Source organism: Zobellella aerophila (assembly GCF_039539325.1).
Classification (GTDB): domain Bacteria; phylum Pseudomonadota; class Gammaproteobacteria; order Enterobacterales; family Aeromonadaceae; genus Oceanimonas; species Oceanimonas aerophila.
The window spans coordinates 57,672-114,451 of the sequence record NZ_BAABCX010000007.1 but is presented as its reverse complement, the minus strand read 5'-3'; the positions used below and the strand labels follow the sequence as shown (position 1 = coordinate 114,451).

The 56,780-nt window shown below is 59.3% G+C and carries 54 protein-coding genes (2 of these 54 cut by a window edge); 9 read left to right on the top strand and 45 right to left on the bottom strand.

The genetic code is table 11. The annotated features are described in order from the left end of the window. The 19 genes from glmS to ABD806_RS16775 form a co-directional block, all read right to left on the bottom strand. Positions 1-246, bottom strand: the start of a protein-coding gene (gene glmS / locus ABD806_RS16865; protein ID WP_344959973.1) for a glutamine--fructose-6-phosphate transaminase (isomerizing). Its footprint begins 1,584 nt before the window's first position; the window shows 246 of its 1,830 coding nt (coding positions 1-246); it begins with the start codon at positions 244-246; the stop codon falls past the left edge of the window. A gap of 10 nt (positions 247-256) precedes the next feature. Then, entirely contained in the window at positions 257-1,027 is a 771-nt protein-coding gene (locus ABD806_RS16860; protein WP_344959972.1) for a DeoR/GlpR family DNA-binding transcription regulator, read from the bottom strand. Between the two features lie 238 nt (positions 1,028-1,265). Then, a complete protein-coding gene (gene glmU, locus ABD806_RS16855; protein WP_344959971.1) occupies positions 1,266-2,630 on the bottom strand; it encodes a bifunctional UDP-N-acetylglucosamine diphosphorylase/glucosamine-1-phosphate N-acetyltransferase GlmU in 1,365 nt (454 codons plus the stop codon). Between the two features lie 297 nt (positions 2,631-2,927). Continuing rightward, complete coding sequence (locus tag ABD806_RS16850) at positions 2,928-3,353, bottom strand: F0F1 ATP synthase subunit epsilon (RefSeq protein ID WP_344959970.1); 426 nt, start codon at positions 3,351-3,353, stop codon at positions 2,928-2,930. A gap of 18 nt (positions 3,354-3,371) precedes the next feature. Further along, complete coding sequence (gene atpD / locus ABD806_RS16845) at positions 3,372-4,760, bottom strand: F0F1 ATP synthase subunit beta (protein ID WP_344959969.1); 1,389 nt, start codon at positions 4,758-4,760, stop codon at positions 3,372-3,374. Between the two features lie 33 nt (positions 4,761-4,793). Continuing rightward, entirely contained in the window at positions 4,794-5,654 is an 861-nt protein-coding gene (atpG, locus tag ABD806_RS16840) for a F0F1 ATP synthase subunit gamma (RefSeq protein WP_344959968.1), read from the bottom strand. A 42-nt stretch (positions 5,655-5,696) separates the two neighbouring features. Next, entirely contained in the window at positions 5,697-7,238 is a 1,542-nt protein-coding gene (gene atpA / locus ABD806_RS16835) for a F0F1 ATP synthase subunit alpha (protein ID WP_344959967.1), read from the bottom strand. Positions 7,239-7,252: 14 nt separating this feature from the next. Further along, positions 7,253-7,783, bottom strand: coding sequence for a F0F1 ATP synthase subunit delta (atpH, locus tag ABD806_RS16830; RefSeq protein WP_344959966.1), 531 nt, complete (start codon positions 7,781-7,783; stop codon positions 7,253-7,255). Between the two features lie 13 nt (positions 7,784-7,796). Further along, entirely contained in the window at positions 7,797-8,267 is a 471-nt protein-coding gene (gene atpF / locus ABD806_RS16825) for a F0F1 ATP synthase subunit B (protein WP_344959965.1), read from the bottom strand. A gap of 49 nt (positions 8,268-8,316) precedes the next feature. Continuing rightward, complete coding sequence (gene atpE, locus ABD806_RS16820; protein WP_116475439.1) at positions 8,317-8,541, bottom strand: F0F1 ATP synthase subunit C; 225 nt, start codon at positions 8,539-8,541, stop codon at positions 8,317-8,319. 62 nt (positions 8,542-8,603) lie between these two features. Then, positions 8,604-9,383, bottom strand: a complete 780-nt coding sequence (gene atpB / locus ABD806_RS16815) for a F0F1 ATP synthase subunit A (protein ID WP_344959962.1) — start codon at positions 9,381-9,383, stop codon at positions 8,604-8,606. Positions 9,384-9,391: 8 nt separating this feature from the next. Further along, positions 9,392-9,784: an ATP synthase subunit I gene (locus tag ABD806_RS16810; RefSeq protein WP_344959961.1), complete on the bottom strand. Its 393-nt coding sequence runs from the start codon at positions 9,782-9,784 to the stop codon at positions 9,392-9,394. Between the two features lie 203 nt (positions 9,785-9,987). Further along, positions 9,988-10,884 carry a ParB/RepB/Spo0J family partition protein gene (locus ABD806_RS16805; RefSeq protein ID WP_344959960.1) on the bottom strand — a complete coding sequence of 299 codons (897 nt, stop codon included), beginning with the start codon at positions 10,882-10,884 and terminating at the stop codon, positions 9,988-9,990. Beyond that, positions 10,881-11,684, bottom strand: a complete 804-nt coding sequence (locus ABD806_RS16800) for a ParA family protein (protein WP_344959959.1) — start codon at positions 11,682-11,684, stop codon at positions 10,881-10,883. Before ABD806_RS16800 ends, ABD806_RS16805 begins: the two co-directional genes overlap by 4 nt. A gap of 9 nt (positions 11,685-11,693) precedes the next feature. Further along, complete coding sequence (gene rsmG / locus ABD806_RS16795) at positions 11,694-12,317, bottom strand: 16S rRNA (guanine(527)-N(7))-methyltransferase RsmG (RefSeq protein ID WP_344959958.1); 624 nt, start codon at positions 12,315-12,317, stop codon at positions 11,694-11,696. A gap of 8 nt (positions 12,318-12,325) precedes the next feature. Beyond that, positions 12,326-14,215 (bottom strand): tRNA uridine-5-carboxymethylaminomethyl(34) synthesis enzyme MnmG, encoded by a 1,890-nt coding sequence (mnmG, locus tag ABD806_RS16790; protein WP_344959957.1) that lies wholly within the window; start codon positions 14,213-14,215, stop codon positions 12,326-12,328. Between the two features lie 491 nt (positions 14,216-14,706). Beyond that, complete coding sequence (gene mioC, locus ABD806_RS16785) at positions 14,707-15,153, bottom strand: FMN-binding protein MioC (RefSeq protein ID WP_344959956.1); 447 nt, start codon at positions 15,151-15,153, stop codon at positions 14,707-14,709. Between the two features lie 97 nt (positions 15,154-15,250). After that, positions 15,251-16,015: a general secretion pathway protein GspB gene (locus tag ABD806_RS16780; RefSeq protein ID WP_344959955.1), complete on the bottom strand. Its 765-nt coding sequence runs from the start codon at positions 16,013-16,015 to the stop codon at positions 15,251-15,253. Then, the gene (locus tag ABD806_RS16775) at positions 16,016-17,632 is read right to left on the bottom strand and encodes an ExeA family protein (RefSeq protein WP_344959954.1); all 1,617 of its coding nucleotides are present in this window, start codon (positions 17,630-17,632) and stop codon (positions 16,016-16,018) included. It lies immediately after the preceding gene. Between the two features lie 555 nt (positions 17,633-18,187). On the opposite strand from ABD806_RS16775, the gene ABD806_RS16770 reads away from it, so the two are divergent. Next, entirely contained in the window at positions 18,188-19,588 is a 1,401-nt protein-coding gene (locus tag ABD806_RS16770; protein WP_344959952.1) for a sigma-54 dependent transcriptional regulator, read from the top strand. 827 nt (positions 19,589-20,415) lie between these two features. On the opposite strand, the gene gspD is transcribed toward ABD806_RS16770, so the two are convergent. Genes gspD through gspE form a run of 11 tightly spaced genes read right to left on the bottom strand, consistent with a single transcriptional unit; the run spans position 20,416 to position 30,519 of the window. Next, on the bottom strand, positions 20,416-22,530 hold the full coding sequence (gene gspD, locus ABD806_RS16765) for a type II secretion system secretin GspD (protein ID WP_344959951.1): 2,115 nt from the start codon (positions 22,528-22,530) through the stop codon (positions 20,416-20,418). A gap of 14 nt (positions 22,531-22,544) precedes the next feature. Continuing rightward, positions 22,545-23,066, bottom strand: coding sequence for a hypothetical protein (locus ABD806_RS16760; RefSeq protein WP_344959950.1), 522 nt, complete (start codon positions 23,064-23,066; stop codon positions 22,545-22,547). After that, positions 23,063-23,674 (bottom strand): type II secretion system protein GspM, encoded by a 612-nt coding sequence (gene gspM, locus ABD806_RS16755; RefSeq protein ID WP_344959949.1) that lies wholly within the window; start codon positions 23,672-23,674, stop codon positions 23,063-23,065. The genes ABD806_RS16760 and gspM overlap by 4 nt, the downstream gene beginning before the upstream one ends. Beyond that, positions 23,671-24,759, bottom strand: coding sequence for a PilN domain-containing protein (locus tag ABD806_RS16750; protein ID WP_344959948.1), 1,089 nt, complete (start codon positions 24,757-24,759; stop codon positions 23,671-23,673). The genes gspM and ABD806_RS16750 overlap by 4 nt, the downstream gene beginning before the upstream one ends. A gap of 12 nt (positions 24,760-24,771) precedes the next feature. Further along, complete coding sequence (locus tag ABD806_RS16745) at positions 24,772-25,686, bottom strand: type II secretion system minor pseudopilin (protein WP_344959947.1); 915 nt, start codon at positions 25,684-25,686, stop codon at positions 24,772-24,774. Then, positions 25,664-26,347 (bottom strand): prepilin-type N-terminal cleavage/methylation domain-containing protein, encoded by a 684-nt coding sequence (locus ABD806_RS16740; RefSeq protein WP_344959946.1) that lies wholly within the window; start codon positions 26,345-26,347, stop codon positions 25,664-25,666. Before ABD806_RS16740 ends, ABD806_RS16745 begins: the two co-directional genes overlap by 23 nt. After that, the gene (locus ABD806_RS16735; RefSeq protein ID WP_344959945.1) at positions 26,344-26,727 is read right to left on the bottom strand and encodes a type IV pilus modification PilV family protein; all 384 of its coding nucleotides are present in this window, start codon (positions 26,725-26,727) and stop codon (positions 26,344-26,346) included. The genes ABD806_RS16740 and ABD806_RS16735 overlap by 4 nt, the downstream gene beginning before the upstream one ends. Next, a complete protein-coding gene (locus ABD806_RS16730) occupies positions 26,720-27,145 on the bottom strand; it encodes a GspH/FimT family pseudopilin (RefSeq protein WP_344959944.1) in 426 nt (141 codons plus the stop codon). The genes ABD806_RS16735 and ABD806_RS16730 overlap by 8 nt, the downstream gene beginning before the upstream one ends. 1 nt (position 27,146) lies before the next feature. Beyond that, positions 27,147-27,575, bottom strand: coding sequence for a type II secretion system major pseudopilin GspG (gspG, locus tag ABD806_RS16725; protein WP_344959943.1), 429 nt, complete (start codon positions 27,573-27,575; stop codon positions 27,147-27,149). A gap of 9 nt (positions 27,576-27,584) precedes the next feature. Further along, the gene (locus tag ABD806_RS16720) at positions 27,585-28,805 is read right to left on the bottom strand and encodes a type II secretion system F family protein (protein ID WP_344959942.1); all 1,221 of its coding nucleotides are present in this window, start codon (positions 28,803-28,805) and stop codon (positions 27,585-27,587) included. 1 nt (position 28,806) lies between these two features. Next, positions 28,807-30,519, bottom strand: a complete 1,713-nt coding sequence (gspE, locus tag ABD806_RS16715; RefSeq protein ID WP_344959940.1) for a type II secretion system ATPase GspE — start codon at positions 30,517-30,519, stop codon at positions 28,807-28,809. Between the two features lie 223 nt (positions 30,520-30,742). Between gspE and gdhA the strand changes: the two genes are divergently transcribed. Next, the gene (gene gdhA, locus ABD806_RS16710; protein ID WP_344959939.1) at positions 30,743-32,095 is read left to right on the top strand and encodes an NADP-specific glutamate dehydrogenase; all 1,353 of its coding nucleotides are present in this window, start codon (positions 30,743-30,745) and stop codon (positions 32,093-32,095) included. Positions 32,096-32,332: 237 nt separating this feature from the next. On the opposite strand, the gene ABD806_RS16705 is transcribed toward gdhA, so the two are convergent. After that, the gene (locus tag ABD806_RS16705) at positions 32,333-32,683 is read right to left on the bottom strand and encodes a RidA family protein (protein WP_344959938.1); all 351 of its coding nucleotides are present in this window, start codon (positions 32,681-32,683) and stop codon (positions 32,333-32,335) included. 99 nt (positions 32,684-32,782) lie between these two features. Here ABD806_RS16705 and ABD806_RS16700 point away from each other — a divergent pair, with 99 nt between their 5' ends. Beyond that, entirely contained in the window at positions 32,783-34,594 is a 1,812-nt protein-coding gene (locus tag ABD806_RS16700) for an MOSC N-terminal beta barrel domain-containing protein (RefSeq protein ID WP_344959937.1), read from the top strand. A 237-nt stretch (positions 34,595-34,831) separates the two neighbouring features. Here the strand turns inward: ABD806_RS16700 and ABD806_RS16695 are convergent, their stop codons facing one another. From ABD806_RS16695 to ABD806_RS16675, 5 genes are all read right to left on the bottom strand, one after another. Next, positions 34,832-37,633 carry an FAD-binding and (Fe-S)-binding domain-containing protein gene (locus ABD806_RS16695; RefSeq protein WP_344959935.1) on the bottom strand — a complete coding sequence of 934 codons (2,802 nt, stop codon included), beginning with the start codon at positions 37,631-37,633 and terminating at the stop codon, positions 34,832-34,834. A gap of 85 nt (positions 37,634-37,718) precedes the next feature. Further along, positions 37,719-38,372, bottom strand: coding sequence for a LutC/YkgG family protein (locus ABD806_RS16690; protein ID WP_344959934.1), 654 nt, complete (start codon positions 38,370-38,372; stop codon positions 37,719-37,721). A gap of 1 nt (position 38,373) precedes the next feature. Then, positions 38,374-39,792: a LutB/LldF family L-lactate oxidation iron-sulfur protein gene (locus ABD806_RS16685; protein WP_344959933.1), complete on the bottom strand. Its 1,419-nt coding sequence runs from the start codon at positions 39,790-39,792 to the stop codon at positions 38,374-38,376. After that, positions 39,785-40,555, bottom strand: coding sequence for a (Fe-S)-binding protein (locus ABD806_RS16680; RefSeq protein WP_344959932.1), 771 nt, complete (start codon positions 40,553-40,555; stop codon positions 39,785-39,787). The genes ABD806_RS16685 and ABD806_RS16680 overlap by 8 nt, the downstream gene beginning before the upstream one ends. Positions 40,556-40,733: 178 nt before the next feature. Continuing rightward, entirely contained in the window at positions 40,734-42,449 is a 1,716-nt protein-coding gene (locus tag ABD806_RS16675; RefSeq protein ID WP_425583160.1) for an L-lactate permease, read from the bottom strand. A gap of 142 nt (positions 42,450-42,591) precedes the next feature. Between ABD806_RS16675 and ABD806_RS16670 the strand changes: the two genes are divergently transcribed. The 3 genes from ABD806_RS16670 (at position 42,592) to ABD806_RS16660 (ending at position 46,140) form a co-directional block, all read left to right on the top strand. Continuing rightward, a complete protein-coding gene (locus ABD806_RS16670; RefSeq protein WP_344959931.1) occupies positions 42,592-43,494 on the top strand; it encodes a LysR family transcriptional regulator in 903 nt (300 codons plus the stop codon). Positions 43,495-43,506: 12 nt separating this feature from the next. Beyond that, positions 43,507-44,544 carry a Gfo/Idh/MocA family oxidoreductase gene (locus ABD806_RS16665; RefSeq protein WP_344959930.1) on the top strand — a complete coding sequence of 346 codons (1,038 nt, stop codon included), beginning with the start codon at positions 43,507-43,509 and terminating at the stop codon, positions 44,542-44,544. A 153-nt stretch (positions 44,545-44,697) separates the two neighbouring features. Next, complete coding sequence (locus tag ABD806_RS16660) at positions 44,698-46,140, top strand: catalase (protein ID WP_344959929.1); 1,443 nt, start codon at positions 44,698-44,700, stop codon at positions 46,138-46,140. A 250-nt stretch (positions 46,141-46,390) separates the two neighbouring features. Here ABD806_RS16660 and ABD806_RS16655 read toward each other — a convergent pair whose 3' ends face one another. Next, a complete protein-coding gene (locus ABD806_RS16655) occupies positions 46,391-46,603 on the bottom strand; it encodes a hypothetical protein (protein WP_344959928.1) in 213 nt (70 codons plus the stop codon). 235 nt (positions 46,604-46,838) lie between these two features. Here ABD806_RS16655 and ABD806_RS16650 point away from each other — a divergent pair, with 235 nt between their 5' ends. Next, on the top strand, positions 46,839-47,852 hold the full coding sequence (locus ABD806_RS16650) for a TRAP transporter substrate-binding protein (RefSeq protein WP_344959927.1): 1,014 nt from the start codon (positions 46,839-46,841) through the stop codon (positions 47,850-47,852). A gap of 32 nt (positions 47,853-47,884) precedes the next feature. On the opposite strand, the gene ABD806_RS16645 is transcribed toward ABD806_RS16650, so the two are convergent. Beyond that, positions 47,885-48,349, bottom strand: a complete 465-nt coding sequence (locus tag ABD806_RS16645) for a YehS family protein (RefSeq protein WP_344959926.1) — start codon at positions 48,347-48,349, stop codon at positions 47,885-47,887. Continuing rightward, the gene (locus ABD806_RS16640; protein ID WP_344959925.1) at positions 48,339-48,605 is read right to left on the bottom strand and encodes an RNA recognition motif domain-containing protein; all 267 of its coding nucleotides are present in this window, start codon (positions 48,603-48,605) and stop codon (positions 48,339-48,341) included. Before ABD806_RS16640 ends, ABD806_RS16645 begins: the two co-directional genes overlap by 11 nt. A 273-nt stretch (positions 48,606-48,878) precedes the next feature. Here ABD806_RS16640 and ABD806_RS16635 point away from each other — a divergent pair, with 273 nt between their 5' ends. Beyond that, on the top strand, positions 48,879-49,250 hold the full coding sequence (locus ABD806_RS16635; protein ID WP_344959924.1) for a cupin domain-containing protein: 372 nt from the start codon (positions 48,879-48,881) through the stop codon (positions 49,248-49,250). 71 nt (positions 49,251-49,321) lie between these two features. On the opposite strand, the gene pyrC is transcribed toward ABD806_RS16635, so the two are convergent. Next, positions 49,322-50,353 carry a dihydroorotase gene (pyrC, locus tag ABD806_RS16630; protein ID WP_344959923.1) on the bottom strand — a complete coding sequence of 344 codons (1,032 nt, stop codon included), beginning with the start codon at positions 50,351-50,353 and terminating at the stop codon, positions 49,322-49,324. Between the two features lie 239 nt (positions 50,354-50,592). Between pyrC and ABD806_RS16625 the strand changes: the two genes are divergently transcribed. Next, positions 50,593-51,273 (top strand): type 1 glutamine amidotransferase domain-containing protein, encoded by a 681-nt coding sequence (locus tag ABD806_RS16625; protein WP_344959922.1) that lies wholly within the window; start codon positions 50,593-50,595, stop codon positions 51,271-51,273. Between the two features lie 4 nt (positions 51,274-51,277). Here the strand turns inward: ABD806_RS16625 and ABD806_RS16620 are convergent, their stop codons facing one another. The 5 genes from ABD806_RS16620 to ABD806_RS16600 form a co-directional block, all read right to left on the bottom strand. Beyond that, the gene (locus ABD806_RS16620; RefSeq protein WP_344959921.1) at positions 51,278-52,018 is read right to left on the bottom strand and encodes an ABC transporter permease; all 741 of its coding nucleotides are present in this window, start codon (positions 52,016-52,018) and stop codon (positions 51,278-51,280) included. Next, positions 52,015-52,965, bottom strand: coding sequence for an ABC transporter ATP-binding protein (locus ABD806_RS16615; protein WP_344959920.1), 951 nt, complete (start codon positions 52,963-52,965; stop codon positions 52,015-52,017). Before ABD806_RS16615 ends, ABD806_RS16620 begins: the two co-directional genes overlap by 4 nt. Beyond that, positions 52,962-54,113, bottom strand: coding sequence for an ABC transporter permease (locus ABD806_RS16610; protein WP_344959918.1), 1,152 nt, complete (start codon positions 54,111-54,113; stop codon positions 52,962-52,964). The genes ABD806_RS16615 and ABD806_RS16610 overlap by 4 nt, the downstream gene beginning before the upstream one ends. A gap of 223 nt (positions 54,114-54,336) precedes the next feature. Then, positions 54,337-55,254, bottom strand: a complete 918-nt coding sequence (gene osmF / locus ABD806_RS16605; RefSeq protein WP_344959917.1) for a glycine betaine ABC transporter substrate-binding protein OsmF — start codon at positions 55,252-55,254, stop codon at positions 54,337-54,339. Positions 55,255-55,370: 116 nt separating this feature from the next. Continuing rightward, positions 55,371-56,780 carry the end of a hypothetical protein gene (locus ABD806_RS16600; RefSeq protein ID WP_344959916.1) on the bottom strand. It continues 2,664 nt past the right edge of the window, so only the last 1,410 of its 4,074 coding nucleotides appear in the window; its start codon lies off the right edge, out of view — the gene reads right to left on this strand; the stop codon is at positions 55,371-55,373.

The window sequence follows — 56,780 nt, the reverse complement described above, 5'->3', positions numbered from 1 at the left end:
CTCGGAAGGCTCGCCATGGGTCGCCCAACGGGTGTGTGCGATACCTGTGCCACCGGCCAGCGGCTGCTGGTCGAGGGCATCGGCCAGCACCTGCACCTTACCCAGGCGGCGCAACCGCCCCAGTTCGTTGCCATTGACAATGGCGACACCGGCCGAGTCATACCCCCTATATTCCAGGCGACGCAGGCCTTCTACCAGTATTTCCGCCACATCCCGTTGGGCAACCGCCCCTACAATTCCACACATAATGCGTTCCTCAAGATTCTCGGGCAATGATCAGGTTAATGCCCTTCTGCGCTAATTGTTGTTGATATTCGACGGACAGCCCATCGTCGGTGATCAGGGTATGAATGGCACTCCAGGGCAGCTCCAGGTTGGGGATCTTGCGGCCAACCTTGTCCGATTCCACCATCACCACCACTTCCCGGGCCACCTCTGCCATCACCCGCGACAGGCCGATCAATTCGTTGAAGGTGGTAGTACCCCGCCCGATATCGATGCCGTCGGCGCCGATAAACAGCTGATCGAAATCGTAGGAGCGCAATACCTGTTCGGCCACTTGGCCCTGGAATGACTCGGAAGTGGCATCCCAGGTGCCGCCTGTCATCAGCAGGGTCGGCTCCGGCTCCAGCTCACGCAGGGCATTGGCGATATTGAGTGAATTGGTCATCACCACCAGGCCATGCTTGTGACCAAGCTCACCCAGCAGGGCGGCGGTGGTGCTGCCGCTGTCGATGATGATGCGGTTATGGTCACGGATCCGTTCGGCGGCGGCACGGGCCAGCGCCTGCTTTCGTTTCGAAACCGGCTCGCCCACACTCTCCGTCACCATTTCACTGGGCACCGGCACGGCGCCACCGTAGCGACGCAGCAGCAGGCCGTTTTTCTCTAAAGCGGCCAGGTCCTTGCGGATGGTGACTTCAGAGGTTTCAAAATGCTGAGACAGTTCATCTACCGTCACTTCGCCCTGCTCGTTGAGCAGGCTGACAATGGTATGACGGCGCTGCTGGGTGTTTCGTTTCGACATGCACTTCTTAAGTTTCGATTTGAAACCTAATGCTAGCAGATCAAAAGATAGGGGATCAAGGCAAAAGCTTGGCGCCTTAAGCTGGAAGCGATCGGCAGACCGCGTCGATGACTGATTTGAAGAGTTTTTACCGGATTTAGGACTTGGGACTTGGGACTTGGGATATTAAAGCAAAGTAGACTTAACCAACGCAGCAGCGAGATCCGCCGCCGTGTTGGTTAAGCTTTCAGCTTACCGCTTAGGGCTTTTTCTTCACCGGCCGTGGCCAGTCTTTGATATGCCGCTGGCGCACCCTCGTTATCACCAGTTCGGCCTCGGCCACGTCCTTGGTGATGGTACTGCCCGCCCCCAGGGTGGCATTCTTGCCGATACGCACCGGGGCCACCAACTGGGTGTCGGAGCCGACAAAGACGCCGTCCTCGATCACCGTCTGGAACTTGTTCACCCCGTCGTAGTTGCAGGTAATGGTGCCGGCGCCGATATTGACCTTGTCACCTATCTCGGCGTCCCCCAGGTAGCTGAGGTGACCGGCTTTGGAACCGGCCCCGAGCCGGGACTTCTTCATTTCGACAAAGTTGCCGACATGGGCATCCTCGGCCAGCACGGCGCCGGGACGCAGGCGGGCGAAGGGACCGGCACTGCTGTCCACCCCCAGTTCGGCACCTTCGATGATGCTGTAGGGTTTGACCTCGGCATGGTCGGCGATGGTACAGTCTTTCAGGATACAGCCGGCGCCGATCTTCACATGGTGGCCCAGGGTCACCCGCCCTTCGACGATCACATTCACATCTATGGTCACCTCCTCACCCGTGGTCAGGCTACCGCGCAGATCGAAGCGGGCCGGATCCAGCAGGGTCACGCCTGAACGCATCAGCCGTTCGGCCTGCATCGCCTGATAGGCGCGCTCCAGGCCGGCCAGCTGTACCCTGTCGTTGGCGCCTTCCACCTCGGTGGTGGACTCGGGCTGCACCGTGGCTACCTCGCAACCATCGGCGTGGGCCATGGCAAAGATATCGGTCAGGTAATACTCGCCCTGGGCATTGTCGTTGTTAAGCCGTGCCAGCCAGCCTTTCAGCTGTTTGGCCTGCGCCACCAATACGCCGGTATTTACTTCATTGATGGCCAATTGCTCGGGACTGGCGTCTTTCTGCTCCACTATGCCGATCACCTGACCGTTTTCACGCACGATGCGGCCATAGCCGGTGGGGTTATCCAGCGTCACGGTGAGCAGGCCGACGCCGCCGGCGGGCTGGGCCGCCAGCAGCCGGGTGAGGGTCTCGGGCTGCAGCAGCGGGGTGTCGCCATAGAGCACCAGCACCCTGTCGTTATCGGCCATATCCGGCAAGGCCACCGCCACCGCGTGACCGGTGCCCAGTTGCTCGGCCTGATGCACCCAGCTCAGGCCCGGCTCGTCGATACGAGCCTTGAGCTGCTCGGCACCATGACCATAGACCAGGTGAATGCCATCCACCGCGCAGGCTTTGGCCGCCTCGATCACATGGCTGACCATGGGCTTGCCCGCCACCGGGTGCAATACCTTGGGCAAGGGAGAGCGCATGCGGGTGCCCTTGCCCGCCGCCAGAATAACCGCCTGTGTACTCATAAGATTAAGGATCCCGTTGATAAAAAATGCAGGGGACTTTCGCAATCTATTAATCCAATGCTCCGGCGGCAGCAGGAGCAGCACACCGACGCGCTGTAAATACCTCCATGTACGCTCGATGGTGCCATCCATGGCGCCAACGGTCGGCTTAGTTACTTCCTGCTTCCACCCGATATCGGCCGTGCCTGATGATAAAAAGGCAGGTATGCAAAAGCGCGCCATCAAAAAGCTGCCGTTATTCTGATTTTTTTATAAAAAAAAAGCGACCCTGAGGTCGCTTTTTACACCATATAACTGTTACCGCACGTTGTGCTTCAGTAGCTGCAGCACACGCAGTTTCGCCATGGCCCGGGCCAGTTCGGCAGCCGCTTCCGCATAATCCACATCATGAGAGGAATTCTGCAGCTTGGCTTCTGCCGCTTTTCTGGCTTCTTCGGCCTTGGCTTTATCCAGATCTTCGGCGCGAATCGCAGTGTCGGCCAATACCATCACACTGCTGCCCTGTACTTCCAGCATACCGCCGGAAACATACAGGACTTCTTGTTTACCGGCCTTGGTCACATATTGCACCAGGCCGGGACGGATAGCCGTCAACAAGGGGGCATGTCCGTAACGGATCCCCAATTCACCCTCAGAGCCGGACACAGTCACCGCGGTCACAGTGCCGGAGTACAAACGCTCTTCGGCACTGACGATATCCAGGTGAAAGTTATACTCAGCCATCAGGTACTCCTTCGAGGCTTACAGTTTCTTGGCTTTTTCGACCACTTCGTCGATGGAGCCAACCATGTAGAACGCCTGCTCGGGAAGCGCGTCGTATTCACCGTCCAGTATGCCTTTGAAACCACTGATGGTGTCTTTCAGGGACACGTACTTGCCGGGAGAACCGGTAAATACTTCGGCCACGAAGAAAGGCTGGGACAGGAAACGCTCGATCTTACGGGCGCGGGATACGGTCAGCTTGTCGTCTTCGGACAGCTCGTCCATACCCAGGATGGCGATGATGTCTTTCAGCTCTTTGTAGCGTTGCAGTACGGACTGCACGCCACGGGCCACATCATAGTGCTCCTGACCGATCACCAGCGGGTCCAGCTGACGGCTGGTGGAATCCAGCGGGTCAACGGCCGGGTAGATACCCAGGGCGGCGATCTGACGGCTCAGTACCACGGTCGCGTCCAGGTGGGCGAAGGTGGTCGCGGGAGACGGGTCGGTCAAGTCATCCGCGGGCACGTAAACGGCCTGAACGGAGGTGATAGAACCGGTTCTGGTGGAGGTGATACGCTCTTGCAGTACCCCCATCTCTTCGGCCAGGGTCGGCTGATAACCTACCGCCGAAGGCATACGGCCCAGCAGGGCGGATACTTCGGTACCGGCCAGGGTGTAACGGTAGATGTTGTCCACGAACAACAGCACGTCACGGCCTTCGTCACGGAACTTCTCGGCCATGGTCAGACCGGTCAGCGCCACGCGCAGACGGTTTCCGGGCGGCTCGTTCATCTGGCCGTATACCAGCGATACCTTATCGATAACGTTGGACTCGGTCATTTCGTGGTAGAAGTCGTTACCTTCACGGGTACGCTCACCCACACCGGCGAACACGGAGTAACCGCTGTGCTCGATGGCGATGTTACGGATCAGTTCCATCATGTTGACGGTCTTGCCCACACCGGCACCACCGAACAGACCGACCTTACCACCCTTGGCGAACGGGCAAACCAGGTCGATAACCTTGATGCCGGTTTCCAGCAGTTCGGTGCTGTTGGACTGCTCTTCGTAGCTGGGCGCTTCACGGTGGATGGACCAACGGTCTTCTTCACCGATAGGGCCCTTCTCATCGATAGGGTTGCCCAGTACGTCCATGATCCGGCCCAGGGTCTGTACGCCGACCGGAACCTTGATGGGGTTGTTGGTATTTTCAACTTCCAGACCGCGACGCAGGCCGTCGGAGGAACCCATGGCGATACAGCGAACAACGCCGCCGCCGATTTGCTGCTGAACTTCCAGAACCAGACCCTGGCCCTGGCCTTCAGTCGTGATCGTCAGCGCGTCATAGACGTGGGGAACCGCATCTTGCGGAAACTCTACGTCAACAACCGCGCCGATGATTTGGACTATGATACCCTTACTCATGTCAAATCCTCTAAACCTTTGAATACCTTTGCCTTATACGGCACCTGCACCTGCAACTATTTCACTCAGCTCCTGGGTAATCGCAGCCTGACGAGCCTTGTTATACACCAGTTGCAGATCGTCTATCAGGTTGCCGGCATTGTCGGTGGCGGCCTTCATCGCGACCATTCGCGCCGCCTGTTCACTGGCCAGATTCTCTACCACGCCCTGATACACCTGTGATTCCACAAAGCGTACCAGCAGCTTGTCCAGCAAAGATTTGGGATCCGGCTCATAGAGATAATCCCAGCTGTGACTGGCCACATTTTCTTCCGACGGCGGCAAAGGCAACAGTTGATCGACCTTGGGTTTCTGAACCATGGTGTTTTCAAACTTGTTGTACACCAAATACAGCCTGTCTATCTCACCCTTGTCGTACGCCTCCAGCATGACATTGACCGAGCCGATCAGCTCAGACAGGGAAGGACTGTCGCCCAACCCCGAGACCTGGGCGATGACCTTACCGCCATAGCGGTTGAAGAAACTTACCGCCTTGTTGCCGATAAGTCCCAGGTCGATGCTGACGCCCTTGTCAGACCATGCCTTCATTTCAGTGATGGCTTTCTTGAACAGGTTGATGTTCAGACCACCACAGAGGCCCCGATCGGTAGAGATGATAATAAACCCGACGCGCTTGACCTCACGGTCTTCGAGATAGGGGTGCTTGTATTCCAAGTTCCCCTGCGCGACGTGGCCGATCACCTTGCGCATGGTTTCAGCGTATGGACGGCTATGAGCCATGCGATCCTGCGCCTTGCGCATTTTCGACGCGGCCACCATCTCCATAGCGCCGGTGATCTTCTGAGTGTTTTTGACACTCCCGATCTTGCTACGTATTTCTTTTGCGCCGGCCATCTCGCTTCTCCAATTCAGGTGGCAGCCTGAGCTGCCACATGGTTACCAGGACTGGGTAGCCTTGAAGCTATCCAGCAACGCCGTCAGCTTGGCTACAACGTCGTTGTTGTAGTCGGCGGACTTGTTGATTTCAGCCATCAACTCGGCGTGTTCTGAATCGGCATAAGCGAGCAGCGCGGCTTCGAACGTGGTGATGAGCTTGAGCTCAACATCGTCCAGATAGCCTTTTTCGGCGGCAAACAGCACCAGGCCCTGTTCGGCAACCGACATCGGGCGGTATTGCTGCTGTTTCATCAGCTCGGTCACTTTCTGACCGTGGCTCAGCTGCTTACGAGTGGATTCATCCAGATCGGAAGAGAACTGGGCAAAGGCTGCCAGTTCGCGGTACTGAGCCAGGGCGGTACGGATACCACCGGACAGCTTTTTGATGATCTTGGTCTGCGCAGCGCCACCCACCCGGGATACGGAGATACCCGGATCAACCGCCGGACGGATACCGGAGTTGAACAGTTCGGTGGTCAGGAAGATCTGACCATCGGTGATGGAGATCACGTTGGTCGGTACGAACGCGGACACGTCGCCAGCCTGGGTTTCGATGATCGGCAGCGCGGTCAGAGAACCGGTCCGGCCTTTCACTTCGCCTTTGGTGAACTTCTCTACATAGTCGGCGGATACGCGGGAAGCGCGCTCCAGCAGACGGGAGTGCAGATAGAAGACGTCACCGGGATAGGCTTCACGTCCTGGCGGACGACGCAGCAGCAGGGAGATCTGACGGTAGGCAACGGCCTGCTTGGACAGGTCATCGTATACAATCAGTGCGTCTTCACCGCGATCACGGAAGAACTCACCCATGGCACAACCGGAGTAAGGCGCCAGGAATTGCAGGGCGGCGGACTCGGAGGCAGAGGCCACCACCACTATGGTGTTGGCCAGGGCACCGTGCTCTTCCAGCTTGCGGACCACGTTAGAAATGGTGGACGCCTTCTGGCCGATGGCCACGTACACACACTTAATGCCGGAGTCTTTCTGGTTGATGATGGCGTCAACGGCCAGGGCGGTCTTACCTACCTGACGGTCACCGATGATCAGCTCCCGCTGACCGCGACCGATGGGGATCATGGCGTCAACGGCTTTATAACCGGTCTGTACCGGCTGGTCGACCGACTGACGATCGATAACGCCGGGCGCGATCACTTCTACCGGAGAAGATGACTCGGCGTTGATGGCGCCCTTGCCGTCGATCGGCTCACCCAGGGTGTTGACCACCCGACCCAGCAGGCTGCGGCCTACGGGTACTTCCAGGATACGGCCGGTGGACTGAACCTTCATGCCTTCGGCCAGGTCCGCATAAGGACCCATGACCACGGCACCGACGGAGTCACGCTCCAGGTTCAGTGCCAGGGCGTAACGACCGCCCGGCAGTTCAATCATTTCACCTTGCATGACGTCAGCAAGGCCGTGAACACGAATGATGCCATCGCTTACAGAGACGATGGTGCCTTCGTTTCGTGCTTCACTGACAACATTGAATTGCTCGATACGCTGTTTGATCAGCTCGGCAATTTCAGTTGAATTCAGTTGCATGCTCTATTCCCCAATCAAGATTGCAGCGTTTCAGCCAAGCGGGACAGTCTGCCCCGAACACTTCCGTCGATTACCATGTCACCGGCTTTGATGATGATGCCGGCCATCAGGGCTTTATCAACGCTGCAATTCAGCTTCACCTTGCGCTCCAGGCGCTTTTCAAGTGAGGCCTGAATCTTGGCCACTTGTTGCTTGGTCAGTTTGGCAGCGGAGACCACATCGGCTTCCACTTCCCGGTCCAGCTCCGTCTTCATAGAGACGAATTCCTGCACCACCGCCGGCAACACACTCAAGCGTCCGTTTACAGCCATCGCCTTTATCAGGTTCTGGCCTTGCTCATCGAGCTGTTCGCCACAGACAACCAAAAACACTTCGGCCATCTTTTCCGCGTTCAGATCGCTGCTGAGTACATGGACCATGCCTTCGTTGCTCGCCACTTCGGCGGCAAAGCTCAACATCGACAACCAGTTCTCAACCGCATTTTTCTCAACGGCAAAATCGAAAGCTGCTTTGGCATAGGGGCGAGCAATGGTTTTCATTTCCATGGCTCAGGTTCCCTTACAGTTCAGCTACTACTTTCTCAACGATGTCGCTGTTGGCAGCGGCATCAATATGACGCTCGAGGATCTTCTCTGCACCCGCCAGGGCAAGAGTAGCAACCTGCTTACGCAGTTCCTCTTTGACACGGTTACGCTCAGCTTCAATTTCTGACTGGGCTTGTGCCAAAATCTTTTCACGCTCGGCCTGGGCTTCACGCGTCGCATCCTCGATGATCTGAGCCTTGCGCTTGTTGGCCTGCTCAACGATTTGAGCGGACTGCAGCTTGGCTTCCTTCAGCTGTTCGGTTGCATTGTTTTGCGCCAGGGCCAGGTCTTTCTTGGCTCTTTCAGCCGAGGACAGGCCTTCGGCGATTTCTTTCTGGCGGCTTTCAATGGCAGCCATGATCGGCGGCCATACAAACTTCATGCAGAACCAAACAAACAGGATAAACGCGATCGTTTGACCGAGGATTGTTGCGTTCATGTTCATCGCAACTCTCCTTTAAAATGGTTAGCAGACTGATTGATATACCGGGCCATTAGGCAACGGCGAAGATCAGGTACAGGGCCATACCAACAGTGATCATGGGGATGGCGTCAACCAGACCAACCACGATAAAGAAGTTGCCGCGCAGGGCAGGCAGCATGTCCGGCTGGCGAGCCGCACTTTCCAGGAACTTGCCACCCAGCATAGAAATACCGATAGCACCACCGATGGCAGCCAGACCCAGCATAAGAGCGGCAGCGATAAAAATCATTTCCATTGTTTTTCTCCAATTATTAGTGGTTAAAATGACAGCTTGTTAATATATTGTTATCTTTTTAATTAATGCTCTTCATATGCCATCGACATATAGACGACGGTCAGGATCATGAAGATGAAAGCCTGCAAGGTGATGACCAGGATGTGGAAAATCGCCCAAGGCACATTAAGGACCCATTGAGACCACCACGGCAGTAAACCGGCGATGAGGATAAAGATCATCTCACCCGCGTACATGTTACCGAACAGTCGCAAACCCAGAGAGATGGGCTTGGCGATCAGGGACACGGTCTCAAGCACCAAGTTAACAGGGATCATGGACCAGTGGTTCAGTGGTTGCATGGTCAGCTCTTTGACAAAGCCGGACACGCCCTTCATCTTGATGCTGTAGAAAATGATCAAGAAGAAGACACCGAACGCCATGGACATGGTGATGTTAACATCGGCGGAAGGAACAACCCTCAGGTAGGGAACACCCAACAGGGCGGCACCATGAGGCAGATAGTCGACCGGGATAAGGTCCATCAGGTTCATCAGGAAGACCCAGACAAAAATGGTCAGCGCCAGGGGCGCGATCAACGCACTCTTGCCATGGAACACGTCCTTGACGGATTTATCCACAAATTCAACCAGCAGCTCGATGGCACATTGCCACTTTCCCGGAACTCCACTGGTTGCACGGGATGCAACCTTACTGAAGCCCCACAAGAACAGCATTCCCAGGACAACGGAAACAAGCAAAGAATCGATATTTAACGCCCAAAACCCCGAACCGACCTGCAGATGTTGCAGATGGTGAGAGATATAACCCTGGGAAGTTAAGACATCTCCTGTTGCAGCCATGTGTTTTCCTAGTAACGGTTGTTGAGAGTGAATGAAAGAATCCACTGCATCAGCAATGCTAGGGCGTAAGCCGTGTACAGGGGGCCATGTAGCACCTCCACGTACTTGAGCACTATCACGAATAACAGGATAGTACTGCCAAACTTAATCCCTGCCCCGCTGTAAAAGTCCGCCACAACACCGCGCGGCGTGGGATCCTTGGCACCGAACGCCAGTACCCGCACGCTGAACAGACATTGGGGAACCCAGTAGATTCCGCCCCCAATCAGGGCGGAACGAGCGGCAGGTTCGCCGGCCTGGTAATAAAACAGACTGGCGGCACCGACCACCAGGAGCAATTGGCAAAACAGAATCGCCAGCGCCACTTGCCTATCGCTGAGGAGCCACTTTTTCTGCTTCACAACAACTCCTGACACAGTTAGGGGCCCGCCGACTACGCCAGACAAGAGTAGCCAGATAAGCCCCAAAAAAGCAGGTCAAATTATACCCGTGCATGGCGCAAATGCAATTGCAGTAAATCCTTATTTTGCGCTGTTCCCGGTGATTTTTTTGACTATGGTAGATAAGTGAAAGTGATCGGATTATTACTACAGGTTTGGAGGGTTCACTTTTCACTCACTCCGAAGAAGCTCATTATATTATTCATTTCATTCAATGAGTTATAAGAAATAACCAATTTACCTTTGTTCTTATTTGTTGATTTTATTTCAACCTTTGCACCTAGTTTTTCAAAAATAGCCTGTTCAATCAGGCTGATTTGCGGGGAGGCAGGCTGAGATATTGGGGCTTTTTTTGGTGTAATCGTCTGTTTGACCAGTTTTTCGGTTTCCCGCACGGTTAAACCACGCTGGGCAACCTTGAGCGCCAGCGCCGACTGCAACTCACCTTCAACGGCCAACAGCGCACGGGCATGGCCCATTTCCAGGTCGCCATGCTCGACCAGCCGCTTGACGTCGTCGTTGAGCAGGTTCAGCCGCAACAGGTTAGTGACCGTGCTGCGGCTTTTGCCCACCGCCTCCGCCACCGTCTGATGGGTAAAGGAAAATTCCTCGATCAGCCGGGCCAAGGCCTGGGCTTCTTCGATGGCGTTGAGATCTTCGCGCTGGATATTCTCGATCAGGCCGATGGCCATGGCCTGGCTGTCGGCGACATCCTTGACCAGGCAGGGTACCCTGCTCAAGCCGGCCAGGCGGGCGGCCCGCCAACGGCGTTCGCCGGCAAGAATCTCATAGCCACCGCTTTCCAGGCTGCGAACCACTATCGGCTGGATGATGCCCTGCTGACGGATAGAGGCGGACAGCTCTTCCAGTGCCTGTTGGGACATATCCTTGCGCGGCTGATATTTACCCGGCTGGAGTTTAGCCAGCTCCAGGTTGAGTAAGTCCCCACTCACTCCATCCCGGGAGAGGCTCTCCGCCTGCTGTTGGCGCTGGTTGGCGGCAGAGCTGGTGCTGAGCAGGGCATCCAGCCCCTTGCCGAGGCCGCGTCGTTTAATGGTCATACAGTGTGTTCCGCATTGTCGGTGGCTGTTGCTTGATGCTCGCTCCGTCTCAGCATTTCTCCCGCCAGCGCCAGGTAAGCCTTGGCGCCCTGAGAGGACTTGTCGTAATACATGGCGGGCGAACCAAAGCTGGGAGCTTCGGCCAGCCGCACATTACGCGGGATAACGGTGCGATAAACCTTGTCGCCGAAGTGCCCCTTAAGCTGATCGGACACCTCATTGGACAGGCGGTTACGGTGGTCGAACATGGTGCGCAGTATCCCCTCGATCTTCAGGCTGGGATTGACCACGGCTGCCAGCTTGCTGATGGTATCCACCAGGGCGGTCAGCCCTTCGAGGGCAAAATATTCGCACTGCATGGGCACCAGCACAGAGTCCGCCGCCGACATGGCATTGACGGTCAGCAGGTTCAGCGAGGGAGGGCAATCGATAAAGATATAATCGTAATGCTCCCGTACCGGCGCTAGGGCGGTACGCAGGCGGACTTCGCGGGCAAACACCTCCATCAGCCTGATTTCGGCCGCGGTCACATCGCCGTTGGCGGCGATCAGGTGATAACCTCCGCTGGTTTCCCGCTCGACAATCTGCTCAACCGGCAATTCGTCCACCAGTAAATCGTAGGCCGTGCTGGCAACCTGATATTTATCGATACCGCTGGCCATGGTGGCATTGCCCTGGGGATCCAGGTCGATCACCAGCACCTTGCGCTTGGTGGCCGCCATGGACGCCGCCAGGTTGATACAGGTCGTAGTTTTACCCACGCCGCCTTTTTGATTGGCAATGGCAATGACTTTTCCCACCGAAAACCCCTAATGACTGGCTTGTTTGATGACCACCAGATGGCGGTCCCCTTCTTGCTCGGGTACGGTCAACGGATAGACCCGGTGTAGCTCAAGATGCGCCGGCAACGCCGCCAGCTCCTGCTCCGGGTATTGTCCCTTCAGTGCCAGGAACTGGCCCTCGGCCGTGGGCAAATGGGCACACCAACCGAGCATATCATCGAGGGAGGCAAAGGCCCGGCTGATGACACCGTCAAATTTCTGTTCCGGCTGGAAATCCTCTACCCGGCTTTGCACCGCCTCGACATTGGACAGGCCCAGGTGATGCACCGCCATGCGGATAAAGCGGATGCGCTTACCCAGGCTGTCGAGCAGGATGAACTGCTTGTCCGGGTTGATGATCGCCAGGGGCAGTCCGGGCAAGCCGGGGCCTGTGCCGACATCGATAAAGCGCTGTCCCTGCAGGTAAGGACTTACTACCAGGCTGTCCATGATATGGCGCACCAGCATGGCGCCCGGATCCCGTACCGAGGTGAGATTATAGGCCTTGTTCCATTTATTCAACAAAGCGACCAGTTCAACCAGCTGTTCGGCCTGGGCCTGACTAACCCGCAGCCCGCTCTGGGCCAGCAACTGCTGCAAACGTTCGAGCATATGAGTCCTTAAGCCGACTTGCGCAGCAAGCCGCGTTTTTTCAGGTTAACCAGCAACAGCGAGATGGCCGCCGGGGTGACACCGGAAATGCGCGAGGCCTGCCCCAGGGTTTCGGGTTTGGCCTGATTGAGCTTGGTGATCACCTCGTTGGATAGGCCGGAAACCTCGTTGTAATCCAGATCCAGCGGCAGCCGGGTGTGTTCGTTGCGCAGCTGCTTTTCGATTTCATCCCGCTGCCGCTCGATATAACCGGCATATTTTATCTGAATTTCCACCTGCTCGGCCGCCTGCTCATGATCCAGGCCTGGGCCAAGCTCAGCCACCGCCATCAGCTGTCGATAATCCACCTCGGGGCGGCGCAATAATTCTTCCAGGCTGTGCTCCCGGCCGAGCGGTGTTTTCAAAATGCCGTTCAGGGCATCGGCCGCCAGATGCTTGGGGTTGACCCAGGTGGCTTTCAGCCGCTGCTTTTCCTGTTCGATCTTTTCCAGCTTGTCACTGAACAGGGCCCAACGATGATCGTCGACCAGGCCCAGCTGCCGGCCACTTTCAGTCAGCCGCAGATCGGCATTGTCTTCACGCAGCAGCAACCGATATTCGGCCCGGCTGGTAAACATACGGTAAGGCTCCTGGGTGCCCAGGGTGGACAGGTCATCCATCATCACGCCCATATAGGCCTGATCCCGGCGGGGTGACCAGGCCTCTTTGTCGAAGGCGCGCAAGGCGGCGTTCAGGCCGGCCAGCAACCCCTGGGCACCGGCTTCTTCATAGCCGGTGGTGCCGTTGATCTGGCCGGCGAAGAACAGGTTATGCAGGCACTTGTTTTCCATGTTGGTCTTCAGATCCCGGGGATCGAAGTAATCGTATTCGATGGCATAACCGGGCCGGACGATATGGGCCTGCTCGAAGCCCTTGATCGAGCGGACGATCGCCACCTGCACATCGTAGGGCAGGCTGGTGGAAATTCCGTTCGGATACAGTTCATTGCTGGTCAGGCCTTCCGGTTCAACAAAGATCTGGTGAGAGATCTTATCGGCAAAACGCATGATCTTGTCTTCGATCGACGGACAATAACGCGGGCCGATCCCCTCGATCACGCCGGCATACATGGGGCTGCGATCCAGGTTCTGGCGGATCACCTCATGGGTCTGCTCGTTGGTGTGGGTGATATAACAGGGCACCTGGCGAGGCTGATCCTGCCGGCTGCCGATAAACGAAAATACCGGCGTCGGATCGTCACCCGGCTGGGGTTGCATCACCGAAAAATCTACGCTGCGGGCATCGATCCTCGGCGGTGTACCGGTTTTCAGCCGATCGATCCGCAAGGGTAATTCGCGCAGCCGTTGTGCCAGGGCGATGGAGGGAGGATCCCCGGCGCGACCGCCCTGGTAGTTATCCATGCCGATATGGATCCGGCCGTTGAGGAAGGTTCCGACGGTTAATACCACGGTTTTGGCCCGGAACCTGAGTCCGGCCTGGGTGATTACCCCAACCACGGTATCGCCTTCCAGCATGAGATCATCGCAGGCCTGCTGAAAGATCTTTAAATTGGGCTGGTTTTCCAACAGGGTTCTGACGGCGGCCTTGTACAACTGACGATCCGCCTGGGCTCGGGTTGCCCTGACGGCGGGACCCTTGGAGGCATTGAGGGTCCTGAACTGGATGCCGGCCCGGTCGGCGGCGGCGGCCATGACGCCACCCAAGGCGTCGATTTCCTTGACCAGATGGCCCTTACCTATGCCCCCTATTGCCGGATTACATGACATTTGCCCCAAGGTATCGATGTTATGGGTCAGCAAAAGGGTATTGGCACCCATACGCGCAGCGGCGGTGGCTGCTTCTGTGCCGGCATGTCCGCCACCTACCACAATTACGTCAAACCATTCTTCATATTGCATAACAAATACTCTTGAAACGTGCTGTCAGTCGGATCCCTAAGGGCGGATCATTTTAGCCGTTTTGCAGCAAGGATGGAAACGAGATCAAGGGAGGATCACTCGATCCTATTAGATCTTAGATCTCTAGATCGATCTTCTGTTGGATCTATTATTAGTGTCATCCAGATCTGTTAATAACCGTTTTTTGATCAGCAAGATCATGCGGTTAGCGACGATCAATTGATGTGGAAAAAGGGCCGGGTAGCCGGGTAAAGCCGGTGTTTAACCGGGGAGGTTATCAACAGGTGCCGGGCTTATGGAAAACAATTAATAGGATAACTATAGGTTTATAACCGGTTTTAAGGTTACTTATTAACAGGTGCCGCAGGTTGGAGGGGGGTTTAATGAATTGTTAATTCAGCGGGATCTGTTGATAACTTGGTGGAAAGAAAATAGTGGGGCTTGGGATCTGGTGGTTAGCAAGCCCCGGATCTGTGCTGAACCGGCGGGATCTAGCGCTGATTGAGCCAATGATCCAGCCAGCGCTCGGCAGCCTGCTCGGGAAGATCCGGCTGGCCGACGTCTATCTCCAGCCGGGATCCGATCCGTTCCGCGTCCAGCCTGGTCAGCTGATGATCCAGCTTCTGAATGGCCGCGCAGAAGCTATCGTAGCTGGAGTCGCCCAGGCCGATGGCACCGAACTTCAGGCCGCTGAGGTCGGGGAGTCGCTGGGTGAGCTGCTGGTAGAAAGGTTCGATATTATCGGGCAGATCGCCGGCCCCGTGGGTTGAACAGATCAGCAAGAGATAGTGGTCCGGCTTGATCAAGATGTGATCAAGCTGGGGAGAAGTATGAATAACCGTTTGATGACCCAGATCCTGCAGCCTTTCGGCCAGATGATCGGCCAGATCTTCGGCATTACCCAGGGTAGTGCCGACCAGTAAAGTAAAGTGGCTCATGGTATCCTGTTGCAGATGAAATTTTCGGCATTCTACCCCTATGGCCGGAAAAAGCATCCGCTTTACCCGGTGTGGAGCGGCGGCAGAGACCTACGGCTTAGCCGCCGATCGATCTCATATGAAATTCATTGCCTTCAAAGCTCAGTATTACTCCCTGGGACGTGATGCTCTTTAACTGCAACCCGGGGGATATGCTCTGGCCTTCACGCAGCATCCGGCCATTGATATTGACCATGCGATTATCGGCATTGGCCGAGTAGATATGTACCGACAGGCGGAGGGTGGGGAGCCTGCTCTGGATAGCGGTAGGCAGCTGCCATAGCTCTATGATATCGGTGCCGAGGACCCGCTCGGGGAGTGCCGGCTCCGGCTCCTCTATGGTTGAGGTGATCAGGGGCTCGGCGGGGATGATTGCCGGCCGCGCCTTGCCCCGCTTTGGATGATCGAGAGGCTCGACCATGATGTGGGTGTCCGCAGGCTCGTCGAGCCGGATTTTCAGCTGGGACAGATCAGACGGCGATGAGGCCGCCTTCGCTTCGGGTGCCACTATGATGGACGCTGCCGGGATGGTCTGTGTCAGCTCCTGGCTGGTTTCAGCAGGCGTCGGCCGGTCGGTGCTCGCGGCCGGCGGCTCGGGCCGGGATGATATGCCGTCCTGTTGCCGCAGCCATTTTCCCCATAAGCCATAGCCCACCACCAGGATAAACAGCAACAGCACCAAGACCAGGGGGCGTCGCCCGCGGCTGACGGTGGGCATGGTGGTGGTGTCATTGGGGGCTACGTTCAAGTTATGGATATGGGGAGGCTGTGCCCGTCGGCGCTGTTGTTCGGATTGCCTGAGCGCATCGAGGATGTAAGACACCTAGTCCACCTCTCGGTTTAGCAGCGGCAGGCCCAGTACCCGGGTGGCGTTAAAGTAAATTCCGGTATTGGGGCCGAAAATGCCATCCGCGGTCAGTCCATGAGACCGCTGGAATGCCTTCACATCATTTTCCAGCTGTTCATCATAGCGCACCTCGGTACGCGGTGCGCGGCCTTGCCAGAGGGCCAGCTGTCGTTCCAGCCAGTTGACCGCCTGGCCCCGGCTACCCGGATAGAGGGGGTCTTGATATTCGGGGGGGGGACGCCAGAGCAGGACGTAGCTGCCGGGCCAGTGACGCTCCAGCTCTGTAAGGGCAATGGTTTTTACCTGGTCACCAATTGTCAGCCTGGCTCGCGCCTGCTGCTCGTCGATATGGCTGAGGGTGGCGTAAATGGCATTGCCGTCTTGCCTGGTCAACCTGAACACGGCCGGATGATTCTGTTGTCGTAAGGTGTCCAGACCCGCATCCTGGAAGGAACAGTCCAGTTGCTGGCTGCGGGCAAAGCGGCACACCACGGGATGCTCCGCCGGCTGATATTCGATACCCCAGAGGGCGAACAGCCGCTGGTAAGCCATGATCTGGCTGACATCCGTGGTTAAGGTTGCAGGCCATTGCCAGATATCGTCGGTGGCTTTCTGCTCCATGCTCAGTGATGCCACCCGTTCGGTTGCGGCCTCGTCCGCTGGCCGGGACTCGGCTCGATGGATGTCCGGTGTCGGCCAGAAGTGCAGTGCGGCCAGCAGGCCTATACCTATCAGCAGCAGGCCTCCGGTCCAGGCCAGGGGGCGCTGGTATCTGTTACTGTCAGGCTGGCCCAGTACCTCGAATGCCGCCCGGTTGAGGGTTTTCAGCTCGACCCTGGGCTGGCGCTGGACATAGGCTCCGAGCAAGGCCCGGTCGCAGATCACATTGATCAGCCTGGGGATGCCTCGGGTGATTTTATAGAGCTTCTTCAGGCTGGCTGGCTTGAACAGGGGGGCTTCGATGCCTGCCACCGCCAGCCGGTGGGCGATATAGGCCTGCATTTCCTTATAACAGAGGGGAGCCAGGTGATAACGGGCGGTAATGCGCTGGGACAGCTGGCGCAGTTCGGGGTGGTTAAGCTTGTCCAGCAGTTCGGGCTGGCCCAGCAGGATGATCTGCAGCAGCTTGTGCCGGTTGGTTTCCAGGTTGGTCAGCAGCCGGATCTGTTCCAGCACCTCGCTGGAAAGGTTCTGGGCCTCGTCGATGATCAGCACCGTATGACGGCCGTTGCCGTGAGCCTGTAATAAATGGCTATTGATAGCATCGGTCAGCAGTTTGAGGCGGTTCTCGCCCCCCTTGACCTTGATTGCCAGTTCGTCACAGATGGCCGCCAGCAGCTCCTGGGCGGTACATTTGGGGTTAAGAATAAAGGCCAGATCGGTTTGGGGGGGCACCTGTTCCAACAGGCTGCGGCAGACGGTGGTCTTGCCCGTGCCGACCTCCCCGGTCAACAGTACGAAACCGCCATCGCTGTTCAGGCCGTACAGCAGATGGGCCTGTGCCTCTCTGTGCTGCTGGCTGAGGTAGAGATAGCGGGGATCCGGTGCAATGGAAAAGGGTAACTCGCTCAGACCAAAATAATGACCGTACATGATTACAATCCCTGTGCTCACGTATGGTTAACTATAGAAGCTGCTCTTCTCCTTTTCGGCTTATTTTAATTAACTGTTCCTAATCGGGTTAAGGGGCTTTGATTAGGGTGCAGACCCGCCTTAATTTAAGGCCACCGACCCTTTAAATAACTGATACAAATACCGCTACATATCGAGACAGAAGTCAGGATTCGATAAGCAGACCCTCCGCGCCAGGGATGGCGCGGCGGAGCCCCCAAGGATGGGTTTACGGCGTGTCTGCGTTCGAGCCTGATTTCTGTAGCACAATTAGGAACAGTTATTTAATACCTGCTGCGAATATTGAGCCAGCCAAACAGTTTGGTGCGGCCACTGACCGCAAGAGACGGCTATGGTACAGGAACGGCTGGAGTGCTTTCCGGCCCTGATCCAGAGGGTATGTTTATCAATGAAGTAAGTTTCCGTTAAACCGAGCTGAACAAGGGGAATATGGCGTTGTCAGCGGAAAAGGCGGCGGCAGACGCAGATGTACTAAACTGGGTGTAGTCTGTTCCAGGACAGGATAGGACGCAAAGGATGATACAACAACAAGCAGGACGCAGGCCCCAACAACAAAAACAGGGCCCCAGAAAAGTAATATATGTAGATTTATCCCAAGAACAAAACCATGACCCGACCCCATTGCTGGATGGGTGGCAGCTTATCAAGGCGGATTCATTGCAGATGGCCTGTCATCAGCTACGCGAGCATACTTTTCATGTGGGGATGGTTCGCCTGGGAGAGATGGCTAACGGTGAGCAGGACGAGCTGGAACAGTTTTTTGAACAGATGCCGTCGTTGTTCTGGATAGCACTTATCGACGAGCCCTGTATCCCGAAAGGGGTGCTCAGCCGGCTGGTTTATGAATATTTCTTCGATTATTACACCTTGCCGTTAATGGATCATGGTCACTTTTTGTCGGCCACCCTGGGGCATACCTACGGCCTGGGGATGTTAAAGGAATATGAGCGGCAGCAACGCCAATATCGGGAAGAGTGTCAGATGGTGGGCGCCAGTGCGGCCATCATGCTGGTGTTCCGCCAGATCCGTAAAGTCGCGGGGGTGGATGCCGCGGTGTTGCTCACCGGCAGCAGCGGCACCGGCAAGGAGCTGATTGCCCGGGCTATCCATCAACGATCCAGGCGTCACTCCGGTCCATTTGTCGCCATCAACTGCGGCGCCCTGCCCAACAACCTGGTTCAAGCTGAACTGTTCGGTCATGAAAAAGGCGCCTTTACCGGGGCGCACAGTCGTAAAACCGGGCGGATCGAAGCCGCTGCGGGAGGTACCCTGTTTCTCGATGAAATCGGTGATCTGCCGCTGGAACAGCAGGTAAACCTGCTGCGTTTTTTGCAGGAAGAAACCATAGAGCGCCTGGGGGGGACCGAAACCCTGCATGTCGATGCCCGGGTGATAGCGGCTACCCATGTTGATCTGGAGGCCGCGGTCAGGGAAGGTGAATTCAGGGAAGATCTTTACTATCGGCTGGATGTGCTCAGCATCTATGTGCCGGATCTCAAGGAGCGGGAAGGCGACATCGAACTGCTGGCCAACTATTTCTTCAGGAGATTCACCGAGGATCAGCATTGCCGGGTCAGAGGCTTCAGCCGTCAGGCCATTGTCGCCATGAATAATTACGACTGGCCCGGCAATATCCGTGAGCTGATCAACAGGGTCCGTAAGGCCATCGTGATGAGCGATAATCGCTTGATTACCCCCGTCGATCTGGGACTGGAAGATCTTGACGTTGGCCATAGCCTGCCCACCCTGGAGCAGGTGCGGGAGCAGGCCGAGATATCGGCCATCAAGAATTGCCTGCTCCATAGCCGCAATAATGTATCGTCGGCAGCCCGAATGCTGGGAATATCACGAGTCACCCTTTACCGGTTGATGGATAAATATGGGATTGCGGGGGCCTCAAAAATGCGCTCTGGCTAGACGTATCATTTATGTGACACTTTTTATTATTGTTAATTTCTGTTCCTACTATTTATTATAAATTTCAATGCATTATCTATTTGGCGCAGATTTTGCCTTTTGTTTGGCAAGGATAATAGGAGGGGCGCATCTGGATAATGGATAAAATCAGTCGAATACATGTCACTCGGCGAAGGCCCGCAAGTCAAAGTCAGGTTATTTTTACGAAGGTACCCGTGGCCGGTGCCGTCGGCTGCCATCAGGGGGGCTGCTGGCAACCCTATATAGTGCTGTGGGATGAATCTGCTGTTTGCATATCTGCTAAAAAAGAGCCGTGACAGGCTGTTGTGCCACCGCGGTTGGGGCTGTGACGATCAGGTAATACCAAACAGATTTCATAACTGATCTGTTTGGTGATTCTGCAAAGGCGGACAAAGGGCCAGCTCCTCCGACACGCCGTGAATACTTCCATATAGGCTCCGCCGCGCCATCTGACCGACATCCCTGGCGGTCAGACGGCATTTCCCGAGTTTATGGCGTGTCGTGGGAGGTGACTGTGTTGCCTCTGAATCTGGCTTAAATATGATCAGATCTTTATTCTAATTAGTATAACAACGCCCGACTTTTCCTCATCTGAGCAGCCGCCTGGGAGCGAGAACCGCGGATATGTCGGCCGTCATAAAAAGAGCGACACGTCGGTGTAATGCCGTTCAGTTAATCTACCAAGCCGACCGTTGGCGTCATGGATGACGCCGCCGAGCCCCCAGGGACGGAATTTCGGCGAGTCGGCGTGTGGAGGAGGACTCCCCTTTTCATCTTAAGTGAACGGCATTGGACACGTCGGTGTGCTACATGTGAACTTCCTGCAGTTTCTGCCGGTATTCCTGGGTGACGGCACGGGCGTCCTGCTGGTTGGCGACGGCGGTGGGGGTGATCAGCACCACCAGCTCGGTGCGTCTGGTATTGGTACCGCTGCTGCCGAACAACCAGCCCAGCACCGGCACATGGCGAAGGCCGGGCACACCCTGGCTGTCCTGGGTCTTGTTTTCTCGAATAAGGCCACCCAGCACCAGGGTTTCGCCGCTCTGTATCGCCACCCGAGTGTCTATCTTGCGCTGGGTGATGGTGGGCGAGTCGATGCCCGAAGTGGTGGTTTTTGCCACATCATTGACCTCCTGGGCTATTTCCAGCACCACCATGCCGCCGGCATTGACCCGGGGGGTCACCTCTAGCAACACCCCGGTATCCTTGAACTGGATATTGCTGGTGATATTGAGGTTGTCGCTGCTGGTATTGGTGGTTTCCGAGGTGCGCACCGGCACCTGATCTCCTACCCGGATGATGGCGGTATGATTATCCAGCACCATCAGCGAGGGTGACGATACCACGTTGAGCTTGGAATCGCTGGCCAGGGCGGTCAACAGGGCGCGGGTACCGCTGGCATTGAAAACCTCATAGGTCGCCGAGGCGGCAACGCCGCCGTCAAAGGGGGAGGGAATGGGCAGTGTGCCCACGGCACCTACCCCGGTACGGCCCCCTCCCAGGTTGTTTTTAAAGAACCACTGCAGGCCATAGCGCAATTCATCCTCCAGGCTGACCTCCACTATGGTGGCCTCTACCAGCACCTGCAACGGTTGGATATCCAGCCGTTTGATCGCCTGCTCCACCTTTTCATAGTCGGCACTGGACGCCATGACCACCAGGGCATTACGCTCCAGATCGGCGATGATGCTGATGTCGCCCACATCCAAGTGAGGGCCTTGCAGGTCAGCCAGGTTGGGAAGCTCGCTCGACGAAGGGCTGCCCGGCGCCGAACCTGCGGCTTCCGGCGGCGTGACTGCGGGGCGGGACCGGTCGTTGCCGCGGCTGTTTCTGCGCTGATTTTCAAACAGCTGAGCCAGCAGCTCCGCCAGGTGGTCGGCCCTGCCGTTTTGCACATGGTACACATACATATTCAGGCCGCGGGGATTTTCCGCCCGATCGAGTCGTTCTATCCAGACGCGGGCATCGGTCAGGTAACGCTCCTGGGGGGTGATCACCAGCAGGGCGTTGAGCCGCTCGATGGGCAGGTAGCGCACCATGCCGGCCAGTGGTCCCTCGGCCTGATCGCCAAAGATGGCCTGCAGTTCATTGACCATGATATCGGCGCTGGTGGCCTGTAGCCGGAACAGGCCGACCGACATGCCTCTCAGTTGATCCACATCGAAAATACCGACCGTATCCCGGATGTTTTGCAGTTCATCCCGGGTACCGACCAGGGTCAGTATATTGCGTCTGTCGTCCACCATCAGCGTCCCCTGACGCGGCTTGATCGGCTCGAGGATTTTTTCCATTTCCCGGGCGCCAATGTAACGCATGGGCAGGATAAGCATCTGGTAGCCCCGTTCGGTGGTCAGCGCCAGACGCGGATTCAGGGAGGCGGACGGAACTTCGGTGGCGGGCACTATCTCGAACAGGTTGTTGCGTTGGGTCAGCGCGGCACCATGGGTTTGCAGCAGGCTTTCCAGGGTGGGCAGCAGCGCTTCCCGCTTGATCGGCCGGCTGGTCTGCAGGTATACCTGACCACGCACCCTTTCATCCAGGATGTAGTTCAGCTGCAGTATGTCGCCCAGTATGGTTTTGACCACTTCGGCAATATCCGAGCCCTGAAAGTTAAGGGTGATATCGCCGGGCGCCGGCTCGGTCGCCGATACCTGTCCCTGCCCCAGATTAACGAAATTGCCCGACCCCCGGTAGATTTCGGCACGGTTCTGTGCGGGCGGCTGGGAGGCCGTTATCAGGGATTGGGTCGGGGGGAGCCTGGGTTGTTGTTGGGAGCGGACAGGGGGCGTGCTATCGGCGGTGTCTGGCTTGTTCCAGGGATTGTCCGGGGCGGTCCTGTTCCCGGAGGGGGTTGCACAGGAGATCAGCACAACACAGGAGAGGGTGGTGAACAGCCGTCTTGCTTGATACGAAGTTGTCATAATGATATCCGCTATCATCCCTGGTTGTCGTTATTGGCTTCAGTTTTTTCTTCCTGCTTTCCGCGTCCTGGCAGTTGTGTTGGCGCTGACTTGGGCATTGTTTCCGGCGCCGGCCTGGGTTCTCTCAGCGTTAGTTGCAGTTGTTGCTCGCCATCCGTCAGGATAACGGCCTCGGCCTGGATTTCTTGCAACTGCCAGCCACCATCCAGATACATGTCTGTTTTAAGGCGGAGGCGTCCCGCCCCCTGGCGTTCACTGAACAGTGCCAGTTGCTGCTCGCCTTCCCACACCACTCCGGTCAACCGCCATTTTTCCCGCAGCGCCGTCGCCGTTTCACTGGTGCTTTCTGCATCCTGGGGGGGGCGGGGGCGGCGGCCCTCGTCGAACAAGGGGCGGGTGATGATCTCTTGAAAACTTTTAAGGGGAGGATAGCTCGCTTGGCTCAGCCAGCTGTTGCTGTCCTGCTGTCCGTAAACCGGTGGGTTCAGCAGTGCCGGCAGAGCCATGATCAGCAGGTTAACCACAAGGCTGTTCATGGCGCCTCCCTTTGGCCGTAACCGAGCAGGTCGAAGCGGATATCCAACGAAGGCAGTTGCTGGTATCTGGGATCCTGGCCCCGGTTAGGCGGCAGATGACGGCTGATCCTGATATTGCGGCGCCCGGGGCTGGCCGAGATAACCAAGTCATTGATAAACAGCATGGGACGGCCCGATTCCAGGGCGTGGAACAGCTGCACCAGCTGCCCCATCTCTCCCCTTAAATGCACCTTGAGGGCGATGGAGGACAAGGGACTAGTGGTGTTGGCCTGGGTGTTTTGAATGCTGAGTAGCTGGCCACCGCTGTGGCTGACCAGCTGGTTAAGGTGCTGTTGCAACCAGGCCGAGGCCAGGGAAGGGCGGGTTTCCGGCAGGTAAAAATCCGCGCTGGGATTTTCTTTTTTCAGCCTCTGCAGGGTCTGCTCGGTCTGCTCCAGATTGTCGGACAGCTTCTGGTAGCGGGCCAGCTGGCTTTCGAGCCGGGACAGGGTGGCCCCCTGCTGCATAAACAGGTTGAGCAGGGGATGGAGAAGCAGGCCGAATAGCAGCAAGACAGAGGTCAGGATGGCGACGGCGGCAAGCTGTTGCTGTCTGGTACTGAGCCTCATGGCGCCACCTCTTCACCAAAACGGGCGCCTATTGTAAACCTGTCTCTGCCGGTGGCCGGATTGTTGGTCACCGGGGAGCTGAAATGTACATCATAAAACAGGGAAGATCCTTCTATCAGACCGATGAGTTCGGAGGCGCTGGCCGATTCTCCCCGAATTTGCAGCGTATCTTCCTGCAGTTCGAAGCGATTGAGCCAGGTGTGATCCGGTAGCAGCCGGGTCAGTTCGTCCAGCAGGATCAGCGCGGAAGGCGCCGCCGCTTTTTCTTTCACCAGAAACAGCCGGTTTTGCTGTAACTCATCCAGCTGTTGCTTCAGTTTAGCCGCTCTTTCAGCCCGGCTTTTGGGAACCGCCAATTCGGCATTCAATGCGTCAATTCTGGCCTGACGCTGATAGAGAGGGGTGGCGATCACCAACAACAGCATCACCAGTATCAGCATACCGTTGAGGGTACGCAGCCTTTGTATCCTGCTCTGTCTGGCATTCTCCGGGGCGATCAGGGTAATGACGGGGGAGTCGGGCAGATCGGTGGTTTGCAACCTGGCGGGATCTATACCCATCCGTTTGAGTTCGGCCAAGCGGGGATCCAGCCGTTCCTTGGGGATCAGCAAGAGCCCGATCAGGATAAAGGCGTTACCCTTTTCCCGTTCCAGTATGCGGTAGCCAAAATAGACCTGCTGTGCCTGAAAGGGGGTATGTTTATCCATTTCGAAGGTCAGCACGTTGTTCAGGCTGGCGGCCGTGGCGGCGGGGAGCCTGAGCCGGGTATACAGCAGCTCGCTGATGGGCAGACAGAGCCGGATTTGCGCGGCCTGTTCCAGTATCTGGGCCAGCATCTGTTCCTGCTTCCGGGTGGGTTCAGCCTCGAATTCCAGCAGGATATCCCGGGATCCGGATTCCAGCCGATAATGGCCCTGGTCGAGGTGTACGGTCAGTTGCTGTTTTTGCCCGAACAGCCGACTGCGAACCCGGGCGGGCAGCAGCGTAAGCAGCTGGCCTGTCCACCATTGCCAGAATCCGGCTACTGGCTGCAACAGGGTTTGGCCCCGGTGCAGCAGGCTATGTGTCCATTTTTCCCCATCCATAGGGAATCTCCCTTAAGAGTCGGGCCCGGTAAACAGCGATACCTTTTCCGGCATTATTTGTTCCAGTTCTGGCTGGCCGCGTCGCCACCGCAGATTGGTAGAAAGACGGTAGCGACTACCTGTATTCATGCGGGCTTCTGTATGGATAGTGTAGTTGACGCTGGGAGAGCCACCAGACAGAAACTGCCGGGGCAAGAAGTCGGTGGCCGGGGGGGGCAGACCGTCCTGATGGCTCTTGAGCCTGTCCTTGACGAACTGCTCAACCTGAGTTTCATCCACCTCGGGCAGGGCCTGCAACACCTGGCGCGGGGCGTACAGAGGGTTGATGCCGTTGTGGGGGTTACGGACGGTCAGGCTATGGCGGATATGCCGGTAGATCTCCGGAGTCATCCCCAGTACCTGCTGAACTTCGGCTACCGTTTCAAAGGAGGCATTGCGGGGACCAGATTCCCGGCCGGCTGCAATATAGTCATCATATTCGGCTCCGTTGAGCCGGTGGAGATCATCTTCGTCCCGCCAGTCCTGGATGGCGTCCACCAGCTTGGCTCGCAGGTCGTCTTCCACCCCGGCGGTCCTGAGCAAGCCATCCAGCAACTCGGGGCCGGTGACATTGAGATCGATGCGACCGCTTTCGTTGAAGATGGCGATCCAGAGCTCGTTGCCATCCATCGGTAAGAGGTAAGGACTGCCGTCGGCCAGCCAGGGTCGCTGTGCGGCGGCCATGCCCTGGTTGACCAGCGCCAGTTGTATGCCTGCTTCGGCAAGGTAGCGGGCCTGCACAGCACCGATGATATTGCGGCTCTGTTGGCCCTGGCTGCGGCTGGTCAGGGACAGGCTGGTGGCGATCAGGGTCAGCAGCATCAGCACCCAGAGCACGCTGAACAGGGCGATGCCTTGTTGACGGTCAGAAAGTCTCTTTGATCTCATACTTATTGTTCCTGGGGGTGATCATCAGCGCCGGCCAGGCACCTTGATCCCGGTCGCCACCTGCCTGCAGCAGTATCAATTCCGGCAGAGTCCCTTCATCCAGCCACTCATGCTGCCAGTCGGGCAAGGTACCCGTTTCTTTGGCCCGGTAGGCCAGGGTCAGGCTATCGACGGTCAGCGTCAACAGCGGCGCTATCAGTCCCGGTGTCCGGAAGTCGGTCTGCAACCGGGCCCAGTCCAGGCTTTGCTCATCTTCATCCAGGCTAAAGGGCTGGGTTTTCAGTTGCAGCAGAGGATGCTGCGGGTCTGTTTCATCCAGAGCGAGATAAAACCAGGCCTTTTGCGCTGCAGTTGTCCGCGGACGCTGGGACAACTGCAGTGGCAAGGGGGCCAGGAAGATCAGTTCCCTTTGCGTACCCTGGAACGACAGCAGATAGTTTTCTGCCGGATCCCAGATATCCATGGGGATGGCCTGCTCCAGCAGGTTGCGCAGGAACAGCTGTATCTGCACCCCTTCACTGGCCGCCGCACTGTGGGCGTTGATGGTTTCCCAGGCTCGGCTGGCCAGGCGAAAGCCGCTGAATATCAGGCCGGCCAGCAGGGTCAGCAGCAGCAGCGCCACCATCAGCTCCAGCAGGGTAAAACCGAGCGCCTTCCTCATCGCCCCTCCCTGGCCAGGCGCAGGGTGGACAGGCTGAGCGTCTGCTCCCTGTTGCCCCAGCCCACGGTTACCGAAAGCTGGTAGGGAACCAGAGCCGATTCCTGATCGGTCATCTGGCGCAGATCAAACACCTCGATCCGGGTTTGCCACCAGTATTTGTCATCGAACCGGCCCTGGTCTCGCCCCGGTTGCAGGATCCGGCCGGCGGCCAGTTCCACCAGTTTGGATTCGGCCAGCAGCAGCGCCCTCTGCTGCTCCTGGGCCACCTGGGTAGTACGGATAGCAAGCGAAAAGAGTTGCAGCAAGACACCCATGGTTACCGTCAGCACGGCGAACGCCACCAATACTTCCAGCAGGGTAAAGCCGCTTGTCTTATTCATGGATGCTTACCCTGCCGGTCAGCCAGTTCACTTCTATAAGGTATTGTCGGGACGAGGACGAGACGGTGATCATGCCGCCACTGGCGCTGCCGTCCGGATAAAAAATCATTTTTTTTTCCTGTGGCCCCCGGGGGGGGCCAGCCGTCGGCAGTTGCAGCTGGATATTCTCCGGCCAGGGATAGACACCGTCGGACATCCGGGTTTCCCGTGTCTCGCCGTCGAATGTCAGGGCCACCTCTTCACCCCGGCCGATGGCCTGGCTGCGTGCCAGTCGAAGCAGGGCCGCGGTCTGCTGGCTGTAGGTCTTCAGCTCGACGCCGGGCAGCAGAGCCGAAAATCTGGGCGCCACCACCGTCAACGCCAGCATGGCGATCACCAGCACCACCAATAACTCCAACAGGGTAAAGCCGGGCTTCATGTTATTCCCAACTGCCCACGTCCCGGGCTTCACCCTCGCCGCCTTCCTGGTTGTCCGCCCCCAGGCTGAACAGATCATAGGCGCCATTATGGCCCGGGTAGCGGTATTGGTAGTCGTTGCCCCAAGGATCCCGGGGGAGGTTCTTCTTGGTGAGATAGGGGCCGTTCCAGCCACGGGTGTCGGCGGGTTGGCGGAGCAGGGCCTCCAGTCCCTCGGAGGAAGAGGGGTAACGGCCGACTTCCAGTCGGAACAGATCGAGCGCCGTGCCCAGCTCCTTTATCTGCAGGTTGGCGGTTTTGGTCTTGGAGCCACTCAGTTGTTTCAGAACCTGGGGTCCGACCAGGCTGGCGAGCAGGCCGAGGATCACCAGCACCACCAGCAGTTCCAGCAGGGTAAAACCAAATAAGAAATAACGAGTCTTGTTATACACGCTAGCCCCCTATACAGGCAGTTCGTTGATGCTGAGTATGGCCACCAGGATGGAGATGATGATTCCGGCGATAATGATACCCAGGCTGACAATCAGCAGGGGCTCCAGTATGGTCAGCAGGCGGTGGATGGCATTTTCCACCTCCCGGTCGTAGCTATCCGCCACCTTGAGCAGCATCTCTTCCAGTTGTCCGGTTTCTTCCCCCACCTGGATCATCTGGATCGCCAGCGGCGGAAACAGGCCCGATGCCAGCAGGGGCTCGGCCAGGCGCTTGCCCGCCTTCAGGTTGTCTGCCGCGGCGTCCAGAGTCTGGGCCAGCAGGCTGTTGACCAGGGTATCCCTGGCGATGTTCAGGGCGTTGAGCAGGGGCACGCCGCCATTCATCAGGGTGCCCAGGCTGCGGCTGAAACGGGCCACTTCCAGCCGCTTGATCAGCTCGCCCGCCAACGGCAGCCTCAGCAGGAAGCCATCCCAGGCCAACCGCTTTTCGGGATGCTGCAGTTGGCGTCGTCCGGCGAGCAGGGCCAGCAGTAACAGCAACAACAGCCAGGGTCCCATGTCCCTGAGGAATTCGGCGGCACTGATCACTATCCGTGTCGCCAGCGGCAGGGCCTGGCCCATATCGGCAAACAGTTGCTGAAACTGGGGGATCACATAGGTGAGGATGATCAGCAGGGACATGACTGAAACCAGCAGCAGGATGGTCGGGTAGAGCAGGGCAGAGAGCGCCTTTTCCTTGAGCTGGCGGCTGCGCTCCATATAGACGGCGAGATCGGCCAGCCCCTGCTCCAGGGTTCCCGCCACTTCGGCGGCCCTGATCATGTTGAGATAAAAATGGGAGAAGGCGGCATCCTGCTCGGCCAGCACATTGGACAGGGGTTGACCGCGGCGCACCCCTTCCTGGATCTGGCCGAGCAGTTTGATATCGGCCGGTTTGATGCGCACCCGCATCATGATGCCCAAGGCCCGTTCCAGGGGGATGCCCGCCTTGAGCAGGGCCGCCAGATCCTGGGTCAGTACCTGGATCTGACGCTCACCCACGGCCTTTTTCGTCAGCCGCAGGCTTAAGCCCGCAGCCATGCCCTTATGGCCGTCCGCCGACTCTACCGAAAGGGGGATCAGACCCCTGTGCTGCAACTGGTGCACTATGGCCTGCTGGTCACAGCCTTCCAGCCAGCCTTCCTGAATCTCGCCCTGCCGATCGACCGCCTTGAAGTAATAGAACGCCATATCAGGACTCCTGGGTAACGCGGATCACCTCTTCCACGTGGGTGAGCCCGGCCAAGGCTTTTTGAATGCCGTCGCCGTACATGGTCCTCATGCCGCCGTTGATCGCGGCCTCCTGGATACGGCCCGCATCCGCATGCTTGAGTATCAGGCGGCGGATGTCGTCATTCATGATGAGCAGTTCCTGAATGGCCAGCCGGCCGTGGTAACCGGTACCGGCGCACTGGCCGCAGCCCTTGGGCCGGAATAGCCGTATGCTGCCGTCTGATGTGGATGATGGGAGCTTGAGTTCGCTGACCATCTCCGGCAGCGGACTGTACTCTTCCTTGCAGTGGGGGCAGAGCACCCGCACCAGCCGTTGACCGATAACGCCATTGAGGGTGGAGGTCAGCAGATAATCTTCCACCCCCATTTCCAGCAGCCGGGTAACGCTGCTGGCGGCATCATTGGTGTGTAGGGTGGACAACACCAGGTGGCCGGTGAGCGCCGACTGTACGCAGATGCGGGCGGTTTCCAGATCGCGCATTTCCCCCACCATGATCACGTCCGGATCCTGGCGTACTATGGATCTGAGGGCGCTGCCGAAGGTCAGTCCTATGCTCGGCTTGACATGGATCTGGTTGATCCCTTCCAGCTGATACTCGACGGGATCCTCCACCGTGATCAGCTTGCGTTCCATGGTATTGAGCTGATTCAATGCCGTGTAGAGGGTGGTGGTCTTGCCGCTGCCGGTGGGGCCGGTGACCATGACCATGCCGTGGGGTATCTTGAGCAACTTCTGCAGCCTGAGTCTGGTGTCGCCGGCGAACCCCAGGGCGCCGAAGTCCAGCACCACGCTTTCCCGGTTCAGCAAGCGCATCACCAGGCTTTCGCCATGCATGGTCGGCACGGTAGAGACCCGGATATCCAGGTCCTGCCCCTGTATTTTCAGCTCTATGCGGCCGTCCTGGGGCAGCCGGCGTTCGGCGATATTGAGCCGGGCCATGATCTTGATGCGGGAAATGATGGCCGGCGTCATAGTGACCGGCGGGGCTTCGCTGTCCTGCATCACCCCGTCTATGCGGTAGCGGATCTTGAGACGGTTTTCGAAGGGTTCAACATGGATATCGGAAGCCCTCAGTTCCACCGCTTTCTGGATGATCAGGTTCACCAGGCGGATCACCGGGGCCTCGCTGGCCATGTCCTTCAGTTGCGCTATGCTTTCCTCCCCTTCGTCCTGCTGGCCCACCGACGACATGATATCGCCCATCCGGCTCTGTCCTTCACCGTAGAGTTTCTCTATTGCCGTCCCTATCTCCGAGCCGATACCGACCTGCAGCCGGATCGGTTGCTGGCAGGCCATGGCCAGGGCCTTGACGGCGAAGTCATGCTGGGGATTGGCGATGGCCACCACTAGGGTGCTTTGTTCCAGCCGCAGCGGAACCAGCTGGTGCTCTTTCAGGAAGCGGTAGGGTAAGGGTGTGTCGATTGGCGATGACAATGGGTATTCATCGCTCTGGCTCAGGGGTAATGCGGTTACTTCCGCCAGACACCTGGCCAGATCCCGCTCGGATACCATGCCCAGGTTGAGCAGCAGCGAGGCCAGTGGGGCAGCGCCGGGCTGACTGTTACGCATCCGCTCGATACGCAGCAAGTCTTTTTCGGTGATATGCCCGGCCTTGATCAGTGCCTGTCCCAGGCGCTCCTGATCTGTTAACGCCAGCTGCTCCGCGTCCATACCTCCCCCTCCTTGGACATACAGATCAAGCATAGACGGCTTTAGCCTGTCCAGGAGGAGGCAGGGTCGGGCGCAACCGGTGATAGTCGTATAAATATTTTAAATTTAAGAATATTTATTTATATGGTTAGTCATTGACGGCATCCCGGCTTTCATATTTCAATGGGTGCTCAGAATATGTGTTTCAGATGGTACTTTTAAAAAATAATAACAAGGACAAGTGATGACCTATATCCACGACACCATCGTCAGACTTCAAAAAACCAGCCCGGCACAAGCAGAATTCTATCAGGCAGTGGAGGAGGTTCTGGACTCGTTACAGCCTATCCTCGAAACCAGTGAGCAATATAAGCGGCACGCCATTATCGAGCGTATGGTCGAACCCGAGCGGCAGATCATGTTCCGGGTACCCTGGGTCGATGATCAGGGCAATGTGCAGGTCAACAAGGGCTACCGCATCGAATTCAACTCGGCCCTGGGCCCGTACAAGGGCGGCCTGCGCTTTCACCCCAGCGTCAACGCCGGCATCATCAAGTTTCTCGGCTTCGAGCAGATCTTCAAGAACGCCCTGACCGGCCTGCCCATCGGCGGCGGCAAGGGCGGCGCCAACTTCGATCCCAAGGGCAAGTCAGACGGCGAAATCATGCGTTTCTGCCAGTCTTTTATCAATGAGCTGTATCGCCATATTGGCCCGACCACAGATGTACCGGCCGGCGATATCGGCGTGGGGGCCCGCGAGATCGGCTATATGTTCGGCCAGTACAAGCGGTTGACCGGCAATTATGACGGCGTGTTCACCGGCAAGAGCCTGCTGTGGGGCGGCTCACTGGTGCGCAAGGAAGCCACCGGCTACGGCTGTGTCTACTTTGCCGAGTATATGCTGGAAAGCAAGGGCGATACCCTGGCGGGTAAAACCTGTCTGGTGTCCGGCGCCGGCAACGTGGCCATCTATACCATAGAGAAGTTGTATCAGCTGGGAGCCCGTCCGGTGACCTGCTCCGACTCCAGCGGCACCCTCTACCATGAAGCCGGCATCAACCTGGATACCCTGAAGCAGTTGAAGGAAGTGCGTAAGGTGCGCCTGAACGAATACCTGGTCGTGCATCCGGATGCCAAGTTTATTCCGGTTGAAGACTATCCGGCAGACGGCAATGCGGTATGGCGTATCTCCGGTCAGCTGGCGTTCCCCTGCGCCACCCAGAACGAGCTGAGCGAAGCGGACGCCAAGACCCTGGTGGCCAATGGCTGCATCGCCGTGTCGGAAGGAGCCAACATGCCTTCCACCCAGGATGCGGTAGAGGTGTTCCTCGATGCCAGAATCCACTATGGCCCGGGTAAGGCGGCCAATGCCGGCGGCGTGGCCACCAGCCAGCTGGAAATGGCGCAGAATGCCAGTATGCAACGCTGGAGTTTCGAGGAAGTGGACGAAAAACTGAAGGTGATCATGAAGAACATCTTCCTCAGTGCCAGCAGCACCGCCGCCGAATTCGGCGAGCCCCACAACCTGGTACTGGGGGCCAACATCGCCGGTTTCCGCAAGGTTGCCGACGCCATGATCGAGCAGGGTGTGGTGTAATGACTTAACCGATCCCGCTGTTATGATGTGAAAAAGCCCGGTGTTTCCGCAGTGCTGTTCACTTAAGATGAAAAGGGGAGTCCTCCTCTACACGCCGACTCGCCGAAATCCCGTCCCTGGAAGCTCGGCGGCGTCATCCATGACGCCAACGGTCGGCTTGGTAGATGGGGGCTCCCCTTAACTGAACAGCATTACGGTGTTTCCGGGCTTGTCTTTTTGCCGTTCAGGAGTGGGCGCTTATCGTTCGGCGGCCACCACCGAAATTTCCACCAGCAGCTCGGGACGGGCCATGGCGGCCTCGACACAGGCGCGGGCCGGGGCATGCCCCTCGGGCACCCAGGCATCCCACACCGCGTTCATGGCGGCGAAGTCGGCCATGGTGTTCAGGTAGATGGTGGCGGACAGCATATGCTCGCGGCCGGAACCGGCCTGGACCAGCAGCTCATCCACCTTTTCCAGCATGGTGCGGGTTTGTTCGGTAATATCCTGGGTGGCATCTTTGCAAACCTGGCCACAGAGGTAAACTGTGCCATTGTGTTTGACGATGCGGCTCATCCGCTGACCGACTTCCTGACGTGTAATGGTCATAAACTCTCCTTTTGTGCGACTTACATAGCGATATGTGCTGACTAGTGTACGGAAAAGTAACCGGGTAGCATGTTTTTTTATTTTTGAGGGCTGAATACTATGGCAGTGATCACAGGCTTGCACCTTTATCCGCTGAAATCGGCAGCCGGTATTTCAGTTGCCGAGGCCTGGGTCTCCCGGGAAGGGCTGCAAGGCGATCGCCGCTATATGCTGGCCAGACCGGACGGCAGCTTTATCACCGCCCGCACCCACCCCCGTCTGCAACAGGTGTGGGTTACCCAGGTAGCCGACGGGCTCGAGCTCGCATTTGCCGGCATGCCCGGGTTGGCGGTGCGGCCGGGTTTGTTTCAGCGGCGGCCGGTAGCCACCGGGGTCTGGAACGACAGCTTTACCGCCTGGAGTACCCACCCGGATTATGATACCTGGTTCAGCCAGATACTGGAGGAGCCGGTGCAACTGCTGTGGCTGGGGGAAGAGTCCGGCCGCTACCGGCAAAAGCTGGGCACCGGTGTCAGCTTTGCCGACGGTTATCCATTGCTGCTGATCTCACAGGCTTCGCTTGAAGATCTCAACCTGCGTGCCGATGCGCTGCAGCAGATGTCCCAGTTCCGCACCAACCTGGTGGTATCGGCGAGCCGGCCGTTCGAGGAAGACGGCTGGAAACGCATCCGCATAGGCGAGGTAGAATTCCGGGTGGCCAAGCCTTGCAGCCGCTGCATCATGACCACGGTAGAGCCCGGCTCGGCTCGCTTCAACCGGCTGAAAGAGCCACTCGCGGCCCTGACCCGCTATCGCAGGGGCGAGGATGGCGAGGTCTATTTCGGCCAGAACCTGGTGGCGCTCAACGAAGGACAGATCCGCCAGGGCGATGTCATAGAGGTGCTGGAATATGCCTCGACACCCAGCTATCCGGACTCGGCCCCCAGACGCCGTGCTCTGCTCTGTGTCGAGCGGGAGCCGCTGGCGCGGGATATGGATACCTACTGGCTGGAAGCGATGGACGGCAAGCCGCTGGCCGATTACCAGCCGGGCCAGCACCTGCCGGTGGCCTTGGATATAGACGGCCGTCGCCATCTGCGTCATTACAGCCTCAGTTCCAGCCCGACCCGGCCCGGTCGTTACGGTATCAGCGTCAAGCGCCAGCCCGACGGCCTGGTATCGAACTGGCTGGCCCAGGCTCTGCAACCCGGTGCCCAGCTGCTGGCCCATGTGCCTGCGGGAAATTTCTGTTTGAAACCGGCGGCCAACTACCTGCTGTTGTCGGCGGGCTCGGGGGTCACGCCCATGCTGTCCATGGTACGGGCACTGGCGGATCTCGATCAGCTGCAGGATACGGTGTTCATGCATGTTTGCCGTGACGAGCGGGATATACCCGCGCGCGCCGAACTGACCGCGCTGGCCGACCTTCATCCAGGCCTGCGGCTGACTTTTATCCTGACCCGGGCGGGGAGGGGGTGGTCCGGACATGCCGGCCGGCTGGAGCTGGGCCATCTGGCCGCCGTTCCTGATGTGCAGCGAAGGGCAATTTATCTGTGCGGCCCGGCGGAGTTTATGGATAAGGCCGGAGCCTGGCTGCAGGCCCTGGGTGTGCCCGCCCGGCAAATAGCCCAGGAGCGTTTCAGCGCTCCGGTAACGGCCGAAGTTTCACGTGAAACACGGGCGGTGCAGGTGCGACTTGGCAGACAGGAATTCACCGGCAATAACCAGCAGGATCTGCTGACCCAGGCTGAAGGGCAGGGCATCAGCCTGCCCTGGTCCTGTCGGGCCGGTATCTGCGGCAGCTGCAAGCAGACCCTGAAAACCGGTGAGGTGGCCCAGCCGGAAGCGCCGGCCCTGTCGGTGGCGGAACGGGAGGCCGGGGTGATCCTGGCCTGCTGCTGCGTGCCGCTGTCGGATGTGGAACTGGAATAAGCCTTACTAGCCGTAGGTGGCGTTTGTTGATGAAGTTCGCCGGGGTCAAAGGGCTCACTTCACCGACACCCCCTAAACCCTTCCCGGGGGGGGGGCCGCTACGGCGTCTGATCGCCATGGATGGCGGAAATGTCGAAAATGCAGGAGCATTCTTCGCCCATGGCGCAGCGGGTCGGCGCAGCGATTCCCTTTGCCCCTGTCTTGGGTATCGCCTGTTTGAGACGCCGAAGGCTGGGGTTACCTGCTCGCATCATCCACCAGGTAGAGTATGGACTCGTAGTTGACACCGCTGTGGTGGCTGAGGCCGATTTCACAGGTACGGCTGTTGCTGATACCCCGGCTGCAACCGGCCGGTACCTGGGCCTTGAGCGGGCTCAGCGCCGCCGCATTCAGCTCGGGGGTGGTAAAGCCCTTGTCACCGGCAAAGCCGCAGCATTCGATATGCTCGGGTACCACCACCCGGGTGGCACAGCGGCGGGCCAGTTGCAGCATCTTGTCGGCCAGCCCCATCCGTCGGCTGCTGCAGGTTATATGCAGCAGCAGGGTTTCGTCGACAGCCTCCAGCTTGAGCCGGGAGGCGGCCTGTTCTAGCACAAAGGTCACCGGTTCATATACCTTGAGCGGCAGGCTGAAGCCTTCCTGGCTGCGTTGGGCACAGGGGCTGGTGTCCATCAGTACCGGCCATCTGCCCTGCTCCGATGCCTGCCAAAGGCTGGCTTCCAGTTCGGCGGTTTTCTGCCGGGAGATATCTTCCATGCCCTTGCTCTGATAGGGCATGCCGCAGCACAGCTGCTCCAGCCGGTCCGGCATGAGCACATCGAAACCGGCTTTTTCCAGTACCGACAGGGTCACCTCGGTCAGCGGGCGCCGGTCTCTGGCCTGGGGCGACTGGCCCAGGGTACGGCTGGCGCAGGAGGGGAAATACACCACCTTGGGCCTGCCCTGAGCCGAGCCGTGCGGTTGGTGGCGGTTGGCGGACGGCATTTCCGGCAGCCACAGCGGTACCTTGTTGTTGCTGAGGGTGCGCAGGCCGCTGTTCAGCCTGGTCATGGCGCTGTCACCCAGCACCTTATCGGCCAGCCGGCTCGCCGCCAGTCCCAGCCTGACCGCGCTGGTGGTGGAGGCGAAGTGCTCCGCGGTCCAGCGGGCGATGGGCTGGAATTTCTGGTAGCGCCGGGCGCGCAGCTTGCGCACCAGGGTACCGGTGTTGATGCCCACCGGGCAGCGTTGCTCACAGAGGCCGGTGGCGGCGCAGGTGTCCACTCCCTGATACTGGAATACCTGGTGCAGTGAGTCGTCTATGGGTCCGTCTGTTGCCTCCCGGCGTTGCAGTTCACGATAAAGTACGATGCGCTGGCGGGGGGTCAGGCTCAGGTCCCGGGACGGGCACACCGCCTCGCAGAAGCCGCATTCTATGCACTTGTCGACGATGTCGTCGGCGGCGGGCAGGGGTTTGAGATCTTTCAGATGGGCCTGGGGGTCGTCATTGAGGATCACCCCCGGATTGAGAATGCCATTGGGATCGAACAGCGCCTTGATCCGTTGCATCAGGGCATAGCCTTCCTTGCCCCATTCCAGTTCCACATAGGGCGCCATATTGCGGCCGGTGCCGTGCTCGGCCTTGAGCGAACCCTGGTAATCGACCGCCACCAGCCGGGCGACCGCATCCATGAAACCGCCGTAGCGTTTCAGCTCGGCCCGGGAATCGAAACCCTGGGTAAACACGAAATGCAGGTTTCCGGCCAGAGCATGGCCGAAGATGATGGCCTCGTCATAGCCGAACCGTTCAAACAGTTCGGTGAGTTGACGCACCGCCGGTGCCAATTGTTCCACGGGGAACGCCACGTCCTCGATGATTACGCTGGTCCCGGTCTCGCGTACCGCGCCCACCGCCGGGAACATCCCCTTGCGCATGGCCCAGAGGGTGGCGCAGGTGGTCCTGTCCTGGGTAAAGGGCACTTCGTTGCGTCGCCTGAAGCCGGCCACCGCCTGCATCGCCTGCTCGCACCGGGCCAGCAACTCGGCTTCGTTGCCGCCGTGTATTTCCACCAGCAGGGCCGAGGCTTCCAGATCCAGGTCTTTGATGAAATCCGGCATCCCCGCTTTGTCGGCGATGGAGCGCAGGGCCCGACCGTCCATCAATTCCACCGCGGCGACCTGGGTGTTGGCCAGGGCGGTGACCGCCAGGCAGGTGGTTTCTATCTCCGGATAGACCAGCAGGCAGGAGGCCTTGAAGGCATGGTCGGGCACGGTGTGATAGGTCACCTCGGCGATAAACCCCAGGGTACCCTCAGAGCCTATCATCAGGTGGCTGAGCATATCGAAGGGGTCTTCGAAGTCCACCAGCGCATTCAGGCTGTAGCCGGTGGTGTTCTTCAGCCGGTATTTATGGCGGATGCGCTCGGCCAGCTCGGGGTTGGCTTTCACTTCCTCGCTCAGCTGCCTGAGTCCGGCCAGCAGTGCCGGTTTTTGCTCGGCGAAGCGGGCCCGGCTTTGTTCATCCCGGGTATCCAGCCGGCTGCCGTCGGCCAGCACCAGGCTCAGGCCGGCCAGGGTGCGGTAGGAGTTCTGGGCCGTGCCGCAGCACATGCCGGAGGCATTGTTGGCGGCGATGCCGCCTATCTTGCAGCTGTTGATGGAGGCCGGATCCGGGCCTATCTTGCGCCCGAAAGGCGCCAGATAGCGGTTGGCATCGGCGCCGATCACCCCGGGTTGCAGGCTGATCCTGAGGCCGTCATCCAGGATCTGATGCCGGCGCCAGTCATCGGTGAGGGTGATCAGTACCGAGTCGGAGATAGCCTGGCCGGACAGGCTGGTGCCGGCGGCGCGGAAGGTGCAGTGAATGCGGTGCCGGCCGCACAACCGCAGCGTCCGTACCATCTCGTCCTGGCTTGCCAGGCGCAACACCATCCTGGGCAGCAGGCGATAGAAGCTGGCATCGGTGCCGTAGGCCAGGCACAGGGACGGGTCGGTGATAATGCGTGCTGCGGGCAGAAACTGCGCCAGTTCATCGGCCAGCAGGCGGTAACTCTGTTCCATCAGGCATCCTCTAGGAGCAATACTAAAAACTGTTTCGGGCCGTGGGCACCATAGGCCTGGGCCTGCTGCGTTAATTGGGCGGTCATCAGGCATCCTCCAGGATCAGCACCAGCAGCCGTTTCGGGCCGTGGGCGCCGTAGGCCAGGGTCTGCTGGATATCCGCCGTCTTGGAGGGGCCGGACACCAGCAGCAGGTTGGTGGGTATGCCCTTGGCCCAGCCCTGGTCGGCCATCATCGCCGGCAGGTTAGTATACAGGGTGGAAGCCTTGAGGATGGCGATATGGCTGGGCGGCACCAACGACAGGGTACGGGGTTCCGCCGGGCCCGGCCAGAGCACCAGGGTGCCGGTGGCGGCGATGGCACCGTGGCAGCCGGTGATGCCCGCATCAACCCGGTCGAACAGCTCGTCTTTCCATTGCTCCAGGGGTTGGTTAAAGGGCCGCTGTTCGGCACATCCGGCCAGCGCCCGGGTGATCTCGGCCAAAAACTCGCCGCCGGTGCCGGTGGCGATATGTTTGAGGGCGGCCTGCTCGATATGGGCCCTAAGGGTGGTCACCAGTTCGTGGCGGTTCAGCCTGAGCACCTCGGCATGGTTCTGCTCCAGCAGTTCGGTTAACTTGTCCAGCGGCTCGGCCGGGCTGTCCGGGTGCCAGAGCGGGTAGTCCGGGTTGTTGACCGGCAGTGGCTGGGCGCCAGCCTGGCGCAGCCGGTTGAGAATGGCGTTACGGGCAGTCGACATCTTATTTATTCCTCTCGGCCATCAGCACGCGCAGGGTCCTGGCGGCGGGTTTGGGGGCGGTGCGGCAACGGGTCCAGGGGCCCAGTTTGGCGGGGATCAGGCTGCGGCAACGGGTGGCGCACCAGCTCAGCAAGCGGTACAGGGCCGGCTTGCTGGTGAGCAGGCCGAAGCTGCGCCAGACGAAGGCTTCCAGCTTGCTCTTGGCCGCCCCCTGGCCGCGCAGGGCCGGTACGCCCGGGCGGGGCTCCTGTTTGGCCTCGCGGCGCAGCCGTTGCAGCAGGTGGGGGATGGGGATGCGCACCGGGCACACCTCGCCGCAGGCCCCGCACAGGCTGGAGGCGGTGGGCAGCTCCCGGGTGGCCTCCAGCCCCATCAGATGGGGCGAGATGATCTTGCCGATGGGGCCCGGGTAGACGGTGCCGTAGGCATGGCCGCCGATGCGGGTATAGACGGGGCAGTGGTTCATGCAGGCGCCGCAGCGAATGCACTGCAGGGTCTGGCGCATTTCTTCATCCACGAAGGCCTGGCTGCGGCCGTTGTCGAGCAGCACCAGGTGTACCTCTTTCGGGCCGTCCAGTTCGTCGTCCTTGCGCGGACCACTGATCATATTGAAGTAGGTGGTGATCGCCTGGCCGGTGGCGGAGCGGGTCAGGGCGCTGAACAGCGGCGGCACATCGGCCAGCAGCTCGACCACCTTTTCGATGCCGGTGACGGCGATATGCACCTCGGGCACCGTGGTGCACATGCGGCCGTTGCCTTCGTTTTCCACCAGGCAGAGGGTGCCGGTCTCGGCCACCGCGAAGTTGACCCCGGAGATGCCCACCTGGGCCTCGCGGAATTTCTGGCGCAGCACGTTACGGCCGGTCTGGATAAGCCGATCCACATCCAGGGTGTGCTCAAAGCCGGGCACATGCTCGGCGAACAGATCCGCCACCTGCCGTTTGTTCTTGTGGATGGCGGGCATGATGATGTGCGACGGCGTCTCGTCGCCGAGCTGGACGATATATTCGCCCATGTCGCTTTCCAGGCAGCTGATGCCTTCCTTGGTCAGCTGATGGTTGAGTTCGATTTCTTCGCTGACCATGGACTTGCCCTTGACCGCCAGGGTGCCGCCGTGGGACTGGATGATATCGGTGAAGATGGCATTGGCCTGGGCCGCATCCTCCGCCCAGTGCACCCGGATGCCGTTGGCGATGCAGTTGGCTTCCAGCTGCTCCAGCAGCGCGGGCAGCTTGCTCAGGCAACGCCTGCGGATGGCTTCGGCCCGGTCGCGGATGGCGGCTTCTTCGTCCGGGTCGGTGAAGGCGGCCTGGCGCTTGTCGCGCAGGTAATCCATGGCGCCGCGGAAGTTGGCGCGCAGCTCTTGATCGGCCAGCGCCGCCTCGGCCTGGGGATGGAACAGTTGGGGTTGGTTATGCATGATCGCCCTCCAGCCGGCCGAGCAGGAAGCTGGCCAGATGAATGCCCTTCATTTCCTGTTTCTGATATTCGAGGGCGCCGTTGATATTGAGCAGACAGCCCCAGTCGGCGCTGATCAGCTGGGCGGCCCTGGTGTCGTTTAGGTGTCGGGTCTTGTCCTGCACCATGGCTTCGCTGATCGCCGGGTGGCGCACCGAGAAGGTGCCGCCGAAGCCGCAGCACTCGCTCTCGTAGGCCTGCTCGCGCAGCTCCACCTGGTCGAGCTGGCTCAGCAGTTGGCGGCCGGTGACATGTACCTTCATCTCCCGGCGGGCGGCGCAGGAGGTATGCAGCACCACAGAGGTGGCCGGTCCCCGATCCTGCAGCCGGATGCGGCATACCCGCACCAGGAATTCGGTGAGTTCGAATACCCGATCACAGAATTGATTCACTTCCTGCTCATTTTTGCCGCCGGCGAACAGCCGGCGATAGTGATGATGCATCATGCCGCCGCAGGAGCCGGACAGCACTATCACCGGCCAGGGCTTGGGGAACAGCGCCATCTGGCTCAGAGCCGAGGTCTTGGCGTCATCCTCATAACCGGAGGAGTAGGCCGGCTGGCCGCAGCAGGTCTGCTTGGGCACATAGATGACCTCAACTCCGGCCAGTTCCAGCAGGCGGATGGCGTCCAGCCCGCTCTGGGGGGAAAACATGTCCACCAGGCAGGTGGCGTAGACGTACACCTTGTCCGGTTTGGCCGGATAGATGCGAATAGCGGACGACATAAGGCAATTCCTTTAAATAACACTACTTAGGATAGTGCGCCAGCAGTGAGGTCCTAACGCAGACTCGCCGTGAACCCTTCCCTGGGGGCTCCGCCGCGCCATCCCTGGCGCGGAGGGTCTGCTTATCGGTTCCTCACCGCTGTCCTGTCAGCCTTTACTGGCTGACAGACAATGCAAATCAAGACAACTTCAACAGCGGGTCCGACAACCCCAGACCATAGATGGCGACCAGGCCGATAATGCCGGTGGCGACCAGGTAGTAGAGGGTCGGCAGCGCCGTCTTGCGCAGCGTGGTGCCTTCCCGGCCCAGCAGGCCGACGGTGGCGGAGGCGGCGACCACGTTGTGGATGGCGATCATGTTGCCGGCGGCGGCGCCCACCGCCTGCAGCGCCACCATCAGCGCGGTGGACACGTTCAGGGTCTGGGCCACCTCGAACTGGAACTGGGAAAACATCATGTTGGAGACGGTGTTGGAGCCGGCGATAAAGGCCCCCAGGGCACCGATCACCGCGCTGATCGCCGGGAAGAATCCGCCCACCAGGTCGGCGGCAAAGTTGGCGGCCATCACCGGCATGCTGGCGATGTCGGCGCCGTTCACCCCGGAGTTGATAAAGATGCGCACCATGGGCACGGTAAACATCAGCACGAAGCCGGCACCGATCAGGGTCTTGGACGACTCCGCCACCGCCGGTATCAATGCCTTGATCGAGCGGCTCTGGGTCAGCGCCGCCACCAGCGAGACAAACACCAGTATGCCGCCGGGCAGGTACAGGGGCTGGATGCTGGCGCTGATGCCGGCTTCGCCGAGAATATCGCTGAAGGCGATGTTCCAGCCGGTGAGCAGGCCCTTGAAGCCGTCACTGGTCCGGCTCAGCACCAGCAGCACCGGCAACAGCAGATAGGGGAACCAGGCCAGGCCAAGGCCGATGGGTTTTTTCTGCAGATCTTCCTTGTGGATGGCGAGCGAACCCAGCCACTCGGCCGGCCAGTCTTTTTCTTCGGGAAATTCAAAGTGGGTCTTGGGCACCAGGAAGCCCTTGCGGGCGGCGGTAACCACTATCGCCAGGCCGGCCAGGCCGCCGACCAGGGAGGGAAATTCGGGACCCAAGAATACGCCGGTGAGGGCGTAGGGAATGGTGAAGGCCAGTCCGGCGAAGACGGCGAACGGTAGTATGTCCAGGCCTTCCTTCCAGCTTTTGTTGCGGCCGAAGAAGCGGGTCAGCATCATGCACATAAACAGCGGCATCAGGATGCCGACGATGCCGTGGATCACCGCCACATTGTCGGTGACGGTTTGCAGATAGGCACCCCAGCCGGAACCGGTTGCATTCAGGCTCTGATCGATGGCGCCATTATCCAGGCCGGTGGTGACGCCGACTATTATGGGGGTACCCACGGCACCGAAAGACACCGGGGTGCTCTGGATCATCATGCCCATCACCACCGCGGCGAGGGCCGGAAAGCCCAGCGCCACCATCAGCGGGGCGGCGACCGCGGCGGGGGTGCCGAAGCCGGAGGCGCCTTCGATAAAGCAGCCGAAGCACCAGGCGACGATGATGGCCTGGATGCGCCGGTCGGGAGAAATGGCGGTAAAGCCGTTGCGGATGGTGGTAATGGCACCGGTATGCTTTAAGGTATTAAGCAGCAGTATGGCGCCGAAGATGATCCACAGCAGCGACAGGGAAATGGCGAATCCCTGCAGGCTGGAGGCCAGTACCCGGGCCGGGCTCATCTCCCAGGTCATGAGGGCGATGATCAGGGTCAGGACAAAGGCCAGGGGCATGGCACGCTTGGCCGGCCATTGCAGGCCGACCAGCAGGATGGCGGCGAGCACTATGGGGGCAAACGCCAGCAGCGCCAGTAGGGTAGTATTGATCATAAGGGTTACTTCCATTGTTTAACCTGTGTCCCCACAGACACATCTAACTGTAGGGTATGAGTCGTCATCCTTGTGTTAAGGAGATGTAAGCTTAAAGCCTTACTTTTTGTGGATATATAGAGATAATGAAACTCATTGTTTCCAAAACTGGATAAATATGCCGAGAACCGATGACCTTATCCTGTTTGCCCAGGTGATCGAGCTGGGCTCGTTCAGCAAGGCGGCGGAAGCCAATGGCCTGACCAATTCGGTGGTCAGCAAACGTATCGCCCGGCTGGAGGAAGAGCTGGGCAGTACCCTGATCCACCGCTCCACCCGGCGGCTGACCCTGAGTGACGCGGGGCGGGTGCTGTATCAGCGCGCCCGACTGGTGGCCCAGTCGGCACAGGAGGCATTTGACGCCGTAACCGGCTACAGCCAGGCGCTGGAGGGACATATAAAGATGTCGGTGCCGACCATTTCCGGCGAGCTGTTGCTGGCGGCGGCGGTGGCCGAATTTTGTGATCTGCATCCGGCTATTTCGATCGATATGTCGTTGGAGAATCGTTTCGTCGACCTGATCGGGGAGGGCTATGATCTGGTGATCCGCACCGGTCACCTGGATGACTCCAACCTGATCGCCCGCCACATATTGGACTCCCGCTGGACCATCTGCGCCGCCCCCGCCTATATCGGCCGACGCGGCAAGCCCATGGTGCCGGGGGATTTACTCAAGCATAACTGCCTGATTTACAGTTATCAGGAAAGCGGTGCCCGGGACTGGCTGTTCAGCCGCCAGGAGGAGCTATATCCGCTGCGGGTCGGCGGCAACTTTTCCACCGATAATGCCGCCGCCCTGCGCCAGGCCGCCATCGCCGGCTACGGTCTGGCCTATGTGCCCCGTTGCCTGGTGTATCCGGATCTGCAGGCCGGCCGCCTGGTGGAGCTGCTGCCCCAACAGGTGGGCAAGGTGCTGGGCATCTATGCGGTCTATCCCTACAGCCGGCAGCCGCCGCGCAAGATAAAGCTGTTGATCGAGCATATCCGCACCCGCTACATGGATATCAAGCATTATTTCTGACGAGGATGTTTCATGATCAAAACCGCCGTGATTGGCTATGGTCAGTCGGCCAGTATTTTCCACCTGCCCTTTATCGATGCCCTGCCCGACTTCGAGCTGGTGGCCATCAGCAGCTCAAAGCCCGAAAAAGTGGCCAGGGACTGGCCGGAGATCAAGGTATATACCCGGGTGGACGAGATGCTCGCCCAGTCGGGCGCCGAACTGGTGGTGATCACGGCGCCGAACGAGGTGCACTACCAGCTGGGCCGCCAAGCGCTGGAGCTGGGCATGCATGTGGTGATGGAAAAGCCGATGGTGACCCAGCTTAATCAGGGGGTGGAGCTGATGCGGCTGGCGGCGGCACAGGGACTGTGCCTGATCCCGTTTCATAACCGCCGCTGGGACAGTGACTTCCTCACCATCAAGAAGCTGATCGCCGATGCGCGTCTGGGCACTATCCATGGCTTTGAATCCCACTTCGATCGCTTCCGTCCCACCCCCGGTCAGCGCTGGCGGGAGCAGCCCGGGGAAGGGGTGGGTTCCTGGTTTGATCTGGGCGCCCACCTAGTGGATCAGGTGCTGGTGCTGTTCGGCAAGCCGCTGGCGGTGACTGGCCGCTGCCTGGCGATGCGGCCGGGATCAAAGGTAACCGACTATTTCCATGTGCAGTTGCACTATAGCGATAAGGAGGTACTGCTGCATTCCAGCCCTTATCATCCCGGGCCGACCCTGCGCTTCAAGCTGCAGGGCGAGCTGGGTTGTTATATCAAGCGCGGTTTCGATCCCCAGGAAGAACGGCTGCGCGACGGCATAGTGCCCGATTCCCCCTTCCTGGCCAAGGAAGCCGAGACGGATTACGGCATGCTTTATTCCGACGCTGAGCCCGAGGTGATCGAGTCGGCGATTGGCGGCTATCGCTATTTTTATGATGCTACCGCCAGGGCCATTCGGGGCGAGGGAGCCGTGCCCGTCGCCATTCAGGATGCCCTGGACGGGCTGAATATCATCAAGCTGGCGATGCGAAGCTCGGAGCAGGGCAAGACCCTGCCGGTCGGCGCCACGACTTACTGAGTATTCGGATCAGGAGATATGAGACATCGCCCGATGGCCCAGATGCTGGCTTTTTAATCGGTTTTGTCTATTTATTTTAAAGATATAACGCATTTTTGCCCTGGCAACATCTGGTCTATTTTTGAAGGGTCATCTCACCAAGGACGTATTGCCATGAGCAAGCAAAGACCGACCCTGACCACCACCGCCGGCGCCCCCATCGCCGATAACCAGAACAGCCAGAGCGCCGGGCCGCGCGGCCCCCTGCTGCTGCAGGATTACCAACTGCTGGAAAAGCTGGCGCACCAGAACCGGGAGCGCATTCCCGAGCGCACCGTGCATGCCAAGGGCTGGGGTGCCTTCGGCACCCTGACCATCACCCAGGATATCGGCCGGTACAGCCGCGCCAAGCTGTTTGCCGGGGTAGGCAAACAGACTCCCATGCTGGCCCGCTTCTCGACCGTAGCCGGCGAGCAGGGTGCCGCCGATGCCGAGCGGGACGTGCGCGGCTTCGCACTCAAGTTCTATACCGAAGAGGGTAACTGGGATCTGGTGGGCAACAACACCCCGGTGTTCTTCATCCGCGATCCCTACAAGTTTCCCGATTTTATCCATACCCAGAAGCGCCATCCCAGGACCAACCTGCGTTCGGCCACCGCCATGTGGGACTTCTGGTCGCTGTCGCCCGAGTCGCTGCACCAGGTGACCATGCTGATGTCCGATCGGGGCCTGCCAACCGACGTTCGCCATATCAACGGCTACGGTTCCCATACCTTCAGCCTGCTCAATGCCGACAACGAACGGGTGTGGGTGAAGTTCCACTTCAAGACCCAGCAGGGCCATCAACACTGGACCAACGCCGAGGCGGAACTGGTGGTGGGCAAGAGCCGGGAAACCACCCAGGAGGATCTGTTCAACAGCATAGAGCAGGGGGACTTTCCCAAATGGACTATGTATATCCAGGTGATGACCGAAGCGCAGGCCAGGCAGACGCCCTATAATCCCTTCGATCTGACCAAGGTCTGGCCTCACGGCGATTTTCCGCTGATCGAGGTAGGGGTGATGGAACTCAACCGCAACCCGGAAAATTACTTCGCCGAAATAGAGCAGGCGGCGTTCAGCCCGTCCAATGTGGTGCCCGGCATCGGCTTCTCACCGGACAAGATGCTGCAGGCGCGCATCTTCTCCTATGCGGATGCCCACCGTTACCGCCTGGGCACCCACTACGAGGCGCTGCCGGTCAACCAGCCTCACTGTCCGGTGCATCATTATCATAAAGACGGCCCCATGCGTTTCTTTGCCAACAACCCCAACCCGGATGCCTACTACGAGCCCAACTCCTGCAACGGCCCGGCCCAGGATCCGCGATACGCGGAACCGCCGCTGCCCCTGGACGGTGATGCCGACCGCTATGATCACCGGGAAGGCAACGACGATTTCAGCCAGCCGCGGGCCTTGTTCGAGCTGTTCGACCATGGTCAGCAGGGCCGGCTGTTCGCCAATATCGCCGCGGCCATGGACGGGGTGCCCGATGAGATAGTCGAGCGTCAGCTGGCCCTGTTTGAGCGGGTGCATCCTGACTATGGCGCCGGGGTGCGCAAGGTTCTGGGGAAGTGAGCGATCACTGCAGGGTGTTCATTTAATCACGGGGCCTGGTGGCCCCTTGCTACCTAACTAGCTGTTCCGAATAGTAGCTCACTCGAGACAGCGACCGGATATCGCTACGCAGACCCTCTGTGCCAGGGTCGAAAAATGCTCCCGCATTTTCGACATTTCCGCCATCCCTGGCAGTCAGATGGTGCAGCGGAGCCCCTATGGGGCCGCGTAATTTATGCACAGTAACGGGATACACCCGAGAAACAGTGATTTAGGGTGACCAGTAGGTAAAGCAGGTCACGACCGCCAGTGCGGCGCTGACAAAATAGGCGACATTGACGCCTGATTGTTCATTGCCATTCAGCATCTTCATTAACCATCTCAGGATCCCTGCGCTGATCAGGTAATAAAAGGCGAAGGGGATGGCGAAGGTGGCCAGCCCAAACAGCATCTCCAATAACGTATCCATGTCTATAAGCATCATTCTATCCTCCCTGGACAATATTCATTTTAGTCGCTGGTTGGTTGTTTTTTAAACTGAATGGTGGGGTGGCACATTAATGCTCACCGGTGTTTACAAATTATTTTCATTTGGTTCTACTTCAGCGGGGTGGGTGGCCCTAATAAATGGCCGGCGCTGCCTTATGATCGCCGTTCGATTGGGTATCTGGCATAACAATAACGACGGCACCTCGAGCCGTGGTAAACGGGAGATTGTGATGAGTTTTAAGCAGGGGATCAGGGCATGGGGAGTGGCTGTATTGTGTCTGGCCACGCTGATAAGTACCGAGGCGGCAGCCCGGACCAAGCCTTTCAAGATGGCATTGGGTGACGGCGGTGGTAGCCCCCAGCAGGTCATGGGGCAGAAGTTTGTCGAGCTGCTGGAGCAGAAAACCGACGGTCGGCACGGTACCCTGATGTTTCTTAACGGCCAGCTGGGCGACGAGCAGAGCACCATCAACGATGCTTCCATGGGGCTGCTGGATTTCACCCTGGTGGCCATCAACAATGTGACGCCTTTCTCGCCCAGTGTGGGAGTGCTTACTCTACCTTACATGATGCAGAGCCTGGAGGATGCCATCGCCCTGACCCAGGGCGAGGTGGGCCAGCAGCTGGTGGCCAATACGGTGCGGGATGCCAATATTCGAATCATCGGCTGGACCTATACCGGCTTTCGGGCCTTGACCAACGCCAAGCGCCCGATCCACGAGCTGAGCGACCTCAAGGGCTTGAAGATGCGGGTGCCGGCCAATGACATCATGATCGACACCTATCGCGCCTGGGGCATCAACCCCACGCCCATGGCCTGGTCGGAGACCTTTACCGGCCTGCAGCTGGGCGTGGTCGATGGTCAGGACAACCCCTATATGACCATCTATGCCATGAAGTTCAGTGAGGTGCAGGATTATATCACCAATATTCGTTATCTGTTCTCGATTGAACCACTGATTGTCAGCGAAGAAGTGTTCCAGGCGCAGAGCGACGAGGTACAACAGGCGATACTCGCGGCGGGGCAGGAAGCGACGGAGTTCAGTGCCCGTTATCTGGTTGAGCAGGAAGATAAAATTCGTGCCGAGCTGGTCAGTCAGGGGATGGAGATTATCGAGCCGGCCAACGAGCGGGAATGGATGGACAGGGCCATCAGCCAGGTCTGGCCCAAGTACTACGACAGGCTGGGCGGGAAAGAGCAGCTGAATCGAATCCTGAAAACCTTGGGAAGGGATGAAATCTGAACGAGGCGGGCGGTCTGCCGACCGCCCGCTGATCAATGACGCAGGTGCAGGGCCAGCCCTTGCAGGAAGTTGCGTAAGAACTGATCACCACAGGCCTGGTAGTGCTTGTGCCCCGGCTTGCGGAACAGGGCGGTCAGTTCCGTCTTGCTGACCTTGAAGCCGGCCAGGGCCAGCATGGCCAGGATATCCGCCTCTTTCAGCTCCAGGGCGACCCTCAGCTTCTTGAAGATCAGGTTATTGATATGTTCTGCCGCGGCGGGGCGAGGGGCGGCATCGCCGTCTTTCGGGCCGCGGCGCTGCAGGATCAGGCCATCGAGGAAGCCGAGGATCTGCTCATCGCCGCAGCTGCGGTAATGGGGTTCCTCTTCCTTGGCCAGCAGGGACAGCAGCTGGGCCTCGGTGAGTTCGATACCGGCCAGCCCGAACAGCTCGATGGCCTGTTGATCGGGCAGATCCAGGGCATAACGGATACGCCTTAATATATCGTTATTGGTCATCGCCGCTCTTCGCCTCGCTTGCCTCTGCCTTTTTCACCCGGATCTTCTGGCCGTCGACTTCCATGCCGTTCAGGCTCTTGATGGCGGCCTTGGCCTGGGAGGGATTGGGCATAAAGGCAAAGCCGAACCCTTTGGAGTTGCCCGTGTTGCTGTCTTTCACCAGGTGAAAGTAGTGCACTAGGCCGTAGGGGGCCAGCAGGGCCAGTACCTTGTCTTCTGTGGTTAGTCGGGACAGTCCCCGGATCATGATTTTCATGCGGTCTCCAGCATCGCGACTGTGTGCAATGCAAGGGTGTGATGGAAAAAAAATAAGTGCGGCTTTGATGGCGCAAAAGGGCCGCGAGTGTAACAGGTTAGTGGGGTGGCGTCTGCCCCGTTCGGTCCGGCCCATGAGTACAATCTAGCTCATGGGAGCGGGCATATGAAATGATACTGTGGGTCCTGGTGCCATGACGGCGGGTGATTTGGTGCTAATCATCCCGGGGGATAGGGTTGAAGCTGTTCCGAGTCGCATAACAAGGAGACAGTCATGCCGGTTGATATTGATGATCTGGTCACATTTTCCAATCACCCCCTGACCCCCACCGCCAGCGAGCCGCCGCCCGAGCGCCGCCTGGAAGGCACTCCCAAGCAAGGGGTGGCCAATTACTTTACCGATGCCACCGGGCAGCTGGATGCCGGCTTCTGGGAAAGCGAGCCGGGCAAGTGGCATGCGGTGAGTGAGCGCAACGAATTCTGCTATATTCTCGAGGGTCATGTACGCATCGCCGATGAGCGGGGCAACAGCAAGGATTTCCGCAAGGGCGATGCCTTCCTGATCCCCTATGGCTTCAAGGGGACCTGGCAGATCCTCGAGTTCACCAAGAAATACTATGTGATCTTCGTTCCCAAAGATCGCTGAGGCGATGACTCGTCATCGATGACGGGGTTGAAACGCGGCGTTAAGCCGCGTTTTTGCTGCGATCGAGCGATTTACCTGACGGTCCAGTGGATCGCTTCACCGGCACGGATCGGCACCAGCTGGTCGCCGCCCAGGGGCAGGGTTTCACCCACGACCCAGGACTCCTTCACCAGGGTGATGCGGTCTTCGTTGCGGGGCAGGCCGTAGAAGTCGGGGCCGTAGTGGCTGGTGAAGGCTTCCAGCTTGTCCAGCGCACCGGCTTCCTCGAAGGCTTCGGCATACAGCTCCACCGCGGCGTGAGAGGTGTAGGCGCCGGCGCAGCCACAGGCCGCTTCCTTACGGTGCTGGAAGTGGGGGGCCGAGTCGGTGCCCATGAAAAACTTCTTGCTGCCGCTGGTGGCGGCCCGTACCAGCGCCTGCTGATGGGTGTTGCGCTTGAGAATGGGCAGGCAGTAGTAGTGGGGACGAATGCCGCCCGCCAGCATGTGATTGCGGTTGAACAGCAGGTGATGGGCGGTGATGGTGGCGGCCACGTTGTCGCCGGCCTGTTCCACGAAGTTCACCGCATGCTCGGTGGTGATGTGTTCCAGCACGATTTTCAGATCGGGGAAGTCGCGCACCACATCCGGCAGCACGGTGTCGATGAAGGCCTTTTCCCGGTCGAAGATGTCGATGCGGGAATCGGTCACTTCACCGTGCACCAGCAGCAGGGTGCCGGTTTCCTGCATGGCGGCCAGTACCGGGTAGATGTTCTTCACATCGGTGACGCCGGAGTCGGAGTTGGTGGTGGCACCGGCCGGGTATAGCTTGCAGGCCACAATCTTGCCGGTGGCCTTGGCCTTGCGGACTTCCTGCGGATCCGTGTTGTCGGTCAGGTACAGGCTCATCAGCGGCTCAAACCGGCTGCCTTGCGGGCGCACCGCCAGGATGCGCTCGCGGTAGGCCAGCGCCATTTCCGTGGTGGTGGCCGGTGGCACCAGGTTGGGCATGATAAGGGCGCGGCCCAGATAACGGCTGGCATCGCGCACCGTGTCTTTCAGTTGTTCTCCATCGCGCAGGTGCAGGTGCCAGTCATCGGGGCGGGTGATTGTCAGTGTGGTCATAGTCGGCTCGGCGGGTTATCCATTACATCCAGGCCTGTTATTATCCACTTCTTGTCGGGTTTCACCAAACAATGGCGAGATAAAGTCGGCTTTAAGCCGTCAGCGATAAGTCAGATGCATCCAAATCTTCAGGCAAAGGGGGCTGCCGCTCGCTTTCAGCTTTATTGGCGCCGGGGTTGCCTGTTGTTCTTTCGGCTACCCTTATAAGCACGCTTTTTGCGACGAGTTAAGGAGTCGATATGCGTATCCTGATGATACTGACCTCCCACGACCGGCTGGGGGATACCGGCAAGAAAACCGGTTTTTGGCTGGAGGAATTCGCCGCCCCCTATTACGTGTTCAAGGACGCCGGGGCTGTCATCACCCTGGCGTCGCCCAGGGGCGGACAGCCGCCGCTGGACCCGAAGAGTGATCTACCGGACGCACAGACCGATGCCACCGAGCGCTTCCGGGCTGATCCGGCCGCGCAGGCGCAGTTGGCCAATACCCATAAGCTGACCGAGCTGTCCGCCGACGATTTCGATGCGGTGTTTTACCCCGGTGGCCACGGCCCCCTGTGGGATCTGGCGGAGGATGCCGACTCCATCGCCTTGATAGAGGCCCTGGCCGCCGCCGGTAAGCCTGTGGCCGCCGTGTGCCACGGCCCGGCCGTGTTGCGTCATGCCCAAACCAAAACTGGCACCCCGCTGGTGTCCGGTAAAAAAGTGACCGGCTTTACCAACAGCGAAGAGGAAGCGGTGCAACTGACCGGCATAGTGCCCTTCCTGGTGGAAGATATGCTCAGGCAGAACGGCGGCGACTACCGCAAGGCCGATGACTGGCATCCCCATGTGGAAAGCGACGGCCTGCTGGTCACCGGCCAGAATCCGGTCTCCTCCGAACCGGCGGCCAGCGCCCTGCTGGCGTTATTGAAGCACTGACGACTCAGCCCGGCGGCGAGAGCCGTTGTTCGATTCGTTGAAAAATGCCATCGATAACGATGGCGACCAGCGCCACCATGACCCCGCCCTGCAGCACAAAGGCCATGTTGTCGGTCAGCAGCCCGGCAATGATCACCTCGCCGAAGCCCTTGGCCGCCACCGTCGATCCTATGGTGGCGGTGCCTATGCTGATCACCAGCGACATCCTGATGCCGGCGATGATTGCCGGCAGCGCCAGCGGCAGCTCGACCGAAAACAGCTGTTGCAGGGGCCCCATACCCATGCCGCGCGCCGCCTCGATGACACTCCCGGGTACCTGCTGCAGGCCGGTGACGGTATTCTCGTAGATGGGCAGCATGCCATACAGGAACAGCGCCACCAGGGTGGGGGTCAGGCCGAAGCCCAGTGCCGGTACCGCCAGGGCCAGTACCGCCACCGGGGGAAAGGTCTGTCCCAGGTTGGCGATGGCCCTGGCCAGGGGTAAAAAGTCCCGGCCGACGGGGCGGGTAACCAGAATACCACCGCCGAGGGCGACCAGGGTGGCGGCAAGGATGGCGATAAACACCGCCGCCAGATGCCAGAGCAGCAGGTTCAGGAAGCTGTCGCGGGCGTAGATGGCCGGGGCCCGGGCATCGACCAAGGGGCGGAACAGCGGCTCCAGCCATACCATCTGCAGCGTCAGCAGCAGCAGGAGCAGCAAGGGAATCGTCACTCCCAGCCAGCCCTGGAAATACCGGGTCTTCATGTTCTGGCCCCTTGCTGCAGCAACTCGGCCATCGCCACCTGACCTATGACGTCACCGGCGTCATTGACCACGCCGAGCCGCTCGGCATGCTCCCAGATCAACAGTGACAGGGCATCGCGCAAATTGGTGCCGTGGCTGATGGTGGGCGTCGATGGCGGTAGGGTGCCGGCATTCAGGGTGGTCATCACCTCACTCACCTGTTGGATGGTGAGCAGGCGCAGGGCCCTGTCCAGCCCGCCGACCAGGTTTTGTACAAAACCAGCCCGGGGATGACGCAACAGGGCCTCCGGGGTGTCCATCTGCAGTATCTCGCCTTTATCCATTACCGCGATGACATCGGCCATCTTGACCGCTTCTTCCAGGTCGTGGGTCACCATGATGATGGTGATCCCCAGCAGCTTCTGCACCCGTAACAGCTCGTCCTGTAGGTGCTCCCGGGTCAGGGGATCCAGGGCACCGAAGGGTTCATCCATCAACAGCAGCTCCGGCCGGGCGGCCAGGGCCCGGGCCACTCCCACCCGCTGCTGCTCGCCGCCCGACAGCTGATGCGGGTATTTGCCGGCGAAGGTGTCCACATCCAGCTTGAACAGGGTTAACAGTTCGGCCACCCGGGCGTTGATGTCCCCTTTGTTCCAGCCCAGCAGCCGGGGCACGGTCGCTATGTTCTGATAGATGGTCTTGTGGGGGAACAGGCCGACTCCCTGGATGGCGTAGCCAATGCGTCTTCTGAGCTGTTCCGGCGGCAAGGAGGTGACATCCTGATCATTGATCAGGATTTGGCCGCTGCTGGGTTCAATCAGCCGGTTAACCATGCGCAGGGTGGTGGACTTGCCGCAACCCGAGGTGCCGACCAGCATACAGAACTGGCCCGACTCCACCCTGAACGAGAGGTTGTTGACGGCGGCTTGGTTATCAAACCGCTTGCAGAGGTTTTTTACTTCGATCATGGTCTGCCGCCTCTCAGTAGTGCAATCAGGGTATCTATGATGATGGCGAACAGGAAGGCCAGCAGCAGCGTGGGTGCCGCGCCCAGGATCACCAGATCGGTCGCCGTCTGTCCCAGTCCCTGGAAGATATAGGTGCCGAAGCCGCCGCCGCCCACCAGGGCCGCCACCGCGACCAGGCCGATATTCATGGTTACCACTACCCGGAAACCGGTGAGGATCACCGGCATGGCGAGGGGAAACTCGACCAGGTAGAGTCGTTGCCGGGCGCTCATGCCCATGCCGGTGGCCGCTTCCAGCACCTTGGTATCTATCTTGCCGAAGCCCAGCACGGTGTTGCTGACGATGGGTAGCAGCGAATAGAAGAACAGCGCGATCACCGCCGGTGCTGCGCCGATGCCACGGATACCCAGCTCGGCCAGTAGCGGATAGCTGGTCGCCAGCAGGCTGAGGGGGAGCATCAGCAGGCCGAACATGGCCAGGCTGGGGACGGTCTGCAAGATATTGAGCACCGGAAAGACCATGGCTTTCAGGCTGGGTGAGCGATGACAACGCACCCCCAGGGGAATGCCGACCAGCACCGCCGGGATGATGCTGCCGAGCGACAGCTGCAGATGGCGTACCGCCTGGCTCCAGAAGTCGGTCTGATTGTGATATTCCCGCAGCAGTGACAGGGAGTCCCAGTGGCCGGAGGTCAGCAGGGTCATCACCGCCGTCACGATCAGGGTTACCAGAGCTAGCCGGGGCAGGGGGCGTAAGGCCAGCTTGATGGCGGCGTCGGTGATCAGTAGCGCCAACCAGAATATCGCCAGCCAGAAGCTGGCGTTGAGGGAGATCCGGGCCAGAGGATTGGCCTCGATCAGCAGCTGGGATGCGCTGGCACCGACGGTATACATCAGTGAAATCAGGGTCAGAAGGGTCAGCACCAACCGGGTGCGTATTGCCGTTTTGACCAGGGATAGCAGGCTGGTAAGCACTAACATCGGTAGCAGCGGTATCAGGGTGTTGGGGTTGGCCGCATCCAGCAGGCCGATGCTTTGGCCGGGCATGATACGGTTGGGCTGCAGGCTGACGAAGGGCAGGGCGAACAGCGACAGCAGCAGGGCGCAACTGAGGGTGCAGCCGACTTTATCCAGGTTAAAAGACTTCAAAGATACTCCTGGCACATACTTAAAAAACCGCCGATTTATGTCGCAGCCCCCAGAGCGTAAAGGAGGACAAAGGGATCTGCTCCGCCGACCTTCTGTTTCAGGGATGAAACAGAGAGCGTACATGGATGTACTTGCAGCGAGTCGGCGGAGCCGGCCCTTTGGCCGATGCGTACACGTTCAACGGTGTTATTGGCAATCCGAACGCATATTTAATCCGATGGTCTCAGTCCTTCAAAAAGCCCTTTTCGGACAGATAGCTCCTGGCCACCGCCTGGGCGCTTTCGCCGCCGATGGCGATGCGGCTGTTCAGGTCTTGCAGGGTCTTGACGTCCAGTGACGTGAAGATGGGCTCCAGGATGCCGGCGATTTCAGGGTGCGCCTTCAGGGTGTCTTCACGCACTATGGGCGCCGGCGCGTACACGGGTTGCACTCCCTGGTCGTCTTCCATCACCACCAGGCCGACCGAGGCGATGGCGCCATCGGTACCGTACACCATGGCCGCATTGGTATCATCGGTTTGCAGGGCCGCCGCCTTGATGGTGGCCGCGGTGTTACCGCCGGCCAGTACCAGCAGCTGATCGTCGCTTAGGGTGAAGCCGTAGGTCTGCTGGAAGGCGGGCAGTACCGCCGGGCTGGACACGAATTCCGCCGAGGCGGCCAGTTTGATCTTGCCCCCTTGGGTTACATATCGGCCGAAGTCGCTCATGGTATGTAACTGGTTACTATCGGCGATATCCTGGCGCACCGCGATGGCCCAGGTGTTATTGGCGTCGGCGGGGGTCAGCCAGAGCAGCCGGTGGTTGTCATAGTCCAGCTGCTTGGCCAGGTCATAGCCCTGCCGGAAGTTCTTCCATACGGCGTCTTCCTCCCTGTTATGGAAGAAGGCGGCATTGCCGGTGTATTCGGGATAAATATCGATCTCGCCGGAGGTGATGGCCTTGCGCACTATGGGCGTTCCGCCCAGTTGGGTACGGTTTTCCACCTCCAGGCCCGCATCCTCCAGGGCCAGATAGATGATATTGCCCAGCAGGCCGCCCTCGGTATCGATCTTCGAAGAGACGACGATGGGCTCGCCGGCCACGCCGGGCTGTGCCGTCACCATGGCAAGGGTAAAGAGTGCTGAAGTTAGCGACTTTTTCATGTTGTTTTTCCTTGTCTTAAGTGTGGATACCGTCTTGTCCCGAAAGCTATCGGGTACTGTATGGTAAAATCCGTCCCCTGGTAAACCGTAAATCCGCCTCCCGTGCTCATGCCGGTTCAGCTATCCAAATTGTTATTGCCGTGGCCCGGCGGCGCATCCTTGCCGTTTTTCGCGCTGCGCAGCCGGAGCGGACGCCAGATACCCTGACCGGAGAAACAGGCCCAGCCCCAGCGCAGCCAGCGCAGCAGGGCGAAGGCCAGCCACAGGGCCCAGGCCAGCATCAGCAGCCGGTAGACCAGCAGCGGCACCGACAGCACCCAGGCCCGGGGCAGATCGCCGTCGTTTCTGTCCTGGTACCAGTTCAAGCGGTAGGCGCTCGACCCATTGCCGCCGATCTGCATCTCCGGCAGCCCGAGCAGGCCCTGCTGGATGGCATAGAACAGATAGACAAGCGCGGCCCCGGTGAGCAGCACCAGGCCCACCTGCACCAGGTTGAACAGCCGGCCGGCGTCCCCATGCTGCCAGCGACCGCGTGCACCCAGCGCCAGCAGCCAGGCCACCACCACCAGCGCCATCCACGGCGGCACCTGGCTCAGGCCTATGCCCAGCAACAGCCAGTGATGGAAGCGCAGGGGGGTGAACGGCACCCGGCTCAGGGCGAAGGCCAACAGCAGGGTGATGGCCAGCAGGCTCCAGAACAGCACCGCCGGGCCCAGGCGGGGGCCGGCGGCGAACAGGGTCCAGCGGTCCCGGCCCAGCACCAGTTCTATGCTGTTGTTGACGCTGGCGATGTCCAGCTCGACCCGCGGCGTGTGCAGCAGGCTGCCGATGCCTTCGTCATGCCGCCAGTTGAGTTCTATGGCTTGGGACCCCGGGAGCAGCGGCAGGGTCACCCGGCGGTCCTGCTGGCGGATGGGCTGGGCCCTGCCGTCGATGGTGACCGATTGCAGGCTCACCCCCTCGGGCAGCCGCAGGCTGTGCTGTCCGCCCTGGCTGCTGCGCAGCTTGAGCAGCAGGCTGGCATCGATGGCGTGCTTGCCGGGTTGTACCCGCAGCCGGGTACCGTCGATGGTCAGGGTCTGGCCGGCCACCCCTTCGGGACGGCTGATATTCAGCTCGACCCGCTCCCCCGGCCAGGGTCGCCACTCGGGCAGCCAGCTGCCGGCCGGATCCTGATGGTGGACAACCGGTATGCCGCTCGTTTCAAGGTGCCAGATCGGGCCGGTATCGATCCGCCATACCTCGGTCCAGCCGTCGGTGTCGGGGGCTGTCAGGGTGATGGTCGGCGACTGCGCCAGGCTCGATTGCCAAGCCGCCTCCCGCTGGTTGGCGGGCAGGTTGACCAGCACTTTGCCGTCCTGGGTACGGATGCCGTCGGTAAGCACCGACTCACCGGCCAGCAGCGGTATTTCCAGCAGTATGGCAGCGGCAGGCGGGGAGAGGCGTACCACCCGGGTTTCGACCAGCCAGTCCAGATCCAGCCGCAACAGCCGCTCTACCCGTACAAAGGCGGGCAGGGCGCCGGG

What these genes read in the sequence shown, in the direction of transcription:
- ABD806_RS16860 (WP_344959972.1), bottom strand. Translation starts at nt 1,027, where the DNA reads ATGTCGAAACGAAACACCCAGCAGCGCCGTCATACCATTGTCAGCCTG.
- glmU (WP_344959971.1), bottom strand. Translation starts at nt 2,630, where the DNA reads ATGAGTACACAGGCGGTTATTCTGGCGGCGGGCAAGGGCACCCGCATG.
- ABD806_RS16850 (WP_344959970.1), bottom strand. Translation starts at nt 3,353, where the DNA reads ATGGCTGAGTATAACTTTCACCTGGATATCGTCAGTGCCGAAGAGCGT.
- atpD (WP_344959969.1), bottom strand. Translation starts at nt 4,760, where the DNA reads ATGAGTAAGGGTATCATAGTCCAAATCATCGGCGCGGTTGTTGACGTA.
- atpG (WP_344959968.1), bottom strand. Translation starts at nt 5,654, where the DNA reads ATGGCCGGCGCAAAAGAAATACGTAGCAAGATCGGGAGTGTCAAAAAC.
- atpA (WP_344959967.1), bottom strand. Translation starts at nt 7,238, where the DNA reads ATGCAACTGAATTCAACTGAAATTGCCGAGCTGATCAAACAGCGTATC.
- atpH (WP_344959966.1), bottom strand. Translation starts at nt 7,783, where the DNA reads ATGGAAATGAAAACCATTGCTCGCCCCTATGCCAAAGCAGCTTTCGAT.
- atpF (WP_344959965.1), bottom strand. Translation starts at nt 8,267, where the DNA reads ATGAACATGAACGCAACAATCCTCGGTCAAACGATCGCGTTTATCCTG.
- atpE (WP_116475439.1), bottom strand. Translation starts at nt 8,541, where the DNA reads ATGGAAATGATTTTTATCGCTGCCGCTCTTATGCTGGGTCTGGCTGCC.
- atpB (WP_344959962.1), bottom strand. Translation starts at nt 9,383, where the DNA reads ATGGCTGCAACAGGAGATGTCTTAACTTCCCAGGGTTATATCTCTCAC.
- ABD806_RS16805 (WP_344959960.1), bottom strand. Translation starts at nt 10,884, where the DNA reads ATGACCATTAAACGACGCGGCCTCGGCAAGGGGCTGGATGCCCTGCTC.
- rsmG (WP_344959958.1), bottom strand. Translation starts at nt 12,317, where the DNA reads ATGCTCGAACGTTTGCAGCAGTTGCTGGCCCAGAGCGGGCTGCGGGTT.
- mnmG (WP_344959957.1), bottom strand. Translation starts at nt 14,215, where the DNA reads ATGCAATATGAAGAATGGTTTGACGTAATTGTGGTAGGTGGCGGACAT.
- mioC (WP_344959956.1), bottom strand. Translation starts at nt 15,153, where the DNA reads ATGAGCCACTTTACTTTACTGGTCGGCACTACCCTGGGTAATGCCGAA.
- ABD806_RS16775 (WP_344959954.1), bottom strand. Translation starts at nt 17,632, where the DNA reads ATGTACGGTCATTATTTTGGTCTGAGCGAGTTACCCTTTTCCATTGCA.
- ABD806_RS16770 (WP_344959952.1), top strand. Translation starts at nt 18,188, where the DNA reads ATGATACAACAACAAGCAGGACGCAGGCCCCAACAACAAAAACAGGGC.
- gspD (WP_344959951.1), bottom strand. Translation starts at nt 22,530, where the DNA reads ATGACAACTTCGTATCAAGCAAGACGGCTGTTCACCACCCTCTCCTGT.
- ABD806_RS16760 (WP_344959950.1), bottom strand. Translation starts at nt 23,066, where the DNA reads ATGAACAGCCTTGTGGTTAACCTGCTGATCATGGCTCTGCCGGCACTG.
- gspM (WP_344959949.1), bottom strand. Translation starts at nt 23,674, where the DNA reads ATGAGGCTCAGTACCAGACAGCAACAGCTTGCCGCCGTCGCCATCCTG.
- ABD806_RS16750 (WP_344959948.1), bottom strand. Translation starts at nt 24,759, where the DNA reads ATGGATGGGGAAAAATGGACACATAGCCTGCTGCACCGGGGCCAAACC.
- ABD806_RS16745 (WP_344959947.1), bottom strand. Translation starts at nt 25,686, where the DNA reads ATGAGATCAAAGAGACTTTCTGACCGTCAACAAGGCATCGCCCTGTTC.
- ABD806_RS16740 (WP_344959946.1), bottom strand. Translation starts at nt 26,347, where the DNA reads ATGAGGAAGGCGCTCGGTTTTACCCTGCTGGAGCTGATGGTGGCGCTG.
- ABD806_RS16735 (WP_344959945.1), bottom strand. Translation starts at nt 26,727, where the DNA reads ATGAATAAGACAAGCGGCTTTACCCTGCTGGAAGTATTGGTGGCGTTC.
- ABD806_RS16730 (WP_344959944.1), bottom strand. Translation starts at nt 27,145, where the DNA reads ATGAAGCCCGGCTTTACCCTGTTGGAGTTATTGGTGGTGCTGGTGATC.
- ABD806_RS16720 (WP_344959942.1), bottom strand. Translation starts at nt 28,805, where the DNA reads ATGGCGTTCTATTACTTCAAGGCGGTCGATCGGCAGGGCGAGATTCAG.
- gspE (WP_344959940.1), bottom strand. Translation starts at nt 30,519, where the DNA reads ATGGACGCGGAGCAGCTGGCGTTAACAGATCAGGAGCGCCTGGGACAG.
- gdhA (WP_344959939.1), top strand. Translation starts at nt 30,743, where the DNA reads ATGACCTATATCCACGACACCATCGTCAGACTTCAAAAAACCAGCCCG.
- ABD806_RS16705 (WP_344959938.1), bottom strand. Translation starts at nt 32,683, where the DNA reads ATGACCATTACACGTCAGGAAGTCGGTCAGCGGATGAGCCGCATCGTC.
- ABD806_RS16700 (WP_344959937.1), top strand. Translation starts at nt 32,783, where the DNA reads ATGGCAGTGATCACAGGCTTGCACCTTTATCCGCTGAAATCGGCAGCC.
- ABD806_RS16695 (WP_344959935.1), bottom strand. Translation starts at nt 37,633, where the DNA reads ATGGAACAGAGTTACCGCCTGCTGGCCGATGAACTGGCGCAGTTTCTG.
- ABD806_RS16690 (WP_344959934.1), bottom strand. Translation starts at nt 38,372, where the DNA reads ATGTCGACTGCCCGTAACGCCATTCTCAACCGGCTGCGCCAGGCTGGC.
- ABD806_RS16685 (WP_344959933.1), bottom strand. Translation starts at nt 39,792, where the DNA reads ATGCATAACCAACCCCAACTGTTCCATCCCCAGGCCGAGGCGGCGCTG.
- ABD806_RS16680 (WP_344959932.1), bottom strand. Translation starts at nt 40,555, where the DNA reads ATGTCGTCCGCTATTCGCATCTATCCGGCCAAACCGGACAAGGTGTAC.
- ABD806_RS16675 (WP_425583160.1), bottom strand. Translation starts at nt 42,449, where the DNA reads ATGGAAGTAACCCTTATGATCAATACTACCCTACTGGCGCTGCTGGCG.
- ABD806_RS16670 (WP_344959931.1), top strand. Translation starts at nt 42,592, where the DNA reads ATGCCGAGAACCGATGACCTTATCCTGTTTGCCCAGGTGATCGAGCTG.
- ABD806_RS16665 (WP_344959930.1), top strand. Translation starts at nt 43,507, where the DNA reads ATGATCAAAACCGCCGTGATTGGCTATGGTCAGTCGGCCAGTATTTTC.
- ABD806_RS16660 (WP_344959929.1), top strand. Translation starts at nt 44,698, where the DNA reads ATGAGCAAGCAAAGACCGACCCTGACCACCACCGCCGGCGCCCCCATC.
- ABD806_RS16655 (WP_344959928.1), bottom strand. Translation starts at nt 46,603, where the DNA reads ATGATGCTTATAGACATGGATACGTTATTGGAGATGCTGTTTGGGCTG.
- ABD806_RS16650 (WP_344959927.1), top strand. Translation starts at nt 46,839, where the DNA reads ATGAGTTTTAAGCAGGGGATCAGGGCATGGGGAGTGGCTGTATTGTGT.
- ABD806_RS16645 (WP_344959926.1), bottom strand. Translation starts at nt 48,349, where the DNA reads ATGACCAATAACGATATATTAAGGCGTATCCGTTATGCCCTGGATCTG.
- ABD806_RS16640 (WP_344959925.1), bottom strand. Translation starts at nt 48,605, where the DNA reads ATGAAAATCATGATCCGGGGACTGTCCCGACTAACCACAGAAGACAAG.
- ABD806_RS16635 (WP_344959924.1), top strand. Translation starts at nt 48,879, where the DNA reads ATGCCGGTTGATATTGATGATCTGGTCACATTTTCCAATCACCCCCTG.
- pyrC (WP_344959923.1), bottom strand. Translation starts at nt 50,353, where the DNA reads ATGACCACACTGACAATCACCCGCCCCGATGACTGGCACCTGCACCTG.
- ABD806_RS16625 (WP_344959922.1), top strand. Translation starts at nt 50,593, where the DNA reads ATGCGTATCCTGATGATACTGACCTCCCACGACCGGCTGGGGGATACC.
- ABD806_RS16620 (WP_344959921.1), bottom strand. Translation starts at nt 52,018, where the DNA reads ATGAAGACCCGGTATTTCCAGGGCTGGCTGGGAGTGACGATTCCCTTG.
- ABD806_RS16615 (WP_344959920.1), bottom strand. Translation starts at nt 52,965, where the DNA reads ATGATCGAAGTAAAAAACCTCTGCAAGCGGTTTGATAACCAAGCCGCC.
- osmF (WP_344959917.1), bottom strand. Translation starts at nt 55,254, where the DNA reads ATGAAAAAGTCGCTAACTTCAGCACTCTTTACCCTTGCCATGGTGACG.